The organism is Nocardia sp. NPDC050175 (genome assembly GCF_044459885.1).
GTDB lineage: Bacteria > Actinomycetota > Actinomycetes > Mycobacteriales > Mycobacteriaceae > Nocardia.
This window is the reverse complement of sequence record NZ_JBITJI010000013.1, coordinates 1-56,499: the sequence shown is the minus strand read 5'-3', so window position 1 is coordinate 56,499 and position 56,499 is coordinate 1. Positions and strand designations below refer to the sequence as shown.

Below are 56,499 nucleotides of genomic sequence, written 5' to 3'. Positions count from 1 at the left end.
CCGCAGGAGCCGGGGCCGCCGTGGGCGCCGGCTTGGCTCGGTCGGCACTTCCGCAGGCACTCAGCAAACCGGCGAGAATCACCGAGGCAGCGGCGAATGGCAGCGCGGCTCGCTGGAAGTGCTTGGTCGACAGCATTATTCAGATCCTCCGGAGCTAACGATGACGCGCGATTCGCGTCCGGTCATCGAGAACTACGAGGCAGACCCGCGGGCGGTTCACCCGAAATTACTTCCGATGGCAAACATCGAGAAACCCATAAATCCCGCACGATGTACTGATAGCCGATTACCATCAGTCTCATGCGTAACAGGATGGTGTTGGCCATCGCCGCGGCGACGGCACTGCTCGCGGGCTGCGGCGACGACGGATCCACCGCGAACACCCCTGCCGCCCCTACCTCGACCACCGGCACCATGGCCGAAGCGCCGAGCGCGCCGCGCGACGCGACGGCCAAGCGGGGCACGGCATCCGGCGACGCGGGCCTCACCGTCACCAACATTCGGATCGGCCACCAGTCCGGCTTCGACCGGGTGGTCTACGACCTCGGCGGCAAGGGCACCCCCGGCTGGATCGTGCAGTACGCCGACCGGGCCGTGCAGGACGGCAGCGGCAAGCCGATCGACGTGGCCGGGAGCTCGATCCTCGAGGTGCAGATCCTCGGCTCGGCCTACCCGTTCGACAGTGCCGTCGCGCCGTACGCGGGGCCGGATCCCGCGACCGAGCCGAGCGCACCCCTCATCGCGGGCGTCTATCGGACCACCGTGTTCGAGGGCACCACCCAATCGTTCATCGGCGTCAATGCGGATCGGCCCGGGTTCACCGTCACCACGCTGACCAACCCGACGCGGCTGGTCATCGACGTCGCCACCCCGTAGTACCCGTACCACCAGGGGGTATCCGCATCGGGCCGAGCAGCCGTCACTACACTGGCCGCGTGGTCGAACAGCACCCCCCGCTCCGCGCAACCGGGCTCGCCCCGGCGCTCGGCGTGCTGGTGCTACTCGCCGGGATCGTGGCGATGCACGCGGCGGTCTTCGCGATGCATGGCCAAAAAGATGCGGCGATCCCCGATCACACCGCGATGGCGATGCCGACTGTCGTCGACCAGTTCGCCACCATGCCCGATGCCGATCATGGTGCACCAGGCGCGGATTGCGCGGGCGATGGATGTGGCGGCACACACGGCGGGATGCACGGCTGTGTGTTCATCCTTGCCGCTACTGCCCTGCTGTTGGCGCTGGTGCTGCTGTATCGGATCACCGTCGCCCGCCCGGGCAATGGTGTTGCGCGGCTGCGCCATTGGCGACCGCGGCGGGAACGGTCGCCGCCGTGGACCGTGCTCTCACTGGCCGAATTGTCGATTCTGCGGATCTGACAGGTACCCGGCGACCGTCTCGACGATCGCCGGCGTTCACCCTGCCCGAAACTCAGTCATGCGCAATTCACAAGGAGCACAACCATGTTCATCACCCGTACCCGAATCACCGCCGTCGTCGTCGCAGGCACCGCCGCCCTCGTCCTCGCGGGCTGTAGCGACGACGACGCCATGCCCGGCATGGATCACGGCGCATCGAGCACCTCCGCCGCGAGCGCACCGGCGGCTCGCACCGACTTCAACGACGCCGACGTCACCTTCCTGCAGATGATGTACCCGCATCACGCGCAGGCGGTCGACATGGCGAAGCTGGTGCCGAGCCACAGCCAGAACCAGCAGCTGCTGGCGCTCGCCGCCAACGTCGAAAAGGCCCAGGCACCGGAAATGCAGCAAATCACCACGCTGCTGCAAAGCTTCGGCAAGCCCGCCCCGACCGCGGGTAGCGGACACGGCGGCCACACCATGCCGGGAATGATGAGCGCCGACCAGATGACCGCCCTGCAAGCCGCATCCGGCCCGGACTTCGACCGGCAGTGGCTGACCATGATGATCGAGCATCACACCGGCGCGGTCGCCATGGCCGAGACCGAGCTCGCCGACGGCACCAACACCGAGTCGAAGACGTTGGCCCGCACCATCATCGACAGCCAGCGCGCGGAAATCGACACCATGCGCGGCCTGCTCGGCCAGGGCTGATCCGGCCGCCTGTCGCACCGGGATACCCCTCCGGCCCCGGTGCGCCAGGCCCCGACTCCGCAGATATCGGTTGTTCATCGATCTCGGTCCAGCTGGCTGAGCGCACCGCCGCACGGACGTACCGTCGAAATGTCCGGCCTCGGCACAGAGAGGGACCGATCATGCGACGACTCGAACGCGCTGGTCTGACCGCCGCCGCGATGGCGACCGCGGCGGGCGTGCTGATCATCGGCGCCTGTTCGCAGCAGGTTTCCGGCACCGCCCAGGTCAACCAGTCCGACCTGGCCGCCTACACCTCCGAGGTCACCGCCTCCTCGATCGCGGCCTCCGCTGCCCGCGCCGCGGCCGTCGAACGCGCCACCGGAGCGGCCTGCGACGCCTTCCTCGCCGCGAACGGCAACTCGATCCGCGACTTCAACGACTACATCGCGGTCAGCAACGACAAGGGCGCCAACGATCCGGCGGCGACCGGCAAGGCCGACATCGCCGTCGGCACGCTGCACACCGGCGCGGGCGCGGTCGACCAGCAGGTGAGCACCGACGTGCCGTCGAACATCGCCGACGTGCTGCGCGCCTACCGCGACGACAGCAATGCCCTCGCCGACACGCTGGCCCGCCGCGCCGATACCGACACGCTCAACACCACCATCGATAAGTTCAACGCCACCAAGGACACCGCCCTCGCCGCCTGCGCCGGGCACGGCACTCGTTAAGACGGATCGCCGCGCTCGAAGAACTTTTCCAGCAACGCGTTGAACGGTGCGCCGGTGTCGGGCACCAGGTGCCCCATCCCCGCGCACACCGCGCGTTCGGCACCGGTCTGTTCGGCGATGGCGTCACAGATGATCTCGTTCGACTCCATGTGCCCGCCGGAGATCACCAGGATCGGAAAACCCGCCGTCCGTAGCTGTTCCATGGGCGGTGCGGCCTCGTCCGGCGGGCGCGCACCTTGCAACCGCCGCATCCCGTCGATCAGCACCGACGGTATCGGTTCGCCGAGAGTGACTGGGGCCCCGACAATGTCGAAGAAGCGCGGCAACGCCACTTCCGGCGGCAGCTCGACGTCCTCGATCAGCGCACGGGTCGCGGCGGCCACCGCATCGACAACTGGGTTCCCGCGCGCGATGCCGAACAGCGGCGGCTCGACGATGGTGAGCGAACGAATGTGCTCCGGCCGCTGGGCGGCGGCGTACATCGACACGATCGCGCCATAGGACAGCCCGACAAGGTGGACCGGCCGGTCGAGCAGCTGATCCGCGATCAGCCGCGCGTCCGGCTCGAAATCCTGGCGTCCCACGGCCGGTGTGCCGCCGTGACCGGGCCGATCCGGCGCGAGCACGGTCCACCGGCTGGTCAGTGGGCGTTGCGCGCGCCAGGCCTCGCGGCCGCCGAGGATCCCGCCGTGCACGAGCACCACCGGCGGGCCCGCGCCCCAGCGGTGCACATGCAGCCGGACATCGGGATTCGTCGGATCCATCGTCGACCTCCTTCGGCTCGACCGTGTTCGGCTACCGCGGCTACTTACCGGTGGGCGGTCCGCACTTCTCCATGTTCACCTGGGTCATGTGCAGGCTCGCCTTGGCGATGTCCGGACCGATGGAGTCGATCGTGGCCTGTCCCTTGGCGATGGCCCGGTAGCCCGCGCTGATCGTGTCGATATCGCCGGTCACCTCGGCGGGCGCGATGGCCTTCACCTGGTCGAACTGATCGGCGGTCTTGGCGTAGTCGGCCGGGGTGATATCGGACTTCGAGGTCAGTGCCCGTGTGCTGCGGGACAAGTCGACCATCGACTGGCAGTAGTCCGTCGGCTTGGCCGGGGATTGCGCGGCGGGTGCCGCGGAACTGCTGGCGCCGGAGGCGGGAGCACTGCTGCTCTTGTCATCGGAGCAGGCCGTGCCTCCGGCCGCGACGAGGGTGATGAGCGCGAACGCGCAGAGTGTTCGGCGATTCATGGACGGTTCCTCCGAGTCGTGATGGCTTGTGCTGCTGTCGATACTTCGGGGTGGACGTCTCACCGACCTTTCACGCGCGTCTCAGGGCAGGTGGATCACCTGTCGAGCACGCGGCGCAGCACCTGGCCGATCACATCCGCTGGATCAGCACCGCTCGTCGGTGCCCGCCAGACAATAACCTGGTCGGGGCGGACGAGCACGGCACCGTCGGCATCGATGCCCACCCGTTCCGGCCATTCGTTCGCTTCGATCACCGTGGCCACCAATGGGATTCCCAGCCGGGCCGCCGCTTCGCCGGCCGCGCGCACCCAGGCCGCGCCGTCGGGGCCGGCCAGCAGGGCGAACTCCGTTCGGACGAGATCGAGGGTCGAGCGTGTCTCGTCGAGCCAGAGATGGGGTAGCCGGGATCCCGGGGTGCCGTCCAGGACGCGTTCGACGTCCTCGGTGTCCGGCAATCGCGGGTCGGGGTCGATCACCGCGGTGGAGTCGTAGCGGTAGCCGAGCTGCACCACCGGCGCGGCCGCCATCCCTACCGCCGCCCGCGCGGCTCCTGCGGCGGGGCTCATATCCCAGTGCAGGCGTGGGTTGGCCACTCGCAGCAACGCCTGCGCCAAGGTGAAGGAGGCGACCGATCGGCGTTCCGTCTCATACGTTTCCAGCAGCGCGGGTCCGGCCTGTCCGTGCAGCACCGCCGCCAGCTTCCAGGCCAGGTTGTGCGCGTCGGCGGCACCGGTGTTCAGGCCGAACGCGCCTTGCGGTGGTACCGAGTGCGCCGCGTCGCCGACCAGGAACACCCGGCCCCGCTGGAACTTGTCGGCGAGCAAACCTCTTATGCGCCAAGGTAACCGGCTGCGGACCTCGACCTCCAGCGCTGGATCACCGACTGCGGTACGGATCAGGTCGGCGCACCGCTCTTCGGTGAAGTCCTCGACGGTCTCTCCGTTGTCAGGGTGGTAATCCGTATGGAAGATCCACTCTTTCGCGCCATCGACAGTCGCCAACATGCCCTGCACGTCCGGACCGGTGATATCGCAGTTGGCGAAATGCCGACCGTGGGTGTACGGCCGCAGGTCCGCGCGGAAGAGCATGCTCACCTTCGGATTGCCGAACGATCCTGGACCGGTCGTCTCGATGCCGAGTGCGTCGCGCACGCCGCTGCGTACGCCGTCGGCGGCGATCAGGTAGTCCGCGCGGACCGTGGTTCCGTCGTCGAGGTGCGCGGTGACTCCCGCCGCGTCCTGCTCGAAGGACGTCAGGCGCGTCGAATATCGAAGGGTGACACCACGTTCCGCCGCCGCGGGCGCGAGCACCTGGTCCAGGCGATCCTGGGCGCAGATGCCGCGGATCATGGCCGGGCTGACCCGGCCGGAGCCCCAGCCGGTCCGGATGGGCGGTGCGTCCGGTACGGCGGACAGGTCCACCGCGGCGAGCGTCGGGCCGGCGATCTTGCCGAGGCTGCCCGCCGACATGTCGACAGCCACCGCGTCGACCTCCTGCGCTAGTCCCACCTGGCGCAGGAATTCCATGGTGCGCGGGCCGAGTCCGGTCGCCCTCGGATGGATGGACGGGCCCGCCGCGCCCTCGACCAGCAGGGCCGATACTCCGTGATATGCCAGGAAGACGGCGGCGAACAGGCCGACCGATCCGCCGCCGACGATCAGCACGGGAACTCTCGTCTCGGACATGCATTCTCCTTATGGCTACAACGTACTCACAACGGATACACCGTATCCATAGTGCTAGGATGAGCGCAAGAGGGAAGGACACGATGACGAATACCGCCAAGACGCTGGTGTGGACCAAGGAGCAGCGCGCACCGAGCCGTCGGGCGCCGAGCATCGAGCGGATCGTGCGCACCGCCGTCGACCTGGCCGACAGCGAGGGGCTCGACGCGGTCACCATGCGCCGCGTCGCCACCGAACTCGAATCCGGCACCGCCTCGCTGTACCGCTATGTCGAGAGCCGGGATGACCTGCTGGACTTGATGATCGACGCGGTGCACGGCGAAACGACACCGCCCGCCCTCGCCGGTGACTGGCGCGCCGATCTCGCCGCCGTCGCCACACACACTCGTGCGACGCTGATCCGGCATCCCTGGCTCGGTTCGGAACTCACCGGCCGTCCCGCACTCGGCGCGAATTCGCTACGGCTGCACGACCTCGCGCTCACCGCCGCAGGCGCCCGCACCCGCGACATCAACCTCGCGGCCGCCATGGTCGACACCGTGCACGCCTATGTCTTCGGTGCCGTCGCCCAGCAGCTGGCCGACGAAAAGGCCCAGCGCCGAACGGGTCTCACCGAGACCGAATGGCAGCAGACCGTCGCGCCCTACATCCGCGACGTGCTGGCGAGCGGCGACTATCCCGAATTCGGCCGGCGGGTACGCGACGCCGACGATCCGGACGCCGACCAGCGTTTCGCGTTCGGCCTCGACTGTGTACTCGACGGAATCGCCACGCGTACAGCGGGAATCGACTAGGTCACTCGCCGGGCCGTTCGATGACCTGCCAGGCGGGCGCCTCCGACGAGGCCGGAATGGTCCGCGCGCGCTTGCGCACCTGCTCGAGCACCACCAGTGCCGCGCCCGCGAGCAGGGTCAGCACGGCGAAGATCGTCACCGCGACGGCGGCGGCGCCGAACCCCCACATCGCCACCACCGCGGCGGCGACGGCGATCACCACGCCGATGAACAACAAGCCGAATCCGGCCCAGTTCCTGGTGTCCGCCAACGTCTCGCCCGGCTGCGGCTCCGTGATACGGGTGATGTCCTCAGCGTCATCGAGCGGCGGAATCTCGTATGGCCCATCCACTGTCATTCTGCTTACCTCGCGCCGCGATACCGGCTGGTCGGCCGGTACCTGATGCGACAAGTATGCCCCCATTGCCTCCTCCGAAACCAGATCAGACACTCGTTGTCCGGCAGGGAGTTTCGGCTGCGGCAGCGGATCAGTTGTAAGACTTGCCGACGCCCTCGAGCAAGCGCTCCAACGTGTCGAACGTGGGGGTGGTGATCACATCCATGAGATCGGCGGCGACCGGAATGTGGTGGTCGGCGGTCACTGTGGCGAACTGGGTGGCGTCGCCGGTGCGGAAGCCGTGCTCGGCGGCGAGGCGCTGCAGATCCGGGTCGGTGGACAGCAGGCGGCCGATCCGGTCGCCCGCCTCGCCGAGCGGCACCAGCGTATGCCGGGACATGATGGTCGGCGACGGGTACAGCAGCGTCATGTCCGGCTTGATCTGGCCGCGCACAGTGGCGTCCACGAACTGCGACTCGTAGATCCATACCAGCGGCGTCGGGCCCATGCCGGAGGCCAGGTAGGCGTCGAACGGGCCCTCGCTGCTGTTCTGGGTGTAGCCCTGGCCGACGAAAAGCCTTGACACCGTCGGGATTACGTCCTGTTCGGCGGACGTGCCCTGCACGATCGTGTTGTTGTTCGCGACATAGCCCGCGATGGCCAGATACATCGCCGCGGAGTTGGAGCTGCGCGGGTCGGTCGTGGAGATCAGCACGTTCTTGCGGACCGAGTACGCGGTGTTGTCACCGAGCTGGTCCCATCGCGTGTTGTTGCCGACCATCCGCAGGTAGGGGGCCATGTCGAAGGTCGGCACCGGACCCTGATGCACCACGCCCGACTTGGCGAGCAGGTCGGCGATCGGCTTGAACGTGGCGATCGCCATCGGCGAGGAGAACGGTATGTACTTGGCACTCACGTTGCGCTGCCGCTGAATTCGCTCCGCCGCCTGCTCACTGGACGGGAACGCGAACGCGTACTTCCCGAGATCGACCGACGTCGCGATCTCCCGTGACCCCGCCGCGTCCACCTCCACCTTCACCCCGTTGCGCGCCAGCACCTCGGCCACCTTCGGATCCTGAAAGAACGACATCTTCTCGGACCCGACCACGCCACGCACCAGGGTCAGCGACGACACTCCCGGCGCCGCCGCCTGCGGCGCGGAACTCGGCTGCCGCACGGCCAGCGCCAGCGTAACCACGGTCACCACCACCAAGGCCGCGACCACCGCGGCAACCGCCGCCGGCGCGAAACGCTTGTTCGCCGACCATGTTTCACGAATCGCGGCAGGCAACCCACCATCCACCGACTCGGCTTTGTGCTTAGCCCTACGCGTCCGCGCGGTATCCGGCCCGACGACAGCGTCGCCTACTTCCCCCACCGCCTCCAACTGCCGACGAACGTAGCGCTCCACCAGAATCGGAATGAACGTCCGCACCGGATGCCCAGCGAACCGCCGCCGCGCCGCCCCCACCACCCCTTCGATGTACTCCGGAGAGTAAGTGCCGCCAAAGTTTTCGACCAACCGCTCCGTCACCTGACGAACCGCCTGTTCCTCCCGAACAGTGTCGGCAACCACCACATTCTCCTCGGCATCGAGCGGCCAGAACATCCCCACGACAGCACCCAACCCCCATCGCGCCGGCCAACCCTAGCCCCACTCCCACCCGCCCAACCCCGCCCATCCGCAGAATTCAATACGAAATCCCCATTCCGAAACCCCCCGTTGCGCCCCCGTTTGCCCCACCGAAATGCCCGGTGCAGGCGGCCTGATCGGGTGGCGGCGGGTTGGGGTGGCGCGGGGGTTGGGGGGAGGCGCTATCGTCGGCTGGAGTCGCTGACTAAGGAGATGGTTATGCCTCGCACTGCTGTTGTTACCGGTGCTTCGTCCGGGATCGGGAAGGCGACGGCCGCGGCGTTGGTGGCGCGGGGGTATCGGGTGATCGGGACGAGCCGGAAGCCGGAGGGGGTTGGGGACGAGGCTCGGGTGGCGGGGGTCGAGTATCGGGCGCTCGATTTGACCGAGGCCGCGTCGATCGAGGCGTTTGTTGCTGGACTCGGGGAGGTTGATGTGCTGGTCAACAATGCTGGGGAGAGTCAGGCGGGGCCGTTGGCGGAGTTGCCGATGGATGCGGTGGAGCGGTTGTTCCGGCTGAATGTGCTCGGGCCGGTAGCGCTGACGCAGGCCGTGTTGCCCGGTATGCGGGAGCGCGGGTATGGGCGGGTGGTGATGGTGGGGTCGATGATCGCCAGCTTCCCGATGCCGTATCGGTCGTCGTACGGGGCGACCAAAGCGGCGCTGAAGGGTTTCGCAGTGGCGGCGCGGTTCGAGGAGTCGCCGTTCGGGGTGTGGATCAGCACGGTCGAGCCGGGGCAGATCAATACGGGGTTGCGGGAACGCCGGACGAAGTACCTGGCCGAGGGTTCACCACACACCGCCGACTTCACCGTATTCATCGCGAAATTGGATGAGGCACAAGGGAAAGGCATCACCGCCGAACGGGTCGCCGACACGATTGTCAAGGCCATCGAGGCCGACCGCCCACAGCCCCTCTACGCCGTCGGCAGCAATGCCCCCGTCATGTTCGCGGTCCGCAGACTGCTGCCGCGCACCGTGATGGAACGCCTCATCGCGCGCGTGCACGGACTGTCGCGGTAGTGTCCGGCGCGTGAGCGACCTCCCCACCGCGGCCGACGAAGCCCGCTTCTGGACCATCATCGAATCGGCCTGGGAGTTGGTCGGCGACGAGTCCGCTGCCCTTCGAAAAGGCTTGATACACCGGGAAAACGATGATGCCGCAGATACCTTGGACAAGGATCTGGCCACCTTTCTCGATCATCTGCAAGCGCTGAGCGAACCGCTGTCGAGCGACGACTTGACCGCCCTGGACCGTGTCCTGGAGCGAAAACTGTATGACCTCGACCGCGCCGACATCCACGAGATCACCGACGGCTCGGACGACGGTTTCCTCTACTGCCGCGGTTTCATCGTCGCCATGGGGCAGGACTTCTACAACGCCGTAATCGCCGATCCCGCAGTGTCCGTGGTCGACGCGGAGTGCGGGAAGTTGTGCTATTTCTTCGCCCACCTGCACAGCGACCGCGTGGGCAGCTTCCCGAAGACCAACTCCGGCATCTCCCGCGAGTCCTTCTCGAACCCGGCAGGCTGGAACTGACTGCCCTCCCCCGGAGGCCGCGACAGAGCCGAGTCAGCTTGGCGGCGACTGTTGTTGGAACCAGGTGAGGATCTGCGGCATGGCGGCGCGGGCCGAGTTCGTATGGTCTAACCCGCCGAGGTTCTGCAGGGTGGCGTTCTCGCTGTGCAGGGCTTGCAGGCAGTGTTCGGCGTTGGCGTAGGGGACGTTGCGGTCGGCGGTCGCACCGTAGAGGCGGACGGGGACCCGCGGGGTCCAGTCGCAGGTGCCGTCGCTGTCGGTGATTGCTTTCAGCACAGCACCGGTCGGGTTCTTCGCCAACTCGACGAACTTCGGCGTCAACAGCAGGTCCGGCGTGATGGGCAGCATGGTGGCGATGGTGAGCTCGTTGCGCGTGCCGTCGAAGAGCCCTTCGATCTTTCCGGCGTACGGCTCCTGGAAGGCTTCGGCGGGACTGTCATACAGGTGATAGATCTGGTTCATCGCGGTGAGCCAGTAGGCGAAGTAGAACACCGCGGGCCCTGGGGCGACTCGTCCGTCGAGCCCGGCGGGGGTTTCGACGTCGCGGAGGGCGTAGGGACCGCTGACCGGGGCCAAGGCGGCGAGTCCGAAACCGGGCACCTCGTCTGCCTGTAGCGCCTTGCCGAATGCCATTGCGGCATGGCCGCCTTGGGAGAAGCCGGACACCAGGATGTCCCGCTCTAGTTCGCGATGCTGTTGTGCGGCAACGTTTTTAGCCGCGAACAGTAGGTCGGCCGAGGCACTCACTTCCGTCGGCGCGTGGGTGTAGGGATGGTTTCCCGTCCCGTCGCCGAGGCCGAGATAGTCCGGGGCGATCGCCGCATAGCCCGCTGCCGCGAACATGATGGTGCGCGCCTGGTCGGGACGGCTCTGATTGTTGACCGACGGCGCATCGCTTTTCAGCACCAGCGTGCCGTGCTCGAAGCTGACCGTGCGCAACCGAGGGGAATCCGTGCGCGGGAGCACGACCAGCCCGCTCGCGGTGGTCGGTTCACCTGCCGCGGTGATGGTGCGATAGTCGACGCGATACGCGTCCACCCCGTTGTGCACCGGAGTATCGAAGTTCCCCTTGGCGAGGTAGGCAGCGGTCTCCTCGGTCGACAACTGCGCGACCGGTGTCGTGGACACCACGGTTCCCCGTTCTCCCTGCCCGGGAGCGGTGGTGTCGGCACCGTGCTTCAGCTCGGTCGCGCAAGCTCCGCAGAGCAGAACGAGCGCACCTACCAGGGCGAAACGTCGCGTTCTGAACATGCAGGCTCCTCTGCTGGCCCGGACGGCGACCCGCCGTAGTGGGTCCTCCCACTATGCCTATCCGGCCAGCCGGTCCGCTTCGTCGAGGTGGTCACGCAGTCCGAGCAGCTCCCAGCGCTGCAAAGACAACGGCACATTCCCCTCGCGCCAGAGCCGGTCGTGGAATTCCTTCAGATCGAACTCGTCGCCGAGTTCGCGGACCGCCGTACTGAGCAGATCCTGAATCTGCAGTTTGCCGATCTGATAACTCAACGCCTGGCCGGGGTTCCCCGCGAAGAACACCGCTTCCTCCCACGCCGTCGCACGATCCAACGGCACCGCGACCGCCAGCCGATCCGTCGCTTCATCGATGGAGAGTTCGCCGAGCGCGAGCGCGATATCCACGTCGACGCGTAAAGCCCGCAGCCGCATGGCATTTGCCACGAAGATCGCGCTGGCCGGTGCGTCGTCGAACAGCCCGGCGTGCAGCATCAGCTCTTCGTAGTTGAACGCGATGCCCTCGTTGGGCGTCGAGTCGTAGAACCACCGCCGAGCGGGATTCGCGTGGTGCCAACCGATCGCGACCTGCTGGGCATGTACCCCCTCGTGCACGATCGCGGTGCGCGAATCGAACGCGGCGGCCTGATCGAAGTACGGCAGATCCGGCCGCGGCGTCGGGACATACCGAGTGGCATCCTCGTCCATCCGAGCGGGCCCGGTCAGATCATCGGTAACCCCGAGCCAGGTCAACGGCTCGAGATAGGGCGGTCGCGGCGCGAATCGGTAGTGCCGCAAGCTCTCCGGTTGACTCAGCAGTCCCCGCTCATCAGCGAAATCGCGCACCGCACGCTCGTCAACGGCTTGACGCGCGGCATGCTCAGCGGCGTCGGCGGGCAGTTCAGGTTCGGGCGCGTCCCGATGCCGGGTACGCAGCAGCGCCTCGAGGGCGACGGCCCGATGCCACTCTTGGCGGCCCATCTCGCGCAGCCGCTGCGCCGAATAAGGCAGCAGCGCAACGCGATGCAGAAAGTACGCCAGCGATTCCGGTCCGACCGGTTCGACCTCACCCAGCGACGGCAGCTGCTCGGTCAGCCAATCCCGGTACGCCGCAACAGCATCGGCGGCCACCCTGGCGGCCGAGGGCAACTCGGCGGCATACGCATCGGGTAGGAACGGAACAAGCTCCGCCATCGCGGCCTCGAGCGAACCCTCGGCCTCGTTCAGCAATCGCAGCGTGCTGCGCGTGAACGACGCACCGGCCCGCTCCGCGAGATTCTCCCTGGCCTGCTCGAGCACGAGCGGAACGTGCCGCAGCAGCGCGCTGACCTGCGCCGCCCGCGCTGCGTCGAACGGCGACGAGACGAGCAACTCCACATAGATCGGGCCGAGGCTCTGCTGTACGTAGAAGCCGGGATTGCGCTCCCAGTCCCGGATCAGCTCCAGCTCCCAGTGCACTCTGGCGAGCGCCGAACCGAGCAGCCTGCCGTCGACCTGCACCGCGACCGGCTCGTCGGACAGGTCGAGCTCGCGGTGTCTACGGGTCAGCTCGGCCAGCACCTCTTGGCGACCGGCGATCGCCTTCGAGGACCAATCGGGCAGCCACCCCGCCGGCCGTTCCACCCGTGGCAGATCGTCGTGCGAGTCGGGCAGTGTCGCCAGCCGCCAGTTCCAGAACTCTTCGGCAAGCTTCGCTAGACCCATGTCCGCACAATACAATTGGCACCCGCAACCGGCCAGCCATTAGATACAGGGTGGCGGGTGCCGCTACCTACAGCCCGGCGTGCGAGAACAGCCCGGGCGAGCCGATGCCCTGCTGCGCCGGTGACGCGGGCACGATGCGTTCGAACAGCGCCAGATAGTCGTCGATCATCCGATCCGCACTGAAGCGCTCGCACACGTCGTCGCGGGCGATCTGCCGATCGAGCTGATCGACCTTGCCGAGCGCGGCCGCCGCGCCGGCCACATCGGTGACGAGGAATCCGGTGACACCGTCGCGAATGATCTCCGGCATCGACCCCAACGGGGTTGCGATGACCGGCGTTCCGGTCGCGAGAGCCTCCACGACCGCGAGGCCGAACGGCTCAGCGAATCCGATCAGGTGCAGCAAAGCGCGTGCGCCACCGAGCAGTTCGTCCCGGCGCGCCGGTCCGACCGGCCCGACGTAGGTCACTGCGGGGTCGCTGAGGTGCGGCTCGACCGCCGTGCGGAAGTACTCCTCGTCCTGAACCACGCCCGCGATGATCAACGGCAGCCCGGTGAGCCGCGCCACCTCGATTGCCAGGTGCGTCCCCTTGTCGGGGTGAATTCGACCGAGAAAGAGCAGATATTCGCCGTGCTCGGGCCGAAATGTGAACTGCGCGGTATCGATACCGTGATGGATTGTCGCGGCATAGCGGAGCGCGGGGTGCCGGTCGGCATCGCTGATCGCCACATAGTGCGCGATATCGTCGAAGGCCTTATATACCGGCACAATTTTCGGCGAGGAAAAGCCGTGGATCGTGGTGACCATCGGGGTCGACACCAGGCGGCTGTAGGTCAGCGGCATGAAGTCGAAATGGTTGGCCAGCACGTCGAACTCGCCCGCATGCTCGAACGCGGTCGAATTATGCAGCGCCTCAGCGACTTTGGCATCAGCGTCGGCCGTCTCCTCGTACCCCGACGCCACGGGCGCGACCAGCCGCGCCGACGTCTCGGAGTCCCCGGTGGCGAACAGCGTGACGTCGTGGCCCCGCGCCACGAATCCCTCGGCCAGGGTCGACGCGATGTGCTCCCACGGTCCATAGTTTTTCGGTGGCGTGCGATGAGCTACCGACGCGATTACGCCGATTTTCATAAATTCCTCGATTACTGGCGAATTAACCGCCGAGAGCCGCCTGCGAACGGGCGGACTTGATGCACCGACCTTATCACATCGACCCCGCGTGACCTGGGTGTTACTATCGAGGCCTAGTGGTCGATCCGCCCGTGTCGTGCTCCGGAACGGATTCTCAAGCGCTTCAGCGCGACACGATTCAGCCAATTGAGTGGCTGCAGACAGCGGCACCGTCGGCGCTGGCTCGAATCAGAAAGGCTGACGTTGTGTCAGTTCGGTCTTACGGCGTTCTGAGCACTTATCCACCGACCCAGTGCGGGTTGGCCACCTTCACCGACTCGCTGGTCGGCGCGCTGACCACCCCTACCGAAACCGGTTTTGCGACGGTCGATTTCGGTCAGGTTCCGGCTGTGGGGGGTGCGGTCGGCATCGTCGCCGTGGTCGACAGCCCCGAGCAGGCACCGCTGCCGTTGGTGACGCACCAGTGGGAGCGCAGCGCCCGGCGTGGCGCCGCCACCGCGGCCGCCGCCCTCAATCGCTTCGATGTCGCGATCATCCAGCACGAATACGGTATCTATAGCGGGCGCGACGGCGTCGACGTCCTCGAAGTCGTTCGCGCACTGCGCGTTCCGGCGATCGCGGTACTGCACACCGTACTGGTCACCCCGACCACGCAGCAGCGGATGATCCTCGAGGAACTGGCCCGCCACTGCGCCGCGCTCGTCACCATGACCGAGACGGCCCGCCAGCGGCTGATCGAGCACTACGCGGTCGACCAGTCCAAGGTCAGGGTGATTCCACACGGTGCGACCGAGCACCTCCCCGGACCGCACAGCCTCCGGCATCAGCCGATCTCGCGGACGCCGGTCATCCTGACCTGGGGCCTGCTCGGCGAGGGCAAGGGCATCGAGTGGGGCATCGACGCGATGGCCCACCTCGCCGATCTGCGCCCGGCCGCGCACTACCGGGTGGTCGGGCAGACCCATCCCCGGGTGCTGGCCAGGCACGGCGAGTCCTACCGCACCAGCCTCGTCGACCGAGCCGCGCGGCGCGGCGTCACCAACGCCGTGCATTTCGACGCCCGCTACCTGTCCAGCGACGAGCTGCACCGGCTGATCCAGCAGGCCGACGTCGTGCTGCTCCCCTACGACTCGCGCGAGCAGGTAACCTCCGGAGTTCTGATAGAAGCCGTCGCAGCGGGTAAACCAGTGGTATCGACGGCTTTTCCGCACGCGCGGGAACTGCTGTCGAGCGGCGCCGGTCTCCTTGTCGATCGCGAATCACCGACCGCCATCGCGTCCGCGCTGCGCAAGGTGTTCACCGAGCCCGGCCTGGCGGCCCGGATGAGCGCAGAAGCGAAACGCATTGCGCCAGACCTACTCTGGCCCGCAGTGAGCAGGAAATACCATGCGCTTGCCGCAGAGACGCTGCAAGCCGATGCGAAGTTGGCGACAGCATGAGCGAAACTATCACCATCTCTTATGCCCACCTGGTGCGACTGAGTGACGAGGTCGGGATCTTCGAGCACGCCAAGTTCACCGCGCCGCGCCTCGAGAACGGTTACTGCGTAGACGATGTCGCGCGGGCCCTCGTGGTCGTACTCCGCGAGCCGGAGCCCACCGAGGAGCTGGACGCGCTGGTACAGGTCTACGCGCGCTTCATCTTCGACGCACTCACCGAGGACGGTCGCAGTCACAATCGCCGCGGCACCGACCGGAACTGGCAGGACGAACCGAGCCTCGAGGACCACTGGGGTCGCGCGATCTGGGCACTCGGCACCGTCGCCGCCCACAGGCCGGAGCTGGCCGAAAAGGCTTTGGCGCACTTCACCATCGCCGCGAAGCAGCGCTCCCAGTTCCCGCGCGCGATGGCCTTCGCCGCACTCGGCGCGGCCGAGGTGCTGCGCGCCGATCCCGGAAACCTCATAGCGCCAAAGCTGTTGGCAGATGCCGCCAAGCTGATCGGCCCGCCGACCCGCCGCCTCGACTGGCGCTGGCCCGAGCCACGGCTGCATTACGCCAATGCCGTGCTGGCCGAAGCACTCCTGGTGGCCGGTGCCGCACCGGGGCAAGGCCGCACACACGCCGACGGATTGGCGATGCTGCGCTGGTTATTGGAGACCGAGACCGCGGGCGACCACCTGTCGGTCACGCCGGTCGACGGCTGGGCGACCGGCGAGAAGCGTCCCGGTTTCGACCAGCAGCCGATCGAGGTCGCCACACTGGCCGATGCCTGCGCTCGCGCCTTCGACGACACCAAGGACCATCATTGGCAGGAGGCGGTCATGTTGTGCGAGGCCTGGTTCCGTGGCGAGAATGATGTCTCGACCCCGCTCATCGACCTGGCCAGCGGCGGCTGCTGCGACGGGCTGGAGCCCACCGGGCGAAACGAGAACCAGGGCGCCGAGTCGACCCTCGCGCTGATCTCCACGATGCAGCAGGCCCGTCGCCTGCAGCAGGCGGCCGCGTGACCAACACCTCGGCGGTGACGACAACTGACCTGGCCCGCCGGGGCGGCCAGGCCCTGTTCCCGGACGGGAGCCGGGTGCTGGCCAGGCTGTTCCAACCCGGCCAGGAGCTACTCGGACACGGCATTTCGCGCGCGGAGGCCATCATCGCGCGGGTGCTGCGACTGTCGGACGCGGAGGTGTCGAGCACCCTGGCGTCCGCGCTGCGCCAGTTCGGCAATCGACACCGCGACCTCTCCGCGATATTCGCCGCGCACAGCGCGGTGGTCGAGCATCTGCTGCCCACGGTGCTCACCGCGGATCGACGACAGCTCATCGGCGCCTGCTTCACCCAGGAGTACGCCGTCGAGGCGGCGGCGCTGTTCAATCCGTCGATGGTCGCGCACCCGGACCAGACCGGCCTCGCCCCAGGCGAATTGCGCTTCGTCATGAGCGTGCGCGCCCTCGGCGAGGGACATATCTCGAGCATCGAGTTCCGCACCGGCGTCCTCGCGGGCGGCGATTCGATCCGGCTGAACACGCCGACCCCGTTCCTGGAGTCCGGCCGGATCACCCTGTCGACGGCCGGAAACTACACGGTGACCTTTCCCGCGGACCGCCCGATGTCCGAGCGGATTCTCTTCCCGGCCAGCGCCGACGAGACGCACGGCATCGAGGACGCGCGCTTCACCCGTTTCACCGAAAGCGACGGGAAAGTAACGTATTTCGCCACCTACACCGCGTTCGACGGCGGCCGGGTCGCGCCGAGGTTGTTGCACACCAACGATTTCGTCACCTTCGACAGCACCCGGCTCGACGGCGGCGGCGCCACCGACAAGGGGATGGCGCTGTTCCCGCGGCGGGTCGACGGCCACTATCTGATGCTCTCGCGCTGGGATCGGGAAAACATCAGCGTGGTCAGCTCGCCGGACGCGCGGGCCTGGAGCGACCCGGTCACCATCTACCGGCCGACGCAGCCCTGGGAACTGATCCAGCTCGGCAACTGCGGTCCGCCGATCGAAACACCTGGTGGCTGGCTCGTTTTGACGCACGGCGTCGGGCCGGTGCGCACCTACGGGATCGGCGCGATCCTGCTCGACCTGAACGACCCGACCCGGGTCATCGGCGCGCTGCGCCAGCCCTTGCTGGCGCCGACCGAGACCGAACGCGACGGCTACGTGCCCAACGTCGTGTATTCCTGCGGCGCACTGGTCCACCAGGACACCCTCGTGCTGCCCTACGGCTGCAGCGACTCGGCCATCAGATTCGCGTTCGTGGATATGCCCGCACTCCTGCAGCGACTGACGGCCGCGGGCCCGCCGATGGTTTCGTAGCGCTGTACGGTTTTCATCCGAGGACCGTTCGCCGAGGTCCCGCGGTAACCGAATTCGCCGCCACGCACGAAACGATGAAGGAATTTCCATGAATACAAGGTGGCGGCGGCTGACCGCGGCGGGTGCGGCGGCGGGCATACTGACCGGAATTTGCGCGCCGGGGGCACAGGCCCAACCTGGCGATACCCAATCGGCCACGGCGGCAAACGGTATCGCGGGCCCGCCGGGCGTGGGCAAGGACCCGGACGGCAGCGTCCCACCTGAGGGATCCGACGACTGGACCTGCCAACCCGCCGCCGCACACCCGCGCCCCGTCGTGCTCGTGCACGGCACCTGGGGCAACCAGAACGACTGGAACGTGCTCGCCCCGCAGCTGAAAACCGAAGGCTACTGTGTCTTCTCGCTGAACTACGGCCGCGACACCGCGAGTGTGCTCGGCGCGCTACCCGGAATGTACGGCGTCGGGGACATCCGCAGGTCCGCCGAGGAGCTCGCCGCCTTCGTCGACCGGGTCCGCGCCGCAACGCATTCGGCGAAGGTCGACCTCGTCGGTCATTCCCAAGGCGCGCTGATGTCGCGCCACTACCTGCGCTTCGCAGGCGGCGCCGACAAGGTCGACCACCTGATCTCCCTCGCGGGCACCAACCACGGCTCCACCATGCGCGGCGTGGCAGGCCGGATCCCGTCCGGCAGCGCCGATTCGGCTTTCTCCGCCGGACTGACAGAAATCGCCGGAACCGCGGCGACCCAGCAGCTCGTGGGCAGCGACTACCTCCGCGACATCAACGCCGCGGGCGATACCGACCCCGGCATCACCTACACCGTGATAGCCAGTACCCACGACGACGCCTCCACCCCACCGGAGGCCACCTTCCTGCAGACGGGCCCCGGCGCGACCGTCGACAACGTGTGGGTCCAAGACTTCTGCGCCACAGACACTTTCGAGCACGCCGTCCTCCCGCAGTCCCCCACCGTCGCCTACATCATCAAGAAGGCACTCGACCCCGACTACACCGGCACCGCCTGCCCCTGACACAGATCCGGGCGGCAAGGCCGATAGCCCTACCGCCCGGATCTGTTGTCGTCAGCTGTGGTCGGTGACGAGCTGAGGATCTGGCTTCGCGTCCTTGGCCTGCTCCGTCTCTTCCATCACCGCTTCGCCACGGGCGACCATGCCCGCCTCGTCGGAGAGCTTCAGCTGCGGGATGAACAGCGCGAGCACGAAGACGATGATCGCGCCGGGGATCAGGTACCAGAAGCCCGGCACCAGCGCGTTCACGTACGCGCCGACGATCGCGTCGTGCAGGCCCTCCGGCAGGTGCTTGACCACCGACGGCACCAGCGCGCTCGGATCGAGCTTCGCCGCCATCACCTCCGGACCGTGCGACATGAACGCGTCGGTGAGCCCCTCGGTCAATCGGTTGGTGAAGATCGAGCCGAAGATCGCGACACCGATCGCGCCACCCATCTCCCGGAAGTAGTTGTTGGCACTGGTCGCGGTCCCGATCTGGTTGGGCGCCACGGCATTCTGCACGACGAGCACGATGATCTGCATGATCAGGCCGAGGCCTGCGCCGACCACGAACAGCATCGCCGAGACGACCCACATCGAGGTGTTCGCGTCCAGCCGGGTCAGCCACAGCATGGCGCCCAGCATGGTCAGCGCGCCGATCGGCGGATACACCCGGTAGCGACCGGTCTTGGTGATCGCGGTCATCGACCCGATCAGGGTGATCATCATGCCGACCATCATCGGGATCAGTAGCAGACCGGAGACCGAAGCGGAAGCGCCGGTGGCCATTTGCAGATAGGTCGGGATGAAGCCGATCGCGGCGAACATCACCAGGCCGACGAGCAGGCCGATCGCCGAGGTCAGCACGAAGGTGCGGTTGCGGAACAACCACAGCGGCAGCATCGGCTCCTCGGCCCGCGCCTCCACCATCACAAAGGCGGCCACCACGACCACCAGCGCGGCGATCATCGCGACGATCGTCGTCGAGCCCCAGGCGTACTGCTTACCGCCCCAGTCGGTGATCAGGATCAACAGCGTTGTCGCGGAAGACATCAGCAGCACACCGAGGTAGTCCGGCTTGGTCTTGGGTCGATGGCTCGGCACGCTCAGGTAGCGGAACGCGATGAACAGCGCGGCGATACCGATCGGCACGTTGATCCAGAAGCACCAGCGCCAGCCGAGCGTGTCGGCGAAGAAGCCGCCGAGCAGCGGTCCGGCCACCGAGGTGATGCCGAAGACGGCACCCATCGGCGCCATGTACTTGCCGCGGTCCTTCGCGGGCACCACATCGGCGATGATGGCCTGCGCCAGGATCATCAAGCCACCGCCGCCGACGCCCTGCAGGCCGCGGAAGACGATGAACTCCCAGAAACTGGTCGAGGCGGCCGCACCGACGGACGCCGCGGTGAAGGCGGTCACCGCGAACAGGAAAAGCCAACGCCTGCCGAACATGTCGCCGAATTTGCCGTAGATCGGCATCACGATGGTGGTGGCCAGCAGGTACGACGTCGCGGTCCACGCCATGTGTGAGACGCCGCCGAGTTCGCCGACGATGGTCGGCATCGCGGTGCCGACGATCATCTGGTCCAGGCTGGCCAGGAACATGCCCGCGATGAGCGCGGAGAAAATGAGCCAGATTCGCTTCTGGGTCAGGACAATTGGGGTAGGCGGCGAGTCAGCCGTCGTGGTCATCGTGTCTCCTGGTTTCGCTCGGCGGGCTGGGCGAACATCCGGGCGGCCATCGCACAGTGGTCGTGCACGGCCGCGGTGAGTGATCTGCTGGTGTCGGCGGTCGCGGACATCGCGGCCCGAGTCGCGATGTTGGTCATGATTCCCGCTGCGAGAGTGGCGAATTCGGGGGTAACCGGCTCGCCCGCGCGCGCGGACAGCAGCTCGCGCACGACGGCCTCCTGCTGCACGCCCGCGGCCATGAACCCGGCGAACACCCGCGGCTCTTCCTTGACGATCTGCATCACCAGCGAAATCGCCTCGCGCACTTCCTCTTCCGGCTCGAGCGCGGAGGCGAACAGCCAGGTGAGGTCGGACATGAGCACCCCGGTCGGCCCACCGGCAACGAACTCCGCCCGCGCCGCGGGCGTGCCGATCTCCTCGATCGGGCCGACGATCGCGTCGAGCTTGGTGTCGTAGTAGTTGAAGAACGTGCGCGGCGAGACCCCGACGACCTTCGCGATGTCGTCCACGGTCGTCGCGTCGAGCCCGTGCGCGACCACCAGCCGTCGAGCAGCCATGCACAGCTCGAGCCTGGTCTTGCGCTTCTTCTGTTCGCGCAGGCCGATCGGCGGCTCCGCGCGGGTGGGGGACGACATGGCAAAAATTTAACACAAACTGCAAAATTTCAGACAGTGCAATTTTCTGTGATCGTGCTCACCCGGCGACGCGCCAGCAGGACCGACACCGTGGGATCCGAACCCAGGCAGCCCGTCGACCTACTACTCACCTGCGTGACTCAGCTCACCAATGCCAGCGCATATCATCCAATAAGCAGCCTCTCAGGTTCGTCACCTACTGTTCATCTCAGTAGATGAGCCCGTTCAGATCACCTGAGCTCATCAGACCAGAGAGGCAATGAGGCCATGGCGCGACGTGTATTTTCCGTGCAATCAATCAGCACCGGCGGCTACCGCCGTTCGATCGCAGCGCTCGCGCTGCTGGTCGGCGGCGTCGTCGCGACGGTGCTCAGCTCCGGTATCGCGATCGCAGACCCCGGCACACGCTCGGACCACGCACCCGGCCGCGGCACCCGCGGCGACAGCACCGGCGCGCACCACATCGACCCCTCCGGCTATCACCACACCGATGCCAATCCACTGCGGCAGAACGAGCATCAGAACTCCTTGCGCGACTACCGAAGTCAGCAGAACCCAGCCGAAGCCACGGCGAACCGCGGCAACGGCGCTGCCTCGACCTGGACCGCTGTGCCGCGAGCCGATGGCGACGGCTGGGTTGTCTGCCGCCCCACTGCCAGCTGGTGCTGATCGGCCCTCGTTCTGAACTTGCTGCACCACTTCGCATTACGGCCCGATGGAGGTGATCCGTCGAAGATGGAAAGAGAGACGACGATGAGAACTGTCAACAGCCCCAAGACCACCCGGATGAAGGCGCTCACCCTGCTCTCGATCGCCGCGGTAGCCGGCGGCGTCACCTTCGGCGCCGGAACAGCCGCCGCCACTGATTCCCGGACAACGACAACAGGCACTGGCGCGCAATGCCTTTGGGCGGCCACCGCGCATCCGCAGGGCTCGACGGTCACCGCCGGTGGCCAGACCTTCCAGTGCACGACCGACCGCGGCGCGCCGTATTGGCGGCAGGGACCGGCGGCGAGCCGACCGAGCACCGTCCCCAATCCCGGCTCGTACACCAACCCGACGGGCCTGTTCAGCGCGGGCGCGCGGCAACCGGGAACCGAATACAACGACTACTGCGTCGGCGGCCAGCTCATCGAAGGCAACGAGGACGTCTATCAGGCGGTCGCGGACCGCAGCGGCAAGCTGTACTGGAAGGCCGCCGCGCCGATCTCCCAGTGGGCCTTCGATTCCGGCGCGGACCGCCCCGGTCCGTCCTCGCGGACCGCGAGCCTCTGCATCGACGGCAACCTGACCTGACCGCGGCTGTCACAGCATCCGTGCGGCCGCGTCGCCGATCGCCTCGTCGAGAATGGCCAGGCCGAGGGACAATTCGTCCTCGGTGGCGGTCAGCGGCGGGGCGATCCGGAAGACGCCGCCCATGCCGGGCAGCTGCACGATGTTCATGTGCAGGCCCAACTCCAGGCAGCGACGCGTGACCAGCGCACCGAGCTCGTCCGAGCCCTGCTTGGTCGCCCGGTCGACGACCAGCTCGAGTCCGGCGAGTAGTCCGCGACCACGGATATCCCCGACGACGGTGTGCCGCTCGGCGATTCGCTCAAGTCCACGCCGCAGGAACGCGCCGAGCTCGGCGGCCCGCTCGTCGAGGCGGTCGCGGACGAGCACGTCGAGCACGGTGTTGCCGACCGCGGCCACCAGCGGGTCGGCGACGTGGGTGGTGAAGAACAGGAAGCCGCGATCGTGCGCCTCCTGCTCGATCTCGGCGCTGGTGAGCACGGCGGCCAGGGGCAGTCCGGCGCCGAGCGTCTTGGACAGCGTGAGGATGTCCGGCACGATGCCGTCGCGTTCGAACGCGTACCAGGATCCGGTGCGGCACAGCCCGGTCTGCGCTTCGTCGAGGATCAACAGCATGCCGCGTTCGCGGCACTTCTCGTGTAGCGCGGCGAAGTAGCCGAGCGGCGGTTCGACGACGCCGCCGGAGCTGAGGATCGGCTCGACGATGCAGGCGGCCAGGCTGCCGACCGACTGGGCGTCGATCAAGTCGAAGGAGAAGTCGAGCTGGCGGCGCCAGTCGAGTTCGCCTGCGGCCGTGGTGAAGTCGGGCCGGTAGGAGTGCGGTGCCGGGATGGCGAAGTTGCCTGGCGCGGCTGGACCGTAGCCCTTGCGGCCCGCGCTGTAGGTCGCGCTCGCGGCGGCCTGGGTCATGCCGTGCCAGGAGCGGGCGAACGAGACGATCTCGTGTTTGCCGGTGACCAGCTTGGCCATCCGGATCGCCGCCTCGTTCGATTCGGCGCCGGTGGTAAGCAGCAGCGCCTTGTCCAGCGGATCGGGCAGGGTGCCCGCCAGCCTGCGGGCCAGGTCGACGACCGGGCGACTGAGCATGCCGCTGAACAGGTGGTCGAGTTCGCCGATCTGGCGGCGGACGGTCGTGACGATGTCCGGGTGCGAGTGCCCGAGGATCGCGCTCATCTGCCCGGAGGTGAAATCCAGTATCTCCCTGCCACTTTCGGTGTACAGGAAGCTGCCTGCGGCGCGGGTGATGATCTCGGGGGTGAAGGTGCCTGCGCCCGCATAGCGCACGAGGTGGCGGTCGGTGTCGGCCCAGAAGTCGTCGGTGGACTGCGGTGTGAAGGTGGGAGAAGCCATATCTCGACGGTAAGGGTGGCGCGAGCGACACGTCCATCTCACAATTCCGGCTGTGCTGTTCGGCTCAGCCGTACAACAATCAAGGGATGCTGAACCCTTGGCGGCTGCGTTTACTCAGCCAACTCGACTCCCTCGGCACCGTCCGCGCGGTCGCGCAGGCGGCCAACCTGAGCGCGTCCAGCGTGTCCCAGCAGCTCGCGGTGCTGGAGGCGGAGACGCGCACGCAGCTGCTGGAACGCACCGGCCGCCGGGTCCGGCTCACCCCTGCCGGGTTGATCCTGGCCCGGCGGGCCAGGGCGATCCTCGACCACATGGGCACCGTCGAGGCGGAGCTGCGCAGTCTCGGCGGCGAACCGGCCGGGCTGGTCCGGCTCGGCGCCTTTCAAAGCGCCATCCACTCGCTGTGCGTGCCCGCGGTGACGCGGCTGGCGGCCAGCCATCCGCACCTCGACATCACGCTGCACGAGCTGGAGCCGCACGAGAGCATGCGTGCGCTGCGCGTCGGCGACGCCGACATCATCGTCACCACAACCGATTTCGTCGAGCAGCCGCTCGGTCCGGACATCGACATCGTGCCGCTGGCCACCGATCCGATCGTGCTCGTGCTGCCACCCGACCGGGCGGCTCGCGGACCCGCGGATCTCGCCGCGTACGCCGACGAGCCGTGGGCTTTCGATACCCCGAAGTCCTACATGGCGAATCTGGCGACCCGACTCTGCCGCGAATCGGGCTTCGAGCCGCGGATAGTCTGCCGTTTCAGCAACTACATGATGGCGCTGCAACATGTCGAGGCCGGGCTGTCGATCACCCTGCTACCTGGCCTCGCCATCGATCCGCGCTACCGCGTCACGACCAGGGAACTCACCAGTCCGGTTACCCGCACTATTACCGCGGTTATCCGGCGCGGTGCACCGCCGCGCGCGGCCGTCAATGTGGTGCTCGATGCCCTGCGCAGACACGGTGAGCTACCCGGTACGAGCGGCCCGATCGAGGGCTGAAAACACTCGAACGAAAAGCGGATCGCTCGCCGACGAGCAGTAAATCGCCCGCGACACGGGCCGTAGCAGCCGGAATTTTCGCCGGAATGAATGGTGCATTTACACAGGTCAATGGCTATTTTCAATACCTATTGGATATTTAGTTACCGTTTCGTTATTACTTTTCAGTGTGTCGGAAATTTGTTCGAACCCGATTGTGTCGAAGGATGGGAAATCGGATCAGCTTGGACTGACAGATCACCGTGATGTTCTCGAATGTATTCGAAGACTTGGTGGTGAAAGCCAAGGCCTTCGAAATGACCATCGGAGGACTTGATCATGGCATCGAAGACCGACGACGACGTCCGAAGTACCCGCTCGCTGCGGCGGGTGTTCTGGTGGACACTTGCCGCAGGCGCAGCCGTCTCCGGCGCACTCCTCTTCTCCGCCGCAGAGGCCTCGGCCCAAACAGTGACCGTTCCCGGCATCGGCAGTTTCGAAGTTCCGAACGAAATCTCCCTTCCCCCAGGGATTCCCGGCCTCCAGGCCTCGGTACCACCGCAGGAGAGCGCGCCATCCGCTGCTCCCTCCCGGACCGAATTCTCCGCTCCCGGAATCATCTTCGCCCTCCCTGACATTCCGGGCTTCGAATACTCCGGTCTGGCAGGGCTTCCCGGCGTCAAGCCGCCGAACACGTTGCACCCGCAGGTCGCACCGATGAAGACGACCGGCGAGGTCGCCGTCGAAGCCGCCCGCGCCAAGATCGGCTCGAACTACGGAACCTCCGCAGGACCCGACGTTTTCGACTGCTCGGGCCTGGTCCAGTGGTCCTACCAGCAGGCCGGCGTCTCGGTCCCGCGCACCAGCTACGACCAACTCGCCGCAGGCACCCCGGTGTCCAAAGACGACCTGCGCCCCGGCGACCTGGTGTCCTTCTACGGCGGCGGCCACTCCGCGCTCTACGCGGGCGACGGCAAGGTAATCCACGCCTCCAGCTACGGCACCGGCGTCGTGGAGTCCCCGATGTCGTCGATGCCCTACGCGGGAGCCTGCCGATTCCAGAACTAGTACCGAATGCTGTTCGTCCGCAGCGCCTTTAGCGGCTTACGATCGTCAGCATGGCTACGGCGATCGAATACAACAGTCCTGGGCTGCTGACAAGCTTGCACGGCGTCGATCCGGCGGCGCTGGAACAGATTCCGACCGACATCATCGACATCTGTCGTCTTGCCCCAGGACTGGTCATTCAACCCCGCGATGCCGAGAACCTCGACTTACCGCCAGAACGGTTCTCGGAGAACCAGATTCGCCAGGTCGTCAAGCTTGTCAACGCGCTGCTGGCGCTGAGTCCAGCGCCCTTGACTGTCCCGCGAGAACCGGACCGCCGCGTGATCGGCACGTGTCGGCACTTCGCAGTGATCAGCTGCGCACTGCTGCGCCAGCGAGGGATCGCGGCCCGGGCCCGCTGCGGCTTCGCGACATACTTCCAGCACGGCCGGGGCCTCGATCACTGGATCACCGAGTATTGGCATGACGTCGAACGCCGATGGGTGCGCATCGATACCGAGATCCTCGGCCAGTCCATCCTGGATCGCCCGGAGGACCTCCGGGCCGGTGAGTTCTTCAGCGGCGGTGAAGCATGGATCGCCTTCCGCGAAGGCCGGATCGACGCCGCGACGTTCGGCGTCAGTGGCACCGCTAATTGGGGACCGGCCGAGATACGCGGCAACGCGATCAAAGATCTCGCCGCCCTGAACAAGGTCGAGATGCTTCCGTGGGACGAGTGGGGGCGCATGACCGCGTCATACAACGGCGAGACCGGCCCGGACTACGACGAATTCCTCGACACGATCGCCGCCACCGCCGCCGGCGACGATCCAGCCGCTATCGCCGAACTGTACGCACACGACGACCTCCGAGTGCCTGCCGAACTCATCCGCTGAACGTTCACACTCAACGGTTCGTTCTGCTGCCAACTGCGACCGCATCAATCCCTGCGAGGATCAGTCGCTTTCGGTCGGTTCGTCCGCAGGGGCGGGCGCGGCAGGCCCGGCTATCCGAATGACCCCGGCATCCAGATCGAGAGCAAGCCGGGGACGGTGCGGCTGTCCGTCGCTGTCCCCGCTGCCCTCGTCGGCCAGCTTCTGTCCCGGAAATAGTTCGCCCATGACGCCCATAAGTCCACCATAGACCCGAGCGGACAACCGCCTGCGCTACGTCTCGGAACGGATCATCCCTTTGGTCCGCATGAGGTGCTCGCCGAGGTAACCGTCGTGCGGAACGCCAGGTCGCAGCCAGGTGGTGGCGTTGTCACCCAGGTAGAGGTTGGTGATCGACGGCTCATTCAGTAATGCGTCGATCAGGTCGCGCCGGGTGGTCATCGCGGTGAGGACCAGCGAATCCCGCAGCGGTGCAACGCCTTCCTCCGGTCGCCACGGCCCGACCCAGACGCACGGGAACGGGAGCTCGACATTGAGCTGCGGGGCGGCGCTGTTCGCGACGAGATGGACCGCGGGCCGTAGCACGGCGCCACCGGAGGGCAGTTCGTCGACGATGGTGTCGCCGCCGAGGAACGCGCGGGCCTCGCCTGCGACGGTGTGCAGATAGCGATCGACGGCCTGGGCGGACGCTACGGGTTGCACAGTAAGAATCGCTGCCGGATCACCAGGTGGCAGGCTCGGAATCGCACGCAGTTTCTCAGCGATTGCCCGTGCGACGGGCTCCGGATCGCCCTCGACGAGAATCGCGGTGGCGCAGGTGCACGCGGTACCGCCGAGGTGGCTGACCGAATCCGCGAGCAGATCGAGTTTCGCGCGCCAGTCGACGTCGGCGGTCACCAGGATCTTCGAACGGCCCGGGCCCTGGGTCAGCACCCTCGGGTTGGCGGAGTACTTGTCGACGACGTCCTGGCCGCCGTACACGATGGCGAAGTCGGCCTCGGCCACGATCACGTCGGCGGCGGCGTAGTCCGTCGGCAGCAATGTCACGATCTCCGGCGGGAATCCCGCCTCGCGCAGCGCGCTGACCAGGCGGAAAGCTGTGAAGGACTCGCGCGCCGACGGGCGAACCGCCACTTTGTATCCCATCGCGAGCGCCTCGGGCCACAGCCCGTGCACAGCGGGCGTATTGCCTGCCGCGTGCACTGCGAACAGATCCCCCTTACGCGTCCACACCGCCGACCCCGAGAGAGTCTGCGGATCGCGCCAATCCGCCACCGCGCCGCGCGGCATCGCCAACTCGAGAGTCGTCCGCAGCGATCGGAGTACGTCGGCGACCCACGCGATCGACTGCTGGACCACGCCGAGTGGAACACCCGACGCGGTCGACACGAGCTGCGCGTAGTCCGCAGGGCCGAGACCACCGATATCCGCACTCACGAACAATTCGGCGGCCTTCTCCAGCGCGGCGAGCCGTTCGGCACCGGGCAGCACCGGCGCGCGGCGCATCGCGGCCAGGGTTCGCCGCACGTATATCGGTGGCACCTGGCTTATCTCGCCGATCTGGTCGCCGGCGAGCGACAGCAGCGGCTTGCGCTCACGGGCGCGATACTCGCCCGCGGGGCCGAGGGCATCGAGGTAGACGAACATCAGTACACGCCCTCGATCACGGAGTTGTCGTCGAAGACCTGAACCGGTCCGACGTCGGCGACCGCGCAACCGAGCGCGCCGGGTAGCGGCTCGACCTTGGTGGCCAGGTCGCGTTCGAGATTGTTCGGCAGCAGTGCGTATTTGGTGAGATGGTTCATCACTACCTGTCCACGTTCGCCGAATTCGACCTCGGCACCGGTGTCGGGGTGGACGACATCGAAGGCGATGTACGGACTGGGCGCGTCGAATACGGGCAAGCCGTCCGGCCGTTCCTCCCGCCGTTCTCGCGACATCCCGAGAATGGTGGTGCTTCCGTACAGGCCCTTCAGCGGAATGCCGGGGAATATCTCACGCCGGAAGATATCTCGCGAATCGGCGTCCATGTGCGCACCGCTCCAGCAGATGAATTGGACCTGCTTGCGGATTGCCGCCACGAGATCGGCCCGACGGGCAATGCGTTCGAGCAGCGGCGGTGTCGTGATCAGCAGGCCGACCGATTGGGTGGCCAGGAGGTAGGCCGCCTGATCGACGAGGTGTTCGGCGTATCGTTCCGCCTCCTCGGTATCGCCGCGGGCAAGTATCCGCTTGATCCAGCGCGGATCGAGATCGATGGTGAACTTCACCCCGTTGTGCCTGCGTGCGCGGCGAGTTGCGAACTCGCCGAACATGTGTGGCCCGCTCGGCGCGATCGCCAGCGTGTTCATCGTGCCGAGGCCGGCATAGTGGAAGTCGTCCCAGTCGAGGGCGAATTCCATCCAGCGTTCGAACATCACGAACCGCTTCGGCGCGCCGGTGGTGCCGCCGCTTTCGAATATCCCGGCGATCTCGCGATCCGCGCCGTCGAGTCCACGCGGAATCAAATCCTCGACGGCGACATCCCGAAACTCGTTGATGACGTTGGGAAACCGGGCCAGATCAGCGAAAGTATGCACCTCGGTGCGTGGGTCGAAATCCAGGGTCCGGGCGCGGCGCAGCCAATAGGGGCTACCGGTCTCGGCGCTGAAATGCCACTTCATCAATTCGTGCAGATATTCGTCCGGATCGACGGCGGCGGTGGAGATATCGAGAATGGCCGAACACATGTGTCCTCCAGCTGCGGGTCTCTGACCACTACAGCTTCGGGCACGTGATGGGGGCTAAACCACATCGGAGGCGAAGGCGATCAAACGATAGGAACAACCCCGGTCAAACTTCACGAATGCGCCTGTGCCCCAATAGAATACGTCCGGTCATCCGCCTACCAAGCGACCGATTTCGTCGGGGGGTGTGCTCGAAGATGTCCGATTCGCTCTACGCTGGCCGCATGTCTGTTCGCCGCCTGATCGTCTTGTCCATGCTCTCCGTCTTCGCCTTGCTCGGAGTGTCCGCCTGCACCGTCGAAGGGGCGGGGACCAAGACCGACTGTGCGGTGAGTGGCTGCACGGTCACCTTCGATCGCGGCGTCAACGCGAAGGCCACCATCCTCGGGGTGGATGCGGAACTCGTTGCGGTGAACGGCAATACGGTCACTTTGAAGGTGGGTAACCAGGAGGTCAGCGTTCCGGCCGGGGACAGTCAGCCCGCCGACGGGCTGAACGTGCAGGTGCAGGAGATCACCGGCGACAAGGTCGTGGTCAGGCTCTCCACCGGAATTACCGCCAGCTGAGCGGTCAGCGCGGATCGCTGCGGTACCTGGTGACGAATCGGCGCAGTATCTCCTTGGGCGCGGTGATCGCCTCCCGGTGCCCCAATGCGGTGAGGTAGTCCGCCTCATCCGGGTCGAAATAGCCTGCGTGCCGGTAGGTCTCGATGCGCAGCGCGAGTCCGTCACCGTCGAGTTCGGGGTGGAACTGGGTCGCGTACACGTGCTCGCCGACCCGGATCATCTGTACCGGGCAGTCGGCCGAGGTGGCGAGCAGCACCGCGTTCGGCGGCACCTCCTGACACGCTTCCTTGTGCCCGACGAAGGCCCGGAACGTCTGCGGGATGCCCGCGAGCAGCGGGTCTTCGCCTGCGCGGTCGGTCAATTCGATGGTCTGCGCGCCCGGCGGCTCGTCGTATCGTTCGCCGCTCACCGGGCCGCCGAGGACATCGGCCAGAATGCTCAGCCCGTAGCAGGCGCCCAGATACGGGAAGTCGCGCGCGACGATCTCGGCGAGCAGCTTCTTCAATCCGGGCTCGAACCGCAGCTGGTAATCGTATTTCTCGGACTCCGGATTGCCGACATTGCTCGGCCCGCCGCCGACGATCACCGCCGAGAAATCGTCGAGCACCAGGTCGGGCAGGCCCTGCTGGTCCATCTGCACGCGCACCACGTCGTCGGCGTCGAGCTCGCCCGCGCGCAGCACGGCTCGGTATTCGTCGTCCGCGGCGGGGCGCTCGGGTCGCAGTTGGAGCAGCAGGCAGGGCTTGGGCATGCACAGATTGTGCAAGACCAGCACCGCTGACATGGCGTTACGCGGACAAGTGGCGAGTCATCGGACGCGCAACGTCGGTCGTTTGAATGACGGTCATACGGCCGATACCCGGCACCGGTCGCGACTGTCAGGCTGGACGGTGTTCTTCGGCTGGGATACGGCCACCCGACACGACTGAAGCCGAGCACCGAGGGGTTAATCGGCCTTCAGTACGGCAGCCGCAAGCAGCCAGCCTGCGGCTGCCGTGTGTCGCGTACCTACGCGGGCGGCGCTATCGCAGTGGATCTGTCGTCCTCGGTGCCGAGGTTCCTGGCTTGCCGCTGCTGGCCGACGGTGCCGCGCAGGACGCTGACACCGGCGGTCAATGCGGAACCTCCGGTGTTCCAATCGATTCCGGCAGGCTGGGAGGTCAGGACGACCACCGTGTACGGCAGCTGGGTCCCGCTCGGTCCGACCAGGCCGGTGGTGTCCAGCGTGGTGGAGTTGTCCAGCGCCATCCAGCCCTGTTTCACCGCCCAGCTGAGGCCGGGCAAACCATCCGGGATGCCGAAGTACTGGTCGGTGCCGTCGGCGGAGATCTCGCTGGTACCGCGCAGCGCGCCGACGACGAGGTCTCGGGACGGCTCGGGCACATCGGTGGTCAGGTAGCGGTAGATGGTGGCCACATCCCGCGCGGTGGTCAAGGTCTCGCCCCATTGCTCCGGGTCGTCGGGCGGCTGCGTGCCGGTCAGGCCGATCGCGTCGATCATCCTGGCGACGATCGCGTCGCCCCCGTTCGCGTCCCACAGGGCGTCGGCGACGTTGTCGTCGCTGGCGGACAGCATCTCGCGCAGCTGTGCCGCGGTATCCGAATCAGGCTGCCAGCCTTGACTGTTCAACGCGTCCAGGGCGATCAGCAGTTTGACCACCGACGCGGTGTAGAACTGCTGGTCGAGATTCAAGCCGACAAGCACTGTCCCGGAACTCATGTCGACCACGTCGATCCCGACCTGCGACCCCGGCGAGACGGCCTGAATCGCCGCCTGCATCTGCTGCGCCAGCGCCGTGGACGACGCGGCGGACTGCGGCAGATGCGGAACGGGCGTCCCGCGCACCGGTGTTACCGCGACCGGCGGGGCACCGCTCGCCGGTGTCGCCGCCACGGCGGAGCCCTGGTCGTGCGGCCCGGCCGCCGCCAGCGGCGCCGCCACCAACGCTGATATCGCCACTGCCGCTACACAACCGGCGGACGCTGCACCCCACCCCCATATCGATCCCATACCTATTTGAACCATGCGCGGCTGGTGAAACCTCGAGGGGCCCTTGGCAATTAGCTGTGACCCGGCCGCGAGCCCCGGATTCCGTTGTCGGCACGGCCTCAGGGTCAGCGCACGACGGGTATCGGGGTAGGTCCGCCCTGAGGATGACATCGGACGCGACCGCGGGGCGATGCCCATCGGGGCGGACCCGCGCAGAATCGCTGGTGCGGTTGGCGATCACAAGCATTCTGTAGGGAAATTCCTAGCCGCAGACGATTTGATGCACAGGTGCAGTTGGCGGGGCTTCTGCGCATACCGCAGTGAGATCACGATCTACCTGGTGAAATGGAGAAGACAGTGCCCGCGACGTTCCCGAGTTCCAGCACCCTGGCCGCCTCTGACGCAGTGCAGGACTACCGCCGCCGCGGATGGACAGTCGCCGAAACCGCCAACGGCGTCTGCCTGATCACCGACGAGCAGATAGCGGCCATCGAACTCACCGGCACCCTCGCCGCCGAGGTCCGCCGCTTCCTGCGCGCGAACAACCTGTCCGGCCCGGTCATCGAGATCCCCGGCGCCGAGCGCCGCGAGATCCACCTGGTAGTCGGCGCCGCCAAGGCGACACTGGCCATCGAAGCCCTGCGCGTCGCGGGCGCGATCGTGCACACCGACGGCGCGAGCATCCCGCTCCCCCCGACCAGGCTGTCGAACGGTTCAGCCAACTGGGCCATCTCCCCCACCGAAGCCCGCTGGACCCCACCGGTAGTCGCCATCTCCGCCGCGGTGCACGCCGCAGCCCCGGCCCGGCACCGCCTCACCGAAGTGGCCTGCTAACTGCCGCAACAAGATTGGGCTCGGGACGGGCCGATCAGGCGACGACGTGGCGCGGTTCCGGGAAATGGCAGGCTGCGAGGTGTCCTTCGGTGGATGAGCCCAATTGGATCAGTGGTGGTTCCTGCTCGGCGCAGATGTTCTCGGCTTTCCAGCAGCGGGTGCGGAAACGGCAACCGGAGGGCGGGTTGATGGGTGAGGGGACGTCGCCGGTGAGGCGGATTCGCTCGCGTTGTTTCGCGCTGTCGGGATCGGCCTCCGGGACCGAGGACAGCAGCGCCTGGGTGTAGGGATGGTGTGGGCGGTCGTAGAGGTCGGCGCGGTCGGCGATCTCGACGATCTTGCCCAGGTACATGACCGCGATGCGCTCACTGAAGTGCCGCACCACCGCCAGGTCGTGCGCGATGAACACGAAGGCGATGCCGAGGTCGCGTTGCAGCCCCTGCAGTAGGTTCACCACCTGCGCCTGAATGGATACGTCCAGGGCAGAGACGGGTTCGTCGGCCACGATCAGCTTCGGGCTCAGTGCCAGCGCGCGGGCGATGCCGATGCGCTGCCGCTGCCCACCGGAGAACTCATGCGGAAAACGGTTGTAGTGCTCGGGATTCAGACCGACCGTCTCCAGCAGTTCCCGCACCCGGCTGCGTCGGCCACCGGGTGGGTTGATGCCGTTGATCTCCATCGGCCCGGCGATGATCGCGCCCACCGTCTGCCTCGGGTTCAGTGAGGAGTACGGATCCTGGAAGATCATCTGGATCTCGGACCGGATGGGCGCCAGCTCACGGCGCGTGCGGTGCGTGATGTCCTGGCCGCGGTAGGTGATCGTGCCTGCCGTCGGCTCCAGCAGCCGGGCCAGCATCCGCCCGGTGGTCGACTTGCCGCAGCCGGACTCGCCCACTAGGCCGAACGCCTCGCCGGCGGACACGCTCAGATCGATGCCGTCCACCGCGCGCACCACTTCGGTTTGCCGTTTGAACAGGAACCCGGAGCGGATGGGGAAGTACATCTGCAACCCGGTCGCGGTCAGCAATGGTCCGGCCTCGGTGCGGCGCGAAATCGGTTCGGACAGTGACTGTTCGGTCAGCGTCTGGTCGGTCATGATGCGCTCCCGAGGCCGAGCGTCGGCCGGACGATATCGACGAAGATGCGGTCAGCCTCCTCGTCGGCCAGGTGGCAGGCCGACCCGCGCTCTGCGGCGGTGCCGAGCTCCGGCCGCTCGATCTTGCAGCGCGCGTCCGCTACGCGGTCCACGTAATCGCACCGAGGATGGAACGGACATCCGGACGGCACGTCGATCAGGCTCGGCGGCGCACCCCTTACCGGTTTCAGCGGCGTATCCACATCACCGCCCAGGTGCGGGATCGACGACAGCAGACCCCAACTGTAGGGATGCCGTGGCTGTTTGAGTACCTCGCGCACCGTGCCCCGCTCCACGCACCGGCCCGCGTACATGACCAGCACGTCGTCGGCCATCTGCGCGACCACACCCATGTCGTGGGTGATCAGGATGATCGCCGTGTTGAACTCGCTCTGCAACTCCCGGAGCAGGTCCAAGATCTGTGCCTGCACCGTCACGTCGAGTGCTGTCGTCGGCTCGTCCGCGATCAGCAGATCGGGATCACAGCAGAGCGCTATCGCGATCATCACCCGCTGCCGCATACCCCCGGAGAACTGGTGCGGATACTCGTCCACCCGCCGCTGTGGTTGCGGTATACCAACTTTGGTAAGCATCTCGATGGCCCGCGCCCGCGCCCGCTTCTTGGACGCGCCGGTGTGCCTGCGGTATGTCTCGATGATCTGATCGCCGACCGTGTAGTACGGCGACAATGCGGTCAGCGGATCCTGGAAGATCATCGAGATCCGCTTGCCGCGGAACTGCCGCGCGGTTCGCTCGTCCGCCCCGGCCAGGTCCGTCCCCTCGAACAGGATCTGCCCGCCGATCGTCGAACGCTCGCGGTTGTGCAGGCCGAGGATGGCCATGGCCGACACGCTCTTGCCCGAGCCCGACTCGCCGACGATGCCGAGTGTCTTACCCCGGACGAGGTCGTACGACAGCCCGTCCACCGCCTTGACCGTGCCGTCTTCAGTTCGGAAGTGCACCAACAGATCTCGCACCGAGAGAATGGTGCCTTGACTGGACATGTCACGCTCCAGTGTCGATTCGGCCCTGGTCATCCCAGCCTCACCCTCGGGTCGATGAACGCGTACACGACGTCCACCACGATGTTGGCCACCACCACGGCGGTAGCGGCCAGCAGCACCACGGCCATCATCACCGGCAGGTCGGAGTCCTGCACGGAGTTGACGGCCAACTGCCCGATCCCGGGCAGATTGAACACGGTCTCGGTGACGAGGGCACCACCGAGCAGCACCGCGATGTCCAGTCCGAGCAGGGTGGCGATCGGGCTCATGGCGCCGCGAAAGGCATGCTTCAGATAGACATTCGCGTTGCCCATGCCCTTGGCGCGCACGGTACGGACGTAGTCCTCGTTCAGCACTTCCACCATCGAGGAACGGGTGAACCGCGCGTAGGCCGCGGCGGTGATGATGGCGAGGCAGACCCAAGGCAGGAACAACCCGGTCCCCCATTTCACCGGATTATCGAAGAACGACGTATAACTGGGCACCTCCATGAGGTGCGTCGAATACACGAAGAGGAACAGCAGAAACGGGCCGAGCACGAAAATCTGCTGCGCGCCGCCGAGCACCGCGAAACCCATCGCCGCCTTGTCGGCGAACTTCCCCTTGCGCAGCGCGGCCAGCAGGCCGAGGCCGATGCCGACGACCAGGAACATCACCACCGCGCCGACGGTAAGCGAGAACGTGACCGGGATCCGATCCAGGATGGTGTCCAGTACCGGCCGATGGTTGTGGAACGAGTAACCGAGGCACGGAGCCGAGCAGTAGGTGTCGGCGATGGTGCGGCCGGTGAAGATCCCGGCGAGGTAGTCGAGGAACTGCTGCCAGACCGGCTTGTCCGTACCCAATTGGTGTGCGACAGAGGCGATCAGCTCGGGTGAGCAGGTCTTTCCGCAGGCCAGCCTGGCGACATTGTTGCCGGGGGCCACATAGAACATCACGAAGGTGACCGCGCAAACAACCAGCAGGATCAGAAGGCCGCCGAGGATCCGGCGGGTGAGGAAGGCCAGCATTCGGAGATCGCTCTCTGGAGGAGGAGCCGGGTGACGGGCAACCTGTCCGGCACCCGGCTCGAGACTTCGTCAGACCTGCGCTACTTCTTGATATAAGCGGTGGTCAGGTCGAGGCTCAAGCTGATCGCGTCCATCCGCGCCCCGCCGACCTTCGAGCCGAACATCAACTGTTTGCGCAGGTACACCAACGGGATTGCGGCCGCATAGTCCCGCTGAATCAGCTGATCCAAGGGCATGTACTCCTTGCCCTGGGCGTCGATGTCCTGGATCGCCTGCACGCGGTTGATCTCGTCGTCGACCGCCTTCTCCTTGAGCTGGGCGTAGTTGTTGCCCTCATCCTTGACCGCCCCGCCGTAGTACACGGCGCTGTACACGGTCCGGTTGGTCGGCCAGTCCGGGCCCCATGAGTTCCAGATCAGGTCGAACGGATTGTTCAGACGCCCGACCGCATCGTAGAAACCCTTGTCCGGCACCGGGTTCAGGTTGACCTCGAAGCCTGCGGCCTCCAACGCGCGCTTGATCGGGGTACCCCACCGGTCGGCGGTCGGGGTGGAGTCCCAGGCCACGTTGACCTTGTAGCCGAGTTGATGTGCGTCGGTGAGGATCTGCTTCGCCTTCTGCGGGTCGCCGTTGTCGCCGACGCCGTACGGGTTGGGCTGCGCCGAGTAGCCCACCGAGTTCCGCGGGCTGAGCGTGGTGGCGATATTGCCGAAGAAGGGGCCGCCCTGCGTGGTGACGACATCCTGCTTCGGGAACGCGGTGGCGATGGCCTTGCGGACGTTCACGTCGGTGACCCGGGCGGTGTTGATCGCGAAGGCCTGCACGGAGTTGGTCTCGGCATCGACGGTGCGCTGCTTCAACTTCGGATCCTGCAGGATGGCCTGCACCTGGTCGGTGTCGATACCGCTGTAGTAGGAGGCCGCGCTCGGGTCGGTGTCCGCCTTCAGCTGGTCGGTCTGCTGCTTGGCCATCACGCCGAACTGGAAGTGGATCTGATCCAGGTACTGGTGCCGGACCGGGTCGGTCTTCGGATCCCAGTTCGGGTTTCGCACCAGGGTCAGCGTCTTGTCGACCTCGTGTGCGCCGATCTTGTACGGCCCGGTGGCCATGTCGCCGAGCCCGTTGGCGTCCAGGTCGGCGGGCTTGGCGTCCTTGTCCTTGCGCACCGGGACGGTCTCGCTCATCGAGGCGGCGAACGGGAAGTCCGACTCCGGCTCGGCCAGATGGAAGATGATGGTCTTGTCGTCCGGTGTCTCGATCTTGTCGGGGCCGAGTTCCTGGCCACCGAACGGGCCAGGGTAGACCGAGCTGAAGTCGTCCTTCCCGGCCAGCCACAGCTGGACCCACTTCGGCCCGGTCGCGAACGTCGGATCGAACGTGCGCTCGACGCCGTACTTGATGTCCTGGGACCTGATCGGCGTGCCGTCGGCGTATTTCACGCCGTCCTTCAGGGTGTACTTCCAGGTCTTACCGCCGTCGGAGGCCTCGCCGGTATTGGTGGCCAAGTCGCCGACCAGCGCCATCGAGCCGTCGTCGTGCTGGTTGAACACGGTGAGCCTGCGGTTGATGAGCCGGAATGTCCCGTCATCCGGGGCGGTGTAGACCTTGGCCGGGTCGTAGTGCGGGTGGTCGGCGCGCCACATCAGGTCGAGGGTGCCGCCCTGCTGGGCACCGGATACCTCCGCGGCCGGACCGGTCGACTGTTTGCCGGTCGGGTCGAGAGTGAGTTTGCTCTGTACGGCCTTCGGCTGGTCGGTACTGCCGACATTGGTGCCGCCGGCCGAGCAGCCTGCCGTCACCAGTGCCAGCGCCGCCGCCACCGCGGCGGCCTGCGCGAGATGGGTTTTCTTCATTCCAGTTCCTGCCTCCTCTTGCCGCCGGAAAGCCCGGCGACCCAACGGTTATCGGCTGCCCTTCGGGTCGAGGGCGTCGCGCACCGAGTCGCCGAGCAAGTTGAACGCGAGCACGAAAAGCATCATCCCGATACCGGGGAAGACCAGGTAGGTGATGTCGGAGGAGATCAGGCCGGATCCGTTCTGGACCATCACGCCCCAATCGGGCGTCGGATCCTTGATGCCGACGCCGAGGAACGACAGCGCCGCCTCCGCCGTGACGTACGCGGGCAGGTCCAGCGTCGCCAGCACCAGGATCGGGGTCCACAGATTCGGTAGCAGTTCCCGGAAGATGATCCGCCGGGGACCGGCCCCGGTCACCTTGGCCGCCTCGATGAATTCGCGCTCCCGCAACGAGAACACCTGGCCACGCTGCAGCCGAGCGTTGCGGGTCCAGCCGAACAAGGTCAGCAGTCCGATCATGCTGGCCGCCCGCACCCACGGCGGAACCTCTTGCCCGGTCGCCTGATAACTAGCCCAGGCGACGGGCATGAAGGCGAGGATGAACAGGGTGGACGGGATGGACAGCAGGATGTCGGTGATCCGGCTGATGACGTAATCGGTCCGGCCACCCACATACCCGGCGGTGACGCCGAGCAGGGTGCCGATGATCGTCGTCAGCAGCACCACGGCCAGCGAAATCAGCAGGGAGGTACGGATTCCGTAGACCAGCACGATGAGCACGTCGCGGCCGGTGTGCGGCTCGATGCCGAACCAGAACTGACTGTCGATGCCGCCGTTGGGCTTGACCGGGAAGCCGGTGTCGGTGAGCAGTCCATTGGCGGTCGTGGCATACGGGGTGTACGGGTCCTTGCCGTAGACCAGCGAGATCAGCGGCGCGCCGAGGCCGACGACGAAGAAGAACAACACGACGATGCCCGCCACCACGCCGGTCTTGTCCCGCTTGAACCGAAGCCAGGCAAGCTGACCGGGCGAGCGCCCGACCGGACCCCCCTTGACGGCGGGCACCGCATCCGGTGAAAGCTCATCCGTGAGCAGGGTCGCCACGACTTCCCCTTTGATCACCCGAAAGTAACAACAATGGGCGAAACGTACGGCCCGTACCCTCCAACGTCAACCCTCGCACTCGTTTACTTAACAAACTGTGCACATAGATCGAGCGGTCGCCGTGTGTAGACCGCAAACAGGCCACCATTGCGTCGGTTTTTGTACCAGAGGCCAACTCATCCGAGTAGCGTGATACACACCCATGCCCCGAAAACCCCCGACCCCCAACAGATCTCAGCGTCCGGCGGCCGACCGGACGACCGCTCCCGGCCGTCGGATTCAACTGGGGATTTCCCCAGTTGCCGGGGTTGCGCAACGGGCAGATCCGTGGTCGGATCCGCCCGTCGACCGCGGTATTCCGCCGATCAGGATTCGACGAAGTCGGCGTTCACCATGCACAGCTTCCATGCGCCGTCGCGGCGGGACAGGGTGTTGGTGTAGTCGATGTCCTTGAAGTACTGCTTGTACTTTTCGGGCACGTTCGTGTATTCGATATGCGCCAAGAGGGTTGCCGAATCGGGGCCGGTTTGGCTGAGGCCGGTAATGGTGGCGTTGTAATTGACGTCCTTGACCTCGGGGCCGAGATTCGCGTCGTTCTGCGGGACGAACTGGGCGACATTCGCGCGGAGCGTATCTTGCGCCTCGGGGCAGGAGGTCGCCGCCAACGTTGTCCAATCCTTCGCATTGACCATGTTGATCATCTCGTTCCCGGTCTTGACCAGTTCCGGGTCGAGCTTGGCCGAATCTCCGACGGCAATCGGCGCATCGGGAGCGTTGAATACCGGCGGCGCGGGCAGCGGCTGGTACCCGCCTCGTTTCAGGTTGGCATCCACCGAACGCTGCCACGAACCATCGGCGATCATCGCCTGAATCGCGCCGGTGATCCGAGTCTGCAGCTCGGTATTGCCCTTCTTGACACCGACGCCGTACCGCTCCTTGGTGAACGGGTGGCCGACCACCCGCAGCTGGTCCGAATGCATTGCGGCATAACCCGCGAGAATCACACCGTCGGTGCTCACCGCGTCCACGGTGCCGCCGAGCAGATCATCGACGCACTGAGAATACGTATCCCGAGCAGTCACCTCGACATCAGCGGAGAAGTCTTTCTTGATCTTATCGGCCGACGTGGAACCCTTTGCGGTACAGACACGTCGGCCGCCGAGCGCCTCGGGCCGATCGATGCTGGTCTCACCCTGACGCACCAGCAGGTCCTGACCGGTCATCAGGTACGGACCGGCGAAAGACACCTGCTTCTGCCGAGCAGCGGAGATCGAGTACGAGGCGACGACGAAATCGACCGCACCGGAGCTCAACATGTCCTCTCGCCGATCGGTGCGCGCCTCCTTCCACGTGATGTGATCGGGCTGCACGCCAAGGTTTTCGGCGATGTAGGCGGCGGTATCGACATCGAAACCCTTCGGCTTACCGTCCGCACCCATGACCGACATTCCCGGCTGGTCGTATTTGATACCGATAGTGAAAGACGGTGACTTTTCCGCAGCGGACGACGACTGGTCGTTGTCCTTGGCACATGCGGCACCAGATATCAGGGTGGCCGCGAGTGTCACGGTGAGGACGACACGCTTCATGTGGGGCGTTACCTCCAGAATTTGTTGGGAAGTGTGTAGGCATGCGGCGCGGCCCCCGAATCGGCAACTGTGTGCGCGATTCGGGGGTTCTCATGCAGGCTTTACCGGCCGATCAATACCGCGAGAGCAGGTCGATCCCAGACGAATGCGGTGCAATTAGAGCACACAGCTCGAGCTCCCGGCCTCAATGAATCAGTGCGCGCCGCGTTGCGGCGACGAAAGGGCAACCAGCGCAGCGGCACCGGGTTCGGGACAATCGACCGGGCGGGATGTGCCGGACTCAGGTAAGCACGGAGGCTGCGGTCACCGGGCTTGGAACAGGTAGGTTTTCGGCCGCCTGGTCCAGCAAAGCGCACACCTCGCGGTCGGTGACCGTGGCGAAGTCTCGGTACCAGGGGCGGATCGAGCCGAACAGCTCCCGTGATTCCAGGCAGATGATGTGGTCGGCGACCCTGGTCAGTGCGCGCAGCGGCCGATACGCGCCGACCGGTACGGCGAGCACCACCCGATCCGCGCCGCGCGCACGGGCGATCACGCAGGCCGCGTGGGCGGTGGCGCCGGTGGCCAGACCGTCATCGATGATCACCGCCGTGGCACAGTCCAACGACACGCGCGCATGATCGCGGTGGTACTGGGCGACGCTGCGACGCAACTGTTGTTGCTGCTCGCGGGCCACGGCGAGCCGTTCGAGCTCGGAAACCAATGCACGAGCGACCATCTCGTCATCGATGACCCGCACCCCGTCCTCGCCCAGCGCACCGAACACCAGCCAGGGCCGATCCGGGACAGTCAGTTTGCGTACCACCACGACATCAAGGGGAACACCCAGCGCGGTCGCAACTTCGTAGGCGACCGGAACACCGCCACGCGGCAAACCCAGGACCACCACACCAGGTCCGGACAGCCCGCGACCATCGCTTCTGCGGGCCCCCGGCGGCATCCGATCCCACCCCTTTTATGGGCATAGCGGGAGCCTCCACGTCAGATGATCGGCCTGTATAGTTCGCTTCGACTCCAAACGGGGGAATCCATTGCTAGAGAGAGTAATTCAACGTGCGTAAATCCAACAGGGCGGCCGCCGCTACCGTGGCGACACTCAGTGCACTGGCCGCGGCGATCGCGTTCGCCGCGCCGCAGGCGGGGGCAACAGTCACGAGCATCCGTGTCGAGCAGGGGCAGAGCTTCGGTAGCTCGGCAGACGCCCGCGGCACCGGCTGCTCCTACCCGATCACCGTGAACACCGAACCCGGCCGGGAGGTGATCGTGCTCGACCAGATCGGCGACGACCCGAAAAACGCGGACTACAAGCAATTCCAGCCGAATTCAGTGGTAGCGGATGCGTCCGGAACGGCACGCACCACGTGGACCCCCACCCAGAAGGGCCCGCACAAGATCGTGGTACTCGAGCTCCTGAACGACGACGACTTCGACGTCTACACCCTCCGCAACCCAATGAACGTCGGCACCGGCGTCAACCTCGGCCCCGCCTGCGCCGTACTCCCCTGAGTATCTGGCCGCGGACCGGCGTGTCATTCCTCGGCTCCACACCGAGCGACACCCGGTCCGCGGCTCCGATCGCCCGGCGTGGCGACGAAGACGGACGAGGTCGGGCTCGTCCCGAGGCATCTGATCGATCAACCGGGCCCATTCGATACTTTCGCTGGGCCCGGTTCATCGTGTCGTCTGCACACAGGGAGCTAGGCGCTAGATCACAGCACTTCGATCTACAGGTTTGAGACCGATGATCAGGCGGGCTTCCTCCGGAGTCGCAGGTTCGCGCCCCATTTCTCGGGCAATTCTCGACACCCGCTCCACCAGACCACCGTTTGTTGCCGGCGAGCGCTCCGCCCACGAATAGTACGGATTGTCCTCCAACCCAACACGAACATGCCCACCCAGGCTCAAGGCGGCGATATTTGCGGGCAGCTGATATCTACCGACCCCCGCGAGTGCCCAGGTTGTACTTTGCGGCAAACCTGCCAATATTGAGGCAATGTTTGCCGCCGAAAGGTTCGCAGTACCGCGAGAACCAAGCAGAATGTTTGCATAATACGGCGGCTTGAGAATCTCTTTCTCAACTAGATAGCTGCAGTAGTCCGCCATTCCCGTATCGAAGATCTCGAGTTCGGGAACCACATCATTATTGTGCATTTCCGCGATGAGGCCACGGATAATTTCCGGAGAGTTGACGGACGGGCCGGTAACGAAGTTCATTGATCCGAGCGTCAGAGATGCCATCTCGGGCCGAGCGGGTCCCTGGATGCGAATCGAAGCCGCACGCTTTTCCAGCTCGGACCAGTCACGGCCACTGGTCGTCACAACGATAATCATATCGGGGACGGCAGCAGCTACCGCATCACAAATTTCCCCGAAACGTTCCGGACGCCAGGTTGGTTCCTCGTCGTCATCGCGGGCATGGAGATGAACCATCGACGCACCAGCATCTCGGCACCGCTTGACGTCGGCTGCGATCTCCTCGGGTGTTATCGGTACGTTTGGCACCTTCACGCGCCGTGGAATCATGCCCGTGGGACACACGTTGATAATTACCTTGTCCGAAAGGCTGGACGTCATGAAACTACTCCTACGTTCACTGGAAATGAAACTTGATGAAGACCTGCGCCGATGCCGCGCAGTGCCCTCGAATGTTTACTGCACTCAACTTCTTCGCAACATCAACCCACCGAGAAAGCCCCCGATATACGAGTGGCGTCGTTGGTCGTGTAATTGACAACCGATGCTCTGTTACTGGGTGCCGCCCGGACATCGGTGCCGGCATATCCCTGCGGAGTGAAGAACATGCCCCAAGCAGCGGTCCATTCGGAAATCTCTCGAGTCTGCGGATCGATCACAGGTTCAGTTCTAGGGATAATGCGCCGTTGGACGATCCAGCGGTTGCCGAGCCCGCTCGCCGGTATCTGCGATGCGGCCATTCCGTCGCGAATAGCTCGCTCCCAAGCATGCTCGGAACATTCCCAGCCGGGAATGACGCCACCACCCCCGAAGTCTCGCAGTGGTTTGAGCAGCAACTCCTGCCGATTTTCAAGACAATAGTCGAGCAGATCGAACTCGTGATTGCCCTCCAAGAGACGCGTCCACGGCAGCAGACGGTCGATCAGGTTCCGATCGTCATCGGCAAGCTGATTCGCGTACCGTGGATCGGAAAGCATCGCCAGTGTGCCCTTATTAGAATAGAGCGAGCTGTTCATGGGGGTCCAGAGCAGCACGCGCCCCTCTTCATGGGCACGGAAGGCGAGCTCTGCATAGTTCGCAGCATCGCTCACCGCACAGACGTCGTCCACCGTAAAGAAACGGAACACCACATCAATCGGGCTGCCGTCGAGATGGAGAGCATCACCGCGCTCGGAGAGCCCGTCGAGTTCCCCGACACTAACCGTGAGACCGATCTCGCGCATCATTGCTACGAAAGAGAATAGAAGATAACGGAGCCCGGCCAGCCTGCCTCGGGCGCAAACCAGCCCGATCCGAGGCAGGCGGCCATTTGTCATGTCGGCGCTGGCCTGCCGTATAGCATCTGCCAGCAGTTGTCCGGTATCGACGTAGTCGAGACTGTGCTCGGCGGCGAACTCAGCGAATTGCGGATGGGTCAGCAAGGACCTTTGCATCTGCGCCCGATCCACTCCACCAAGGTCGCTGGCGACATTGAATTCCAGGAGTTTGAAGCCGGACCCGTCATGGTAGAGATCGGCGCGACCATACCGAGTGGGCTCAGCGGTGGCAAAGCGCTCGAGAATTGCCGCACGGTCGGCCGCGATCCCGAGATCAGCGCAGTAGCGATCGACGTCCCCGCCGTAGCAGCGCTCCGGCAGCGCGGTGAGCAAGGCGAAGAAACGTTGCAGATCATCGGCGATATCACGTATCTCGCCGGCGTCGACGAACAGCGGGCGCGAAAGCATTCTGCTGCCCCAGCATCGGTGGTAAGCCTCCGGGAACGCGGTCTCGGTCATGACAGTGACAAGTCGTTCATCCCGCAGGTACGCGTCAGTGACGAAGGCTGCGCGATGTTCGTCGCCTTGCCGGTTGATCACAGCTCGACCTGCGTCATGGCCGATTTCCACGGCTCGATGTCAGTGTGGATGTGATCGGGGCTGGCACCGGTGCGGGTAGCGACCAGCGATACCAGGCGTTGAAACGGAACGATCGCGACCAGTGGCCTGGCCAGGGCGGGCACCGCTGCCACCGGTAGATCGGCGCCTTCATCGTCGCCGCAGTGAAAGACCGGGGCTCCGATTGTGCGCAGCAGCGTCTCCAGGTCTCGGGTCCGTCCGCCATCCGGTCCCATCGGGCGCAGGAGAAATCCGGTAGTTGCGGACGTGTAGACCGCAGGAGTTCCATGCAATGCGAATTCGGTGTGCAGGCCCTCAGCCCAACGGTAGGTCCCTTCCTTGATCTTCAGGGCCGCCTCGGCGGCGGTGATCGCATCTGTGCCGGTCCCGGCGATGATGGCCGGGGTTGTCGCGGCAGCCAACGTTTCAACGGCCGCGCCAGAAATCGGCAGCTCGAGGGACTGCCGCAAGGCACCGGGAACTTGGGTAAGGGCTTCTACCAAGGGCTGTCCCCGGTGACCGACATAGCCGGCCGCCAGTCGGGCCAGGATGGTGAGCGCCGCGGTATAGGAGACAGTGTGGGTTCCGGACTGTTCCTGGGGGCACGTACGTACGACCACGTCGGCACCGGGCTCTGTCGGCCCCTGCCCGGTCACGGCGATGGTTGTTGCGCCGACATCGGCTGCGAGGCGGAGAACCCGATTGGGGTAGCGCTTGGTTCCGCGGTGGCTCACGACCACAATCTGATGATCGGGAGAAATTTTCCCTGTCAACGCCAGATCGTGAGCCTCGATCGCGGTGGCCGGTGCGGGGCCACGGCCGAGACAACGGACCCATGCCTCCGCGATGCGACAGGCGTGCATCGAGCTGCCGACACCGGTGAAGATCAACGGACGGTCCGGGTCGAGGACCGGCAGCTCAGCCTCGAGCAAAGCGTTGATGACATCCGGCTGTTCGGCGATGTGTTTGTCGAAGGCGGTCATCGGGGCAGCTCCTCGTTGAATGCGGTAATCAATTCGGTCAGGGTTGTTCCGTCGTAGCGGGCGCAGTTGGCATCGAAGACGCGCTGGAAAATCTCCAGATCGATAAGTTGTCCGGCCTTGTAGCCGATCTGGCGCAACTTTCCTTCGACCTGATAGCCAGATCGCGAGAGCATCCGCCGGGATGCCTCGTTGCTCGTCGAAACGAAAGCGACCACGGCGGACATCCCGGCAAGACTGGCGTAATCAGTAAGCCGGGCGCAGAGCCCGCCGCCGACACCGCGGCCTTTGCCATCAGGGTGGATATATATCGAGAGCTCCGCACTGGCCAGGTAGCCCATCCGCGACGAGAAGGGACTGAGCGTGCCGTATCCGACAAGTCGGCCTTTGGCGTTCTGCGCTCCCAGCGCCAAATAGCGGTAGTTGTGAGCGACCAGCCATGAGCGCAGCTCGTCGAGGGACTTCTCCTCATGGTCGAGAGTCGCATCGGTGTATCGCACAGCGTGGTTGTAGATCGCCTGGACCTCGACGAGATCGCCTTCGACGAGAGGACGGAACCGCGTCGCATGCTCGGTGTCTGTGGTCATGACGCGGTACTCGGCATCGGGCCGGAGGCATGGGGCCGCCGACGCCGATAGACGCCGGTGCCCTCGGAGGTATCCAGCACGCGCTGGACATCGTAGTAGCCGTCGAGGTGCTGCTGAAACTTGGCGTACTGCCGTTTGTTTTCGACGATCCGATCTTCGAAATATGCGTTGTCGGTCAGATTCCGCAACAACACATTGTGCGCAACGAGCACGCCGCCCTGGCGCACGGCGGGCGTGATTGCCTCCATGATCGGGTAGTAGATGGCTTTGTCGATGAGATCTGGAGAGAGCGTCGGTAGGGCATCGGTGGGCTTCGGACCTTCGGCATCCAGGACGCATAGGTCGACCGTTTCGAGCCCACGGCCCGCCTCGATCGCGTCGGCCACGGCGAATTCGACAACATCGGCGCAGCCCATGGCCTTGAAGTTGCGCTCGGCCAACGCCATATTGTCTGGATCAATGTCGATCAGCGTGGCAGTACCGCCTGCGGCGAGAATTCCCGGCATCGCCCAAACAGCCCAGTATCCATAGTAGGAACCAGCAAAGACCGCACGGGTGGGCGCAGCGATGTGACTCAGAGCGAACAGCAGTCGTTCCTCTTCGGGAAAGATATACGTACGCTGTCCGGCGTGGTCGAACGTACTTACCACTCGACTACGCCATTCGTCGAACCCGGCCTCGGGGTAGTCGGTGGAAGTGATCACACCGTCGTGCCGTAGTTGTGCGAGTACATGAGCGACCATGCTCCGCTCATCCATCGGAAACCGCGTGGACAAATTGAGCTGGTCAGCATTCAGTCCGATGTCGTCGGGCCGCAGGTCCCCTGACTGCAGCCACGAACAGTAGTCGGTTCGGCTGAGTTGACCAGCACAGAAGGCGCGGTACTGCGGAATGTCACGCAGCGCATGGTTTATCAGATCGAAAACCGGACCGGAGAACTCTATGTCGGGCAAATTGGCAATCACAATCAACGCTCCTCATCTTGTACGCATGGGTCACAGCACCATGCCGTGACTTTTCTGGATCGTGCGGGGATCGGTGGGCCGGATTCGCATCAGTTCCCGTAAGCTCCGCTGGACACGAAATTCATGCTGTGGGAGGGGTACTCATGACGGATCCGGCCGAGATTCCATTGTTCGTATACGGCAGCCTGACCTTTCCTGAAGTCCTACACGTGCTCCTGGCACGGACGCCGCGTATGGTCCCTGCCGTAGCCGGTGGCTGGCGCAACGCCACATTGCGGGAGCGTCCGTTTCCCGGGCTGGTCCCGGGCAATAGTCGAGTGGCCGGAATGTTGCTGCTCGATTTGTGTCCCGAGGAGCTCGACCTCATCGATCTGTTCGAAGGTCCGATGTACGCAAAGCAAGTACTGAGCCTGGACGAGAACCGACAGGGCTGGGCTTACGTGTGCGTGGACGAAAGCCTCGTCCACGCCACCGATTGGGATCGGCAAGCGTTCGCCGCCGCCCACCTGCCCACCTACCTGGAGAAGTGCGCTGGCTGGGCGGCGCGTCAAACGCCCATGGCAGGCCGGTGACGCTGTCGGGTCAGGCGACCTCGACATCGATCATCCCGATCAGCTCGTCGGCAACCCGACCAGCCGCATCCGGCTGGTCGGTGCCAACCATGACCATGCCGCGACGGTCGCCGTTACTCCGCTGTGGCCCGATCTCTGTACCAGAGTCGAGGTCGATGGCTGATGCCAAGACCGCTGGGTGAGCGGCGACAGCGTCCCAGCCGCGCACGCGAGCGACGGTGCCTGCCGGCGGGGTCAAGAAACGTACTGCTCCACCGCGCCGGGGCACGACCGGAAGCCGGCGTGTCCGTCCAAGAAGGTCATCCAACCAGTAGCCGTAGAGTTCCAGGCCAGGGTGGCACCATTCGAGGAGTGCGTGGATGCCATCCCCACCCTGCCTTGCGTGTACTTCGCCAAGAACCACCCCACGCGGCGTCAGCCAACACTCCACATGGAACGGACCCGTGCTGAGCCCGAGTACGGACAGTGCTCGCACGGTCTCTCGCTCGATGCCACTTCGCAAATGATCGGGTAGGACCGCCGGCATCGTGTGCCCCGCCTCGAGGAACGAACCCGGCGACAGGGTTTTGGCCGTGACAGCGAGAACGGTGGGTACACCGCCCGCGAACAACCCTTCCACGCTGTACTCGGCACCCTCCACGAACGTCTCGGCGAGCACCACGCCATCCTCACCACGTGCCGTTTCGAACGCTGCCGGCAGCGCGGCGGCGTCAGTAACCAAACTGACCCCTTCGCTGTTACAGCGGTCCCTGGGCTTGAGGATGATCGGCGCGTGGGCATGGCGATCGAAGAATTCTCGCGCCTGATCGACGTCGGAACACAACACGAGGTCCGGCTGGGCGAATCCTGACTTGCGCAGAAATTCTCGACACGCGTCCTTGCTCCGCACTCGTCGCACGACCTGAGGATCGTTGCCCCGCAGGCCTAGCGCCGATGCCACTTCAGCGACCGCCACCATTGCGTATTCCCGGAAGCCGACCACCGCGTCGATACGCCCGTTCCGGATATACGACTGAGCCCACGCCACGCACGCGCCGGGATCGGTGAAGTCGAGCGAATGGACCTCATCTGCCGCCGCGGCGAGCTCCGGATTGGCGTTGAGCGCTGCAGCGGTATCGGTCAGGAGAATCTTGCTTCCCCTGGCCCTGAACTGTCGTATCGACCGAACGGCGATGTCTCTACCGTCGGTAGCCCAGACCGGGGCGGTGCCGCCGAGGATCAGAACTGCCGGGTTCGTAGTCATGGTCATCTCCTCAAATCAGCCCATGCTTTTGGAAGGCCTCCATGGTCTCCGCGTCATCGAGGACGCCGAGCCGAGCGAAGTGCCGTACGGTTTGCTGCGCGGCACCACGCGCGGTCGCCTGGATCAGCTCCTCCGGCAGAATCTCGGCGAGGATCTGCTCGGTGGTGTCGCGGCTGAAGCCATAGCCGACCAGTTCGGCACGCATAGCGGGCACATCGGGTCGGAGAAACGCAAGGATCATCTCTGGAGCCAACAACCCCGCGATACGGCGAGTCGATCGATCAGACTGTGCCCACAGCTCCTTGAGAAAATGGGCGAAATACGTGTGGTGGCGCCCCTCGTCCGCCGCGTGGTCGCGAATGACCTCACTGACGGTCGGCACGACCTCTGGGTCGTCGGGAATCTCGCTCAATGTCCCGGAGATGAGCGTCTCCGAGACGATGACGAAGATTATTTCTGCTAGGGCGCTGAACGAAGAACCCATGCGCTGCTGGATCTCGGCAAGCCTCGTCATGAAATAGGGCACCTCCGGCAACATCGGCCGGACCCCGGTGCGGAGTTCCACCTGGTGCATCAGCTCGGCAGCCGACAGCGCGTGATAAGCCTCGTCGCAGTAAATCCGGTGGGCATCGAGGCGCATTTCGGCTGGAACGAGAATCCCGATGGTTCCCTGTGCGATACCGAGTGCAGTCCGATTGACCACGAACTGTTCCAGTTTCGCGGTGAAATCAAGATAACGATAGAGATGCTGGATTACCAGCTGGTCGAACAGATCCGGCGGCAAGTTCCGGACCCGGCCGTGCCGGGCGAGTGGCACCAAATCGGGAGAGAAGAAATGCTGACCCTCAGTTTCCGACGGCAGTTCCCGGCGCGGAGCCGACCGGACGGCGGCCCGCTCGTCCCAGCTGCGAAACGGGCTTCGGTACCGGTCATTGGAGAGCTCACCGGCGACCACCCCTTGCTGGCTGCGCTGAACTCCCGATTGGCGCGGACAGTAGGTAACCGCACCACATCCGGTGAACAATCCGACTATGCCACACATGTTTTTCCTGTCAGTAGCTCAGATATGAGAATGGATTTCGGCCTGCTTATCGCTATGCAGGCGGGAGTATCTGATCCCATAGAAGAAATACCAGAGCAACGCGATCGCGACCCACATCAAGAACACGTAGATGGTGACCGGCCGTAGGTTCTTGATAATCCAAATGCACCCGACCACCGAGAGCACCGGAGTGACCGGATAGCCCGGTACCTTGAAACTGCGTGGCAGATCGGGTTCGATTCGCCGCAGTACGATGACGCCGATCGAGACCACGACGAAGGCGACCAGCGTCCCGACACTCGTCAGTTCAGCGAGAAAATCGATCGGAATCAAGCCGGCGAGTAAAGCTACAACGGTACAGACGACGACGGTATTCCGCGCCGGTGTCCTAGTGCGTGGGTTCACCCGATGAAACAGCTCCGGGATAATTCCGTCACGTGACATAGCAAACAGAATCCTGGTCTGTCCGTATATGACGACCAGAGTGATGCTGAAGATAGACACGACCGCACCCATCGCCAGCACCGTGCCCGGCCAGGTAGATCCGGTGACCTTCTGCAGAATGGCAGCCATTCCGGCCTCTTGGCCGGTGAAGTCTCCCAGCGGCTGAGCACCGATCGCCACAGCGACGACAGAAACATAGACAGCGGTGACCGCTACTAGGGCTATCAGAATAGCCCGGGGCATGTTCCGACGCGGGTTCTTCACCTCTTCACCCGCTGTCGACACAGCATCGAGACCGATGTAGGAGAAGAAGATGATGCCAGCCGCGGACATGATGCCATTCATCCCGAACGGCGCAAATTCGCTGAAGTGACTGCTGTTCCAGCCCGTGATACCGACGACGATAAACAGGGCCAGAATGGCCAGCTTTACCGCGACCATCACCGCATTGACCGTAGCGGATTCACTCACCCCGCGAATCAACACTATTCCGCACAGGGCAATCAGGACGACAGCCGGAAGGTTGATGATCCCGCCCTGTTCGGGCGACCGGGACAGCAAGTCCGGCAGCTGCACACCGAAGAGGTTGTTCAACAGCACATTCAGATACTGCGACCAGCCGACAGCAACAGCGGCGGCAGAGACACCGTATTCCAGCAGCAGGCAGGCACCGACCGCCACCGCGGGCAATTCCCCCAGTGTGGCATAAGCGTACGAATATGAAGAGCCGGATACGGGCACAGCCCCGGCCAGTTCGGCATAACAGATCGCCGTCAGCCCCGCGACGACTCCTGCGACAACGAAGGATATTATTGTCGCCGGACCGGCTATCGGTACCGCCTGCGAGAGGACGAAGAAGATTCCGGTGCCGATGGTTGCGCCGATACCGAACAGCGACAGTTGGGTGAGACCGAGAGTCCGCGACAGTTCGCCGCCATCAGTGCCGGCGTCCGAGTCCATGCGCAGAACCGGCTTGCGCCGGAATATCTGAGTGGTCCATGTGGCCATGCCGGGCTCCTGGGTCGATGAGACGGAACTGATCGGTTCGTGAATTGCGTTGGTCCATCGACCGATTCGTATGGCAAGCAACGAGGGGATTACGGTGCGAGTGCGGCATCAGGCGTCGAGGTCGACAGGAGCGATGTCGTCGAAGACGTCGCCAGGCCCTGGATTGTCTGGGTGCGTACGCCCGCCGAAGTGGTTCATGACCCCCCATACAGCGTTGAGTGCGGTCTGAACCGCGCCCTCGGCCCAGCCGGCCGTCCAGGACACGTCGTCACCGGCCATGAAGAAACCCCGATACTCCGGTGCCAGTCGGTCCTGTATGAAGTGGGTGTACAGACGGCGCTGATAGCGGTAATGACCCGGCAGGTTGGCCTTGAACGCGCCCATGAAGTCGCGTTCGGTCTCCCACGACAACGTCATCGGCGACGCAATGATGTGACTGCGGATATCGACATCCGGGTAGATCTCGTCCAACGACTTCAACATGAGCTCCATGCGTTCGTTGGCGTTCAGTGGCAGCAGCTTGAGCGAATCGTCAGCCCAGGTGTAGGACAAGCAGATCAGGCCCGGCTTGTCGTCGCCGAAGTCGAGCAGATAGGTGCCCCGGGTCATCCGGTCGCTGAGGGTCATGCTCATGACCTCGCGGCCGGTGTCGGGATCGATGTCCTTCCAGAACGGCCGGTCGACAGCAACGAAGACCTTCGTGGATCCCATGTAGTGAGTGCGCTCGATCGCGGTCCAATGATCGATCGGCAGCAGGTTCTCGTCGGCGCGAATGGTATTCAGCAGCATCCAGCTCTGACCGGTGAATACCGCTGCAGGAAACGTTTCGATGCGACCGGATTCGTCGACAACGGTGATGTTGCCCGGGTGCGTGCGCCGCAGCTCGACGATCCTCGGTCGCGGCCTGCCGCCCTCGTGCAGCGACTGCACCGAGGTACCGGTCGGCCAGTGTGCTGCGTGGTCCACCGGGACGGTCCAGAGCCTCAGCGGAAGCTGTTGCGAGCCACCGACGATGCCGCGGTGGTGGTCGTCGGCGGCGGTGTAGACAACTCGCAGGATCTCCAGAATCGAATTGGGGAAATCGGTGTCCCAGCCGCCGGTCCCGAACCCGACCTGCCCGAACATCTCCCGCAGCTCGAATCTCGAAAATGCTTCGGACTGGCACAGAAAGCCATAAAAGGTGACGTCGTCGTAACGGCGGACCAGCTCGTTCCAGATGTCTTTGATGGCCGCCGCATCGCGCCTGCGAATGGCATCGCCGAGCGGCTGCGCTTCCGCGTACTTGTCGAGCGTCCACCGCCATGCTTCGGTGACCTCGGCGTAAATCTCGGGGAGATCGTCGAGCGTGCGGGCGAACTCGGTGCTGGACTTGAGATCGATCACCGTGCTCGGCGTGGCCTCGGCGAGCGGGTTCGGGAACGAGGTGGTGGCCAGACCCATCTCGTCCAGGTAGTGGAATAGCGTCGTCGACGATGGCGGGAATCGCATCGCGCCCATCTCGGCGGCGATACCCGGATGGCCGTCCAATGCCATGGACCGCATCCGGCCGCCGATCTGGTCGGCTTCGTAGAGCACCGGACGCAAGCCCATCCGCACCAGCTCGCGAGCGACGAGAGCGCCTGACAGACCGCCACCGACAATGGCGACGCGCTGGCCGTGGGCATGCGCCGGGACCGAGCCGATGCCCTTGGGATCGCGCACATAATCGTCGTAGGCGAACGGAAAATCCGGACCGAACATTGTCAGCGGCGGTTCACCAGAGCTGTCGTGACTGCCTTCGGGCCCGATCGGGATGGTCATACCGGTTTACTGCTCCTTTTCCGAATACAGATTTACTGGTCTTCCTACTCGACAGACGCTTCAAGACGATCTCCGAGCCGAACTGCCGCCGTCCCTGCCAGCACAATGCAGACAACGCCCGCCAGTTGAATAATTGACATTGTCTGGTTCAGGATTATGAAACCGATCAAACATGCCAGCGCAGGCTCGAAGCTCATCAGCATGGAAAATGCGCCTGTCGTCATACCCCGGAGCGCAACCATCTCCAATATGTACGGAAGCAACGGCAGCAGTATCGCCGATACGAGCACGGTGCCGATGATCTCGATATCGAGGCTGTCGAGTGCATCCGGCGCACCGAAGAACCCGGTTACCACACAGGCAACCACCATAGCGATAGCCAAACCGGAGAAACCTTCGAAGGAATCCCCGACCCGTTGACTCAGCACTACATAGCCACCCAGACAGGCGCCCGCAGCGACCCCCAGCAACACACCGACCGCATCGAATCCGTCATGCCAGGGTTGCGACACGAGGACGACGCCGAGTACGGCAAGGACCGGCCACATCAGATCGCGGCGAGTCCGCAAGCCTATGACAGCCACTACGAAGGGACCGAGGTATTCGAGGCAGCTTGCCGTACCCAGCGGAATCCTGGATATGGCGCCGAAGTAGCTGATTGTCATGAATGCTGACATCACCCCGAGGCCACACACATACAGTGCTGCCTTGAGTGACATCCCACGGAGCCGTGGCCGCACCGCAACCATGAGAACAACTGCGGCGACAAGCAATCTCAGCCAGGCCGCACCGCTGGTTCCGGTCAACGGAAACATGCTGGTGGACACCGCTGCACCGGTTTGCACCGAAAGCATCGCCACGATGCCCATCGCGGCGGAGGCCTGTACGCCCCGCAGCTGGAATCGTTTTATCGGCAGATCAATCATTCACTCGAATCCTGGTATTCGAAAATAGCATCCGAGGTCCGTCATTCAATATCCCTCACTTGTTGTCGGTTCGATCGATGAGTTCGATATCTGTGAATTTTCCGAGACGCGCACTCGTCTTACCATCAGAAACCTGGCGCACAATACTTATGAACTGCCAGAAGACGGTCCGCGATCGAGGCGCAGTCTCCTCGATAGCCCGAGCATAAACAGGATCGCGCAACCGCGCCTGGTGCGCTCTAGGCAAATTCCAATACGGAATCATGGGTGAGAGATGATGATCCAGATGAAATCCCTCGTTGTGCATACCCAGGAAATGATACGAGATCGGTCCGAGCACACGGTGCCGAGTAGTCTGCACTTCGATATTGTTATTTCCGACGAGGGGGAAATGCTCCAGTATCTCGATGTACCAGTTGACCAACGGAAATACGATCAACAGCGGAACAATCCAATACAGCAGGAATTCGGTTCCGTAGCCGATTCCCCAGCAGAACAAGCCTATCGCCACCATGTAGCACACGACACCGAGACCACGTCGAACCTCGTCCCTGGTTCCAGAGAGCCGGGAAACGACCAACTCCCGCAGGATCGCCGGAGTCTGTCGTCCCAGCAGCGGCATCACCAGATAGCGCCACGCGAATCTCGCACCCGACTGCGGCCTGTACAACCCGGCGGTGATATGTGCCCGGAGGTCCGGGTCTGTACGCACGTCGCCGAAACTTCCGTGGTGATCACGAACATGGCTGCGCCGATAAGCTTCGAAGGATTGGAGTATCACATACGCGGAAAGCCATGTTCCGAGGAATTTGTTGAGGCGCTTGTTCTTGGCCAGCGTCCCGTGCGCAGCCTCATGCAGCAATGTCGCGAACGCACGCTGCCTAGTGCCGATGACCGGCATGGCAACGCATAGATAAGCGAGCCACCACATCCACCCCGTCAGCTGCGCGCACACGACGACGGCAGCCGCGATGATCAACCAGTCACCGAGCAATGCCAGGGGGCCATGCCAATTGTCGAGCTTTCGTAACGCTTTTACTTCGTTCTCGATCTCTCGATCGAACTTGTAGCGAGGTACCCGACCCGGAATCGTCGAGGCACTATCGCCGCGTTTTTCCTCAACCAACATAGGATTTCTCAAACCTTACTGCGGCTTTCCTGCCGTCGACAACTCCGCTGCGGTCCGCATGTTCACTGTTGTGGCCCTGATCGAGTTCGCAATATCCGTAATCCGGATGGCCACCCACCGACGACTGCTTCGCACGCCGATATGCGCACACATTCTCCCCCGAGGTTTTCCATGACTGCGCGCTACGGAATCGCAGCCGCACGAGGCCAGTTTGCGGCAAACCGCTGTGCACCGTAAGTGTGACCGACCTATTGGCAACCTGCCAGTACTTCCCTCGATGCATGACCGCCTGCCGCAGCCCCCGCCATCCCGCCTTTACATACGTCTGGTCAGAACGCTGTCACCCGGGCCCAGCGGCCGAGGCGGGGCCATCCGCGCAGGCCGGCCCCGCCTCGGCCGCTACCGACGATGGCGTGCACACGCACCATAAATCGCGTTGAACAATTGCAGAACGACACGCGAATAGGCCGCACCGGCAGGTTCGGCCACTCGCCACCGGCCCTAGCCGGACTCGCCGAAGATGTCGATGCAGCAAAATGGCGTCTCCTGTGCTAATGACAACTACCTACGGCAGAGCACAGCCGGTTTGACATGAACATCGGGATTCGAGTAGACAATGTGGACGCGTCGCCAGATGCAGCCGGCAACGTACGGGCAATGCTATTCAACTCAGCAATGTGATAGCTGCCACATGCCACGTTGCAGCCAATGAACCAATGCCGCAGTTAAAAGATCGTAAACAGGACTCAAAGGTGGGGGAAGATGACTGCGGTCTACGCAGGCGGCCTTACGGACATCAGTATATTATTACTGCTTTCGGAGCGTCCGGATCACGGCTATTCGCTTGTTCATCGTCTGATGGATTTAGGTATCTTCTACAACGACGATCCAGGAACCGTTTACCGACGTCTGCGCATCTTCGAGCGACGTGGCCTCATCCAACATCGAGTTCACCACTCGCAGAGAGGTCCGGTCCGCAAAGTATACGAGATCGGGCCTGCGGGACAACAGGCGATCAGGGAATGGGTTCCCGAGCTGAATACAACCCTCAACACTATTCATCGATGTCTCGACCTACATTCTCGGATCAGAGCTTCAGCTGTAATGCCATGGAGCGAGCCGATAAAATCTGGCGCGACCGTATGAACGCAACGTCACCCATCTCTGCCGGTACTCGCCCGCTCCGCATCGCCATCGTGGGTGCAGGACCGGCCGGGATTTATGCCGCCGACGCGCTGATGAAGTCCGATGCCGAGGTCAGCATCGACCT

The 56,499-nt window shown here is 64.8% G+C and carries 57 protein-coding genes (1 of these 57 only partly in view); 22 read left to right on the top strand and 35 right to left on the bottom strand.

Translation table 11 applies throughout. The features are described from left to right. Positions 1-136: the 5' end (the start) of a hypothetical protein gene (locus tag ACIBK2_RS34990; RefSeq protein WP_396973739.1), read on the bottom strand. The gene continues 470 nt to the left of window position 1, outside the view; the window shows 136 of its 606 coding nt (coding positions 1-136); it begins with the start codon at positions 134-136; its stop codon lies off the left edge, out of view. A gap of 164 nt (positions 137-300) precedes the next feature. On the opposite strand from ACIBK2_RS34990, the gene ACIBK2_RS34985 reads away from it, so the two are divergent. The 4 genes from ACIBK2_RS34985 to ACIBK2_RS34970 all read left to right on the top strand — a co-directional run bounded on the left by ACIBK2_RS34985 (position 301) and on the right by ACIBK2_RS34970 (position 2,785). After that, positions 301-876: a hypothetical protein gene (locus ACIBK2_RS34985; protein WP_396973737.1), complete on the top strand. Its 576-nt coding sequence runs from the start codon at positions 301-303 to the stop codon at positions 874-876. 59 nt (positions 877-935) lie between these two features. After that, complete coding sequence (locus ACIBK2_RS34980) at positions 936-1,376, top strand: DUF6153 family protein (RefSeq protein WP_396973735.1); 441 nt, start codon at positions 936-938, stop codon at positions 1,374-1,376. Between the two features lie 84 nt (positions 1,377-1,460). Next, entirely contained in the window at positions 1,461-2,072 is a 612-nt protein-coding gene (locus ACIBK2_RS34975) for a DUF305 domain-containing protein (RefSeq protein ID WP_396973733.1), read from the top strand. 161 nt (positions 2,073-2,233) lie between these two features. Continuing rightward, a complete protein-coding gene (locus ACIBK2_RS34970) occupies positions 2,234-2,785 on the top strand; it encodes a hypothetical protein (protein ID WP_396973731.1) in 552 nt (183 codons plus the stop codon). Here ACIBK2_RS34970 and ACIBK2_RS34965 read toward each other — a convergent pair. From ACIBK2_RS34965 to ACIBK2_RS34955, 3 genes are all read right to left on the bottom strand, one after another. Further along, entirely contained in the window at positions 2,782-3,549 is a 768-nt protein-coding gene (locus ACIBK2_RS34965; protein ID WP_396973729.1) for an alpha/beta fold hydrolase, read from the bottom strand. The genes ACIBK2_RS34970 and ACIBK2_RS34965 overlap by 4 nt on opposite strands. 40 nt (positions 3,550-3,589) lie before the next feature. Continuing rightward, a complete protein-coding gene (locus ACIBK2_RS34960; RefSeq protein ID WP_396973727.1) occupies positions 3,590-4,024 on the bottom strand; it encodes a hypothetical protein in 435 nt (144 codons plus the stop codon). A gap of 95 nt (positions 4,025-4,119) precedes the next feature. Continuing rightward, positions 4,120-5,709 carry an FAD-dependent monooxygenase gene (locus ACIBK2_RS34955; RefSeq protein ID WP_396973725.1) on the bottom strand — a complete coding sequence of 530 codons (1,590 nt, stop codon included), beginning with the start codon at positions 5,707-5,709 and terminating at the stop codon, positions 4,120-4,122. Positions 5,710-5,768: 59 nt separating this feature from the next. On the opposite strand from ACIBK2_RS34955, the gene ACIBK2_RS34950 reads away from it, so the two are divergent. Next, entirely contained in the window at positions 5,769-6,503 is a 735-nt protein-coding gene (locus ACIBK2_RS34950) for a TetR/AcrR family transcriptional regulator (RefSeq protein ID WP_396973723.1), read from the top strand. Position 6,504: 1 nt separating this feature from the next. On the opposite strand, the gene ACIBK2_RS34945 is transcribed toward ACIBK2_RS34950, so the two are convergent. Next, on the bottom strand, positions 6,505-6,840 hold the full coding sequence (locus tag ACIBK2_RS34945; RefSeq protein ID WP_396973721.1) for a hypothetical protein: 336 nt from the start codon (positions 6,838-6,840) through the stop codon (positions 6,505-6,507). A gap of 130 nt (positions 6,841-6,970) precedes the next feature. After that, positions 6,971-8,428 carry a three-helix bundle dimerization domain-containing protein gene (locus ACIBK2_RS34940; RefSeq protein ID WP_396974129.1) on the bottom strand — a complete coding sequence of 486 codons (1,458 nt, stop codon included), beginning with the start codon at positions 8,426-8,428 and terminating at the stop codon, positions 6,971-6,973. A 243-nt stretch (positions 8,429-8,671) separates the two neighbouring features. On the opposite strand from ACIBK2_RS34940, the gene ACIBK2_RS34935 reads away from it, so the two are divergent. Together ACIBK2_RS34935 and ACIBK2_RS34930 are read left to right on the top strand one after the other, a co-directional pair. Next, complete coding sequence (locus tag ACIBK2_RS34935) at positions 8,672-9,475, top strand: SDR family oxidoreductase (RefSeq protein WP_396973719.1); 804 nt, start codon at positions 8,672-8,674, stop codon at positions 9,473-9,475. Between the two features lie 10 nt (positions 9,476-9,485). Next, positions 9,486-9,992 carry a DUF4240 domain-containing protein gene (locus ACIBK2_RS34930; protein WP_396973717.1) on the top strand — a complete coding sequence of 169 codons (507 nt, stop codon included), beginning with the start codon at positions 9,486-9,488 and terminating at the stop codon, positions 9,990-9,992. Between the two features lie 33 nt (positions 9,993-10,025). Here ACIBK2_RS34930 and ACIBK2_RS34925 read toward each other — a convergent pair whose 3' ends face one another. From ACIBK2_RS34925 to ACIBK2_RS34915, 3 genes are all read right to left on the bottom strand, one after another. Then, positions 10,026-11,243 (bottom strand): alpha/beta fold hydrolase, encoded by a 1,218-nt coding sequence (locus ACIBK2_RS34925; RefSeq protein WP_396973715.1) that lies wholly within the window; start codon positions 11,241-11,243, stop codon positions 10,026-10,028. 57 nt (positions 11,244-11,300) lie between these two features. After that, a complete protein-coding gene (locus ACIBK2_RS34920) occupies positions 11,301-12,923 on the bottom strand; it encodes a DUF885 family protein (RefSeq protein WP_396973713.1) in 1,623 nt (540 codons plus the stop codon). A 67-nt stretch (positions 12,924-12,990) separates the two neighbouring features. Continuing rightward, positions 12,991-14,055: a glycosyltransferase family 4 protein gene (locus ACIBK2_RS34915; RefSeq protein WP_396973711.1), complete on the bottom strand. Its 1,065-nt coding sequence runs from the start codon at positions 14,053-14,055 to the stop codon at positions 12,991-12,993. Between the two features lie 245 nt (positions 14,056-14,300). On the opposite strand from ACIBK2_RS34915, the gene ACIBK2_RS34910 reads away from it, so the two are divergent. The 4 genes from ACIBK2_RS34910 (at position 14,301) to ACIBK2_RS34895 (ending at position 18,847) form a co-directional block, all read left to right on the top strand. Beyond that, the gene (locus ACIBK2_RS34910; protein ID WP_396973709.1) at positions 14,301-15,494 is read left to right on the top strand and encodes a glycosyltransferase; all 1,194 of its coding nucleotides are present in this window, start codon (positions 14,301-14,303) and stop codon (positions 15,492-15,494) included. Further along, complete coding sequence (locus ACIBK2_RS34905) at positions 15,491-16,504, top strand: glycosyltransferase (RefSeq protein ID WP_396973707.1); 1,014 nt, start codon at positions 15,491-15,493, stop codon at positions 16,502-16,504. The genes ACIBK2_RS34910 and ACIBK2_RS34905 overlap by 4 nt, the downstream gene beginning before the upstream one ends. Then, entirely contained in the window at positions 16,501-17,814 is a 1,314-nt protein-coding gene (locus tag ACIBK2_RS34900; RefSeq protein WP_396973705.1) for a glycoside hydrolase family 130 protein, read from the top strand. Before ACIBK2_RS34905 ends, ACIBK2_RS34900 begins: the two co-directional genes overlap by 4 nt. 88 nt (positions 17,815-17,902) lie before the next feature. After that, on the top strand, positions 17,903-18,847 hold the full coding sequence (locus tag ACIBK2_RS34895) for an esterase/lipase family protein (protein WP_396973703.1): 945 nt from the start codon (positions 17,903-17,905) through the stop codon (positions 18,845-18,847). Positions 18,848-18,898: 51 nt separating this feature from the next. Here ACIBK2_RS34895 and ACIBK2_RS34890 read toward each other — a convergent pair whose 3' ends face one another. Continuing rightward, complete coding sequence (locus ACIBK2_RS34890) at positions 18,899-20,518, bottom strand: MDR family MFS transporter (RefSeq protein WP_396973701.1); 1,620 nt, start codon at positions 20,516-20,518, stop codon at positions 18,899-18,901. Continuing rightward, the gene (locus ACIBK2_RS34885) at positions 20,515-21,153 is read right to left on the bottom strand and encodes a TetR/AcrR family transcriptional regulator (protein ID WP_396973699.1); all 639 of its coding nucleotides are present in this window, start codon (positions 21,151-21,153) and stop codon (positions 20,515-20,517) included. Before ACIBK2_RS34885 ends, ACIBK2_RS34890 begins: the two co-directional genes overlap by 4 nt. 288 nt (positions 21,154-21,441) lie before the next feature. Here ACIBK2_RS34885 and ACIBK2_RS34880 point away from each other — a divergent pair, with 288 nt between their 5' ends. Both ACIBK2_RS34880 and ACIBK2_RS34875 read left to right on the top strand, forming a co-directional pair. Next, entirely contained in the window at positions 21,442-21,822 is a 381-nt protein-coding gene (locus ACIBK2_RS34880) for a hypothetical protein (protein WP_396973697.1), read from the top strand. A gap of 84 nt (positions 21,823-21,906) precedes the next feature. Beyond that, positions 21,907-22,449 (top strand): hypothetical protein, encoded by a 543-nt coding sequence (locus ACIBK2_RS34875; RefSeq protein ID WP_396973695.1) that lies wholly within the window; start codon positions 21,907-21,909, stop codon positions 22,447-22,449. A 9-nt stretch (positions 22,450-22,458) separates the two neighbouring features. Here the strand turns inward: ACIBK2_RS34875 and ACIBK2_RS34870 are convergent, their stop codons facing one another. After that, positions 22,459-23,796: an aspartate aminotransferase family protein gene (locus tag ACIBK2_RS34870; protein ID WP_396973693.1), complete on the bottom strand. Its 1,338-nt coding sequence runs from the start codon at positions 23,794-23,796 to the stop codon at positions 22,459-22,461. Positions 23,797-23,882: 86 nt separating this feature from the next. Here ACIBK2_RS34870 and ACIBK2_RS34865 point away from each other — a divergent pair, with 86 nt between their 5' ends. From ACIBK2_RS34865 to ACIBK2_RS34855, 3 genes are all read left to right on the top strand, one after another. Further along, positions 23,883-24,794 (top strand): LysR family transcriptional regulator, encoded by a 912-nt coding sequence (locus ACIBK2_RS34865; RefSeq protein ID WP_396973691.1) that lies wholly within the window; start codon positions 23,883-23,885, stop codon positions 24,792-24,794. A 318-nt stretch (positions 24,795-25,112) separates the two neighbouring features. Next, positions 25,113-25,841 (top strand): C40 family peptidase, encoded by a 729-nt coding sequence (locus tag ACIBK2_RS34860; protein ID WP_396973689.1) that lies wholly within the window; start codon positions 25,113-25,115, stop codon positions 25,839-25,841. Between the two features lie 50 nt (positions 25,842-25,891). Next, on the top strand, positions 25,892-26,716 hold the full coding sequence (locus tag ACIBK2_RS34855) for a transglutaminase domain-containing protein (protein ID WP_396973687.1): 825 nt from the start codon (positions 25,892-25,894) through the stop codon (positions 26,714-26,716). A 60-nt stretch (positions 26,717-26,776) separates the two neighbouring features. On the opposite strand, the gene ACIBK2_RS34850 is transcribed toward ACIBK2_RS34855, so the two are convergent. From ACIBK2_RS34850 to ACIBK2_RS34840, 3 genes are read right to left on the bottom strand one after another with little or no spacing between them, the layout of a single operon-like run. Then, the gene (locus tag ACIBK2_RS34850) at positions 26,777-26,950 is read right to left on the bottom strand and encodes a hypothetical protein (RefSeq protein WP_396973685.1); all 174 of its coding nucleotides are present in this window, start codon (positions 26,948-26,950) and stop codon (positions 26,777-26,779) included. Between the two features lie 36 nt (positions 26,951-26,986). Continuing rightward, positions 26,987-28,360 carry an aldehyde dehydrogenase family protein gene (locus tag ACIBK2_RS34845; RefSeq protein WP_396973683.1) on the bottom strand — a complete coding sequence of 458 codons (1,374 nt, stop codon included), beginning with the start codon at positions 28,358-28,360 and terminating at the stop codon, positions 26,987-26,989. Then, positions 28,360-29,442, bottom strand: a complete 1,083-nt coding sequence (locus ACIBK2_RS34840; RefSeq protein WP_396973681.1) for a phenazine antibiotic biosynthesis protein — start codon at positions 29,440-29,442, stop codon at positions 28,360-28,362. Before ACIBK2_RS34840 ends, ACIBK2_RS34845 begins: the two co-directional genes overlap by 1 nt. Positions 29,443-29,663: 221 nt before the next feature. On the opposite strand from ACIBK2_RS34840, the gene ACIBK2_RS34835 reads away from it, so the two are divergent. Beyond that, positions 29,664-30,005 carry a hypothetical protein gene (locus tag ACIBK2_RS34835; protein WP_396973679.1) on the top strand — a complete coding sequence of 114 codons (342 nt, stop codon included), beginning with the start codon at positions 29,664-29,666 and terminating at the stop codon, positions 30,003-30,005. 4 nt (positions 30,006-30,009) lie between these two features. On the opposite strand, the gene ACIBK2_RS34830 is transcribed toward ACIBK2_RS34835, so the two are convergent. After that, positions 30,010-30,756, bottom strand: a complete 747-nt coding sequence (locus tag ACIBK2_RS34830; protein WP_396973677.1) for a glutamine amidotransferase — start codon at positions 30,754-30,756, stop codon at positions 30,010-30,012. A gap of 257 nt (positions 30,757-31,013) precedes the next feature. Further along, entirely contained in the window at positions 31,014-31,964 is a 951-nt protein-coding gene (locus tag ACIBK2_RS34825) for a serine hydrolase (RefSeq protein WP_396973675.1), read from the bottom strand. Between the two features lie 387 nt (positions 31,965-32,351). Here ACIBK2_RS34825 and ACIBK2_RS34820 point away from each other — a divergent pair, with 387 nt between their 5' ends. Beyond that, entirely contained in the window at positions 32,352-32,828 is a 477-nt protein-coding gene (locus tag ACIBK2_RS34820; protein ID WP_396973673.1) for a hypothetical protein, read from the top strand. A gap of 34 nt (positions 32,829-32,862) precedes the next feature. Here the strand turns inward: ACIBK2_RS34820 and ACIBK2_RS34815 are convergent, their stop codons facing one another. From ACIBK2_RS34815 to ACIBK2_RS34785, 7 genes are all read right to left on the bottom strand, one after another. Further along, complete coding sequence (locus ACIBK2_RS34815; protein WP_396974127.1) at positions 32,863-33,831, bottom strand: ABC transporter ATP-binding protein; 969 nt, start codon at positions 33,829-33,831, stop codon at positions 32,863-32,865. A gap of 89 nt (positions 33,832-33,920) precedes the next feature. After that, entirely contained in the window at positions 33,921-35,000 is a 1,080-nt protein-coding gene (locus ACIBK2_RS34810; protein ID WP_396973671.1) for an ABC transporter ATP-binding protein, read from the bottom strand. Continuing rightward, a complete protein-coding gene (locus ACIBK2_RS34805) occupies positions 34,997-35,977 on the bottom strand; it encodes an ABC transporter permease (RefSeq protein WP_396973669.1) in 981 nt (326 codons plus the stop codon). The genes ACIBK2_RS34810 and ACIBK2_RS34805 overlap by 4 nt, the downstream gene beginning before the upstream one ends. Before the next feature lie 80 nt (positions 35,978-36,057). Then, positions 36,058-37,830, bottom strand: coding sequence for an ABC transporter substrate-binding protein (locus tag ACIBK2_RS34800; RefSeq protein ID WP_396973667.1), 1,773 nt, complete (start codon positions 37,828-37,830; stop codon positions 36,058-36,060). Between the two features lie 48 nt (positions 37,831-37,878). After that, entirely contained in the window at positions 37,879-38,877 is a 999-nt protein-coding gene (locus ACIBK2_RS34795) for an ABC transporter permease (RefSeq protein ID WP_396973666.1), read from the bottom strand. Between the two features lie 365 nt (positions 38,878-39,242). Then, positions 39,243-40,466, bottom strand: a complete 1,224-nt coding sequence (locus tag ACIBK2_RS34790; RefSeq protein ID WP_396973664.1) for a glutamate ABC transporter substrate-binding protein — start codon at positions 40,464-40,466, stop codon at positions 39,243-39,245. Between the two features lie 280 nt (positions 40,467-40,746). After that, on the bottom strand, positions 40,747-41,355 hold the full coding sequence (locus ACIBK2_RS34785; RefSeq protein WP_396973662.1) for a phosphoribosyltransferase: 609 nt from the start codon (positions 41,353-41,355) through the stop codon (positions 40,747-40,749). 164 nt (positions 41,356-41,519) lie between these two features. On the opposite strand from ACIBK2_RS34785, the gene ACIBK2_RS34780 reads away from it, so the two are divergent. Further along, positions 41,520-41,972, top strand: a complete 453-nt coding sequence (locus tag ACIBK2_RS34780; protein WP_396973660.1) for a hypothetical protein — start codon at positions 41,520-41,522, stop codon at positions 41,970-41,972. 198 nt (positions 41,973-42,170) lie between these two features. On the opposite strand, the gene ACIBK2_RS34775 is transcribed toward ACIBK2_RS34780, so the two are convergent. The 5 genes from ACIBK2_RS34775 to ACIBK2_RS34755 all read right to left on the bottom strand — a co-directional run bounded on the left by ACIBK2_RS34775 (position 42,171) and on the right by ACIBK2_RS34755 (position 47,065). Then, positions 42,171-43,040 (bottom strand): 3-keto-5-aminohexanoate cleavage protein, encoded by an 870-nt coding sequence (locus tag ACIBK2_RS34775; RefSeq protein WP_396973658.1) that lies wholly within the window; start codon positions 43,038-43,040, stop codon positions 42,171-42,173. A gap of 101 nt (positions 43,041-43,141) precedes the next feature. Further along, entirely contained in the window at positions 43,142-44,545 is a 1,404-nt protein-coding gene (locus tag ACIBK2_RS34770) for a hypothetical protein (RefSeq protein WP_396973656.1), read from the bottom strand. Next, complete coding sequence (locus ACIBK2_RS34765) at positions 44,512-45,516, bottom strand: SIS domain-containing protein (RefSeq protein ID WP_396973654.1); 1,005 nt, start codon at positions 45,514-45,516, stop codon at positions 44,512-44,514. The genes ACIBK2_RS34770 and ACIBK2_RS34765 overlap by 34 nt, the downstream gene beginning before the upstream one ends. Beyond that, positions 45,513-46,100 carry a GNAT family N-acetyltransferase gene (locus ACIBK2_RS34760; RefSeq protein WP_396973652.1) on the bottom strand — a complete coding sequence of 196 codons (588 nt, stop codon included), beginning with the start codon at positions 46,098-46,100 and terminating at the stop codon, positions 45,513-45,515. Before ACIBK2_RS34760 ends, ACIBK2_RS34765 begins: the two co-directional genes overlap by 4 nt. Beyond that, positions 46,097-47,065, bottom strand: coding sequence for an O-methyltransferase (locus ACIBK2_RS34755; protein ID WP_396973650.1), 969 nt, complete (start codon positions 47,063-47,065; stop codon positions 46,097-46,099). The genes ACIBK2_RS34760 and ACIBK2_RS34755 overlap by 4 nt, the downstream gene beginning before the upstream one ends. 143 nt (positions 47,066-47,208) lie before the next feature. On the opposite strand from ACIBK2_RS34755, the gene ACIBK2_RS34750 reads away from it, so the two are divergent. Further along, the gene (locus ACIBK2_RS34750; RefSeq protein WP_396973648.1) at positions 47,209-47,637 is read left to right on the top strand and encodes a gamma-glutamylcyclotransferase family protein; all 429 of its coding nucleotides are present in this window, start codon (positions 47,209-47,211) and stop codon (positions 47,635-47,637) included. A 10-nt stretch (positions 47,638-47,647) separates the two neighbouring features. On the opposite strand, the gene ACIBK2_RS34745 is transcribed toward ACIBK2_RS34750, so the two are convergent. The 6 genes from ACIBK2_RS34745 to ACIBK2_RS34720 form a co-directional block, all read right to left on the bottom strand. After that, positions 47,648-48,880 carry an ATP-grasp domain-containing protein gene (locus tag ACIBK2_RS34745; protein ID WP_396973646.1) on the bottom strand — a complete coding sequence of 411 codons (1,233 nt, stop codon included), beginning with the start codon at positions 48,878-48,880 and terminating at the stop codon, positions 47,648-47,650. Between the two features lie 10 nt (positions 48,881-48,890). Beyond that, the gene (locus ACIBK2_RS34740) at positions 48,891-49,835 is read right to left on the bottom strand and encodes a diiron oxygenase (protein ID WP_396973644.1); all 945 of its coding nucleotides are present in this window, start codon (positions 49,833-49,835) and stop codon (positions 48,891-48,893) included. Between the two features lie 105 nt (positions 49,836-49,940). Continuing rightward, positions 49,941-51,374 carry an amino acid permease gene (locus tag ACIBK2_RS34735; protein WP_396973642.1) on the bottom strand — a complete coding sequence of 478 codons (1,434 nt, stop codon included), beginning with the start codon at positions 51,372-51,374 and terminating at the stop codon, positions 49,941-49,943. A 108-nt stretch (positions 51,375-51,482) separates the two neighbouring features. After that, a complete protein-coding gene (locus tag ACIBK2_RS34730) occupies positions 51,483-53,174 on the bottom strand; it encodes a flavin monoamine oxidase family protein (RefSeq protein ID WP_396973640.1) in 1,692 nt (563 codons plus the stop codon). A gap of 44 nt (positions 53,175-53,218) precedes the next feature. After that, positions 53,219-54,100, bottom strand: coding sequence for an EamA family transporter (locus ACIBK2_RS34725; protein WP_396973638.1), 882 nt, complete (start codon positions 54,098-54,100; stop codon positions 53,219-53,221). A 55-nt stretch (positions 54,101-54,155) separates the two neighbouring features. Further along, entirely contained in the window at positions 54,156-55,229 is a 1,074-nt protein-coding gene (locus tag ACIBK2_RS34720; RefSeq protein ID WP_396973636.1) for a fatty acid desaturase, read from the bottom strand. Between the two features lie 762 nt (positions 55,230-55,991). Here ACIBK2_RS34720 and ACIBK2_RS34715 point away from each other — a divergent pair. Continuing rightward, positions 55,992-56,375: a PadR family transcriptional regulator gene (locus ACIBK2_RS34715; RefSeq protein ID WP_396973634.1), complete on the top strand. Its 384-nt coding sequence runs from the start codon at positions 55,992-55,994 to the stop codon at positions 56,373-56,375. Continuing rightward, positions 56,294-56,499 (top strand): hypothetical protein (locus tag ACIBK2_RS34710; protein WP_396974151.1); only part of this gene is annotated, 206 nt, incomplete at its 3' end. The genes ACIBK2_RS34715 and ACIBK2_RS34710, both read left to right, overlap by 82 nt.

Bases quoted from the DNA above. Each gene is read 5' to 3' on its own strand.
- ACIBK2_RS34985 (WP_396973737.1), top strand. From the start codon at position 301: ATGCGTAACAGGATGGTGTTGGCCATCGCCGCGGCGACGGCACTGCTC.
- ACIBK2_RS34975 (WP_396973733.1), top strand. From the start codon at position 1,461: ATGTTCATCACCCGTACCCGAATCACCGCCGTCGTCGTCGCAGGCACC.
- ACIBK2_RS34970 (WP_396973731.1), top strand. From the start codon at position 2,234: ATGCGACGACTCGAACGCGCTGGTCTGACCGCCGCCGCGATGGCGACC.
- ACIBK2_RS34965 (WP_396973729.1), bottom strand. From the start codon at position 3,549: ATGGATCCGACGAATCCCGATGTCCGGCTGCATGTGCACCGCTGGGGC.
- ACIBK2_RS34960 (WP_396973727.1), bottom strand. From the start codon at position 4,024: ATGAATCGCCGAACACTCTGCGCGTTCGCGCTCATCACCCTCGTCGCG.
- ACIBK2_RS34955 (WP_396973725.1), bottom strand. From the start codon at position 5,709: ATGTCCGAGACGAGAGTTCCCGTGCTGATCGTCGGCGGCGGATCGGTC.
- ACIBK2_RS34950 (WP_396973723.1), top strand. From the start codon at position 5,769: ATGAGCGCAAGAGGGAAGGACACGATGACGAATACCGCCAAGACGCTG.
- ACIBK2_RS34945 (WP_396973721.1), bottom strand. From the start codon at position 6,840: ATGACAGTGGATGGGCCATACGAGATTCCGCCGCTCGATGACGCTGAG.
- ACIBK2_RS34940 (WP_396974129.1), bottom strand. From the start codon at position 8,428: ATGTTCTGGCCGCTCGATGCCGAGGAGAATGTGGTGGTTGCCGACACT.
- ACIBK2_RS34935 (WP_396973719.1), top strand. From the start codon at position 8,672: ATGCCTCGCACTGCTGTTGTTACCGGTGCTTCGTCCGGGATCGGGAAG.
- ACIBK2_RS34925 (WP_396973715.1), bottom strand. From the start codon at position 11,243: ATGTTCAGAACGCGACGTTTCGCCCTGGTAGGTGCGCTCGTTCTGCTC.
- ACIBK2_RS34920 (WP_396973713.1), bottom strand. From the start codon at position 12,923: ATGGGTCTAGCGAAGCTTGCCGAAGAGTTCTGGAACTGGCGGCTGGCG.
- ACIBK2_RS34915 (WP_396973711.1), bottom strand. From the start codon at position 14,055: ATGAAAATCGGCGTAATCGCGTCGGTAGCTCATCGCACGCCACCGAAA.
- ACIBK2_RS34905 (WP_396973707.1), top strand. From the start codon at position 15,491: ATGAGCGAAACTATCACCATCTCTTATGCCCACCTGGTGCGACTGAGT.
- ACIBK2_RS34895 (WP_396973703.1), top strand. From the start codon at position 17,903: ATGAATACAAGGTGGCGGCGGCTGACCGCGGCGGGTGCGGCGGCGGGC.
- ACIBK2_RS34890 (WP_396973701.1), bottom strand. From the start codon at position 20,518: ATGACCACGACGGCTGACTCGCCGCCTACCCCAATTGTCCTGACCCAG.
- ACIBK2_RS34885 (WP_396973699.1), bottom strand. From the start codon at position 21,153: ATGTCGTCCCCCACCCGCGCGGAGCCGCCGATCGGCCTGCGCGAACAG.
- ACIBK2_RS34875 (WP_396973695.1), top strand. From the start codon at position 21,907: ATGAGAACTGTCAACAGCCCCAAGACCACCCGGATGAAGGCGCTCACC.
- ACIBK2_RS34870 (WP_396973693.1), bottom strand. From the start codon at position 23,796: ATGGCTTCTCCCACCTTCACACCGCAGTCCACCGACGACTTCTGGGCC.
- ACIBK2_RS34865 (WP_396973691.1), top strand. From the start codon at position 23,883: ATGCTGAACCCTTGGCGGCTGCGTTTACTCAGCCAACTCGACTCCCTC.
- ACIBK2_RS34860 (WP_396973689.1), top strand. From the start codon at position 25,113: ATGGCATCGAAGACCGACGACGACGTCCGAAGTACCCGCTCGCTGCGG.
- ACIBK2_RS34855 (WP_396973687.1), top strand. From the start codon at position 25,892: ATGGCTACGGCGATCGAATACAACAGTCCTGGGCTGCTGACAAGCTTG.
- ACIBK2_RS34850 (WP_396973685.1), bottom strand. From the start codon at position 26,950: ATGGGCGTCATGGGCGAACTATTTCCGGGACAGAAGCTGGCCGACGAG.
- ACIBK2_RS34845 (WP_396973683.1), bottom strand. From the start codon at position 28,360: ATGTTCGTCTACCTCGATGCCCTCGGCCCCGCGGGCGAGTATCGCGCC.
- ACIBK2_RS34840 (WP_396973681.1), bottom strand. From the start codon at position 29,442: ATGTGTTCGGCCATTCTCGATATCTCCACCGCCGCCGTCGATCCGGAC.
- ACIBK2_RS34835 (WP_396973679.1), top strand. From the start codon at position 29,664: ATGTCTGTTCGCCGCCTGATCGTCTTGTCCATGCTCTCCGTCTTCGCC.
- ACIBK2_RS34830 (WP_396973677.1), bottom strand. From the start codon at position 30,756: ATGCCCAAGCCCTGCCTGCTGCTCCAACTGCGACCCGAGCGCCCCGCC.
- ACIBK2_RS34815 (WP_396974127.1), bottom strand. From the start codon at position 33,831: ATGTACTTCCCCATCCGCTCCGGGTTCCTGTTCAAACGGCAAACCGAA.
- ACIBK2_RS34810 (WP_396973671.1), bottom strand. From the start codon at position 35,000: ATGACCAGGGCCGAATCGACACTGGAGCGTGACATGTCCAGTCAAGGC.
- ACIBK2_RS34805 (WP_396973669.1), bottom strand. From the start codon at position 35,977: ATGCTGGCCTTCCTCACCCGCCGGATCCTCGGCGGCCTTCTGATCCTG.
- ACIBK2_RS34800 (WP_396973667.1), bottom strand. From the start codon at position 37,830: ATGAAGAAAACCCATCTCGCGCAGGCCGCCGCGGTGGCGGCGGCGCTG.
- ACIBK2_RS34790 (WP_396973664.1), bottom strand. From the start codon at position 40,466: ATGAAGCGTGTCGTCCTCACCGTGACACTCGCGGCCACCCTGATATCT.
- ACIBK2_RS34775 (WP_396973658.1), bottom strand. From the start codon at position 43,040: ATGACGTCCAGCCTTTCGGACAAGGTAATTATCAACGTGTGTCCCACG.
- ACIBK2_RS34765 (WP_396973654.1), bottom strand. From the start codon at position 45,516: ATGACCGCCTTCGACAAACACATCGCCGAACAGCCGGATGTCATCAAC.
- ACIBK2_RS34760 (WP_396973652.1), bottom strand. From the start codon at position 46,100: ATGACCACAGACACCGAGCATGCGACGCGGTTCCGTCCTCTCGTCGAA.
- ACIBK2_RS34750 (WP_396973648.1), top strand. From the start codon at position 47,209: ATGACGGATCCGGCCGAGATTCCATTGTTCGTATACGGCAGCCTGACC.
- ACIBK2_RS34745 (WP_396973646.1), bottom strand. From the start codon at position 48,880: ATGACTACGAACCCGGCAGTTCTGATCCTCGGCGGCACCGCCCCGGTC.
- ACIBK2_RS34735 (WP_396973642.1), bottom strand. From the start codon at position 51,374: ATGGCCACATGGACCACTCAGATATTCCGGCGCAAGCCGGTTCTGCGC.
- ACIBK2_RS34730 (WP_396973640.1), bottom strand. From the start codon at position 53,174: ATGACCATCCCGATCGGGCCCGAAGGCAGTCACGACAGCTCTGGTGAA.
- ACIBK2_RS34725 (WP_396973638.1), bottom strand. From the start codon at position 54,100: ATGATTGATCTGCCGATAAAACGATTCCAGCTGCGGGGCGTACAGGCC.
- ACIBK2_RS34720 (WP_396973636.1), bottom strand. From the start codon at position 55,229: ATGTTGGTTGAGGAAAAACGCGGCGATAGTGCCTCGACGATTCCGGGT.
- ACIBK2_RS34715 (WP_396973634.1), top strand. From the start codon at position 55,992: ATGACTGCGGTCTACGCAGGCGGCCTTACGGACATCAGTATATTATTA.